We start from the raw sequence: 57,305 nt of genomic DNA on the forward strand, positions 1-57,305 counted from the left end.
ACTGCTGGACAAGCTGGCCGCCAACGAAGCCTTCGGCCGTGCCGCGGAGGTCTGGGAAATCGCCAACGTGATGATGTTCCTGGCCAGCGACTACAGCTCCTACATGACCGGCGAAGTGCTGTCGGTCTCCAGCCAGAGGGCCTGACATGGCGCGCATCTTCGAACATCCGCAAGAGTTGCTGGCCTGCGTCGGCGAAGTCCTCGGCGAGAGCGAGTGGATCACTGTCGAGCAGTCGCGCATCGACCAGTTCGCCGAGGCCACCGGGGATCACCAGTGGATTCACGTCGACCCGGTTCGCGCTGCGAGCGGCCCCTACGGCACCTGTATTGCCCACGGCTACCTGACGCTGTCGCTGGTCAACCTGTTCCTGCCGCAGATCGTCGAGGTGCGCGGCATTTCCATGGGCGTCAACTACGGCTGTGACCGCGTGCGCTTCCCCAGCGTGGTCAAGGCCGGCGCCCGCGTGCGCGGCCGCGCCGAGCTGGTCGCCGCCGAGGCGGTGAAGGGCGGCGTGCAGTCCACCGTGCGCGTCAGCGTCGAGATCGAGGGCGAAGACCGCCCCGGCTGCGTGGTGGACACCATCAGTCGCTATTACCCGGCCTAACCGGCTCTTCGTAGGAGCGAGCTTGCTCGCGAACAAGCCCCGCTGCGAGGTCAGTTCGCGAGCAAGCTCGCTCCTACAGATCAAAGCTCGGCGCCGACCTGAGATTAATTTGAGGAATCGCACATGAGAGAAGCCGTAATCGTCTCCACCGCCCGTACCGCCATCGGCAAGGCCTTCCGCGGCGCCTTCAACGACACCGAAGCCCCTGCCATGGGCGGCGCAGTGGTGGCCGAGGTGGTCCGTCGCGCCGGCGTCGAGCCGGGCGAAGTGGAGGACGTCATCATTGGCGCCGCCGCGCAGCAGGGCACCCAGTCCTACAACCTCGGCCGCCTTTGCGCCATCGCCGGCGGCCTGCCGTCGAGCGTCGCCGGCATGGCGATGGAGCGCCAGTGCGCCTCCGGCCTGATGAGCATCGCCACCGCCGCCAAGTCGATTGCCTGCAACGAGCTGGACATCGCCGTGGCCGGTGGCCTGGAGTCCATCTCCCTGGTGCAGAACAAGCACAAGAACGCCTACCGCAACCAGTCGCAGGCCGTGCTGGAGCGCGATCCGGCGGCCTATATCCCGATGATCGAGACCGCCGAGATCGTCGCCGCCCGCTACAACATCAGCCGCGAAGCCCAGGATGCCTACTCGCTGCTCAGCCAGCAGCGCACCGCCGCCGCGCAGAGCAGTGGCCTGTTCGCCGACGAGATCCTGCCGATGCGCGCGCAGCGCCTGGTGGTGGACAAGGCGACCGGCGAGAGCCGCCACGAGTCCGTGCTGATCGACCGCGACGAATGCAACCGCGCCGACACCACCCTGGCCAGCCTCGCCGCGCTGGAGCCGGTCTGGCAGGGCGGCCAGTGGAGCGGAGCGGGGCGCTTCATCACCGCCGGCAACGCGTCGCAACTGTCCGACGGCGCCTCGGCGTCGCTGCTGATGGAAGCCCGCGAGGCCGAACGCCGTGGCCTGCAACCGCTGGGCATCTACCGTGGCCTGGCGGTGGCCGGCTGCAACGCCGACGAGATGGGCATCGGCCCGGTCTTCGCGGTGCCCAAGCTGCTCAAGCGCCACGGCCTGAAGGTGGACGACATCGGCCTGTGGGAAATCAACGAAGCCTTCGCCTGCCAGGTGCTGTTCTGCCAGGACAAGCTGGGCATCCCCGACGAACGCCTGAACGTCAATGGCGGCGCCATCGCCATCGGCCATCCGTTCGGCATGTCCGGCGCGCGCATGGCTGGTCACGCGCTGCTGGAAGGCCGTCGCCGTGGCGTGCGCTACGTGGTGGTGAGCATGTGCATCGGCGGTGGCATGGGCGCGGCCGCGCTGTTCGAGGTGGCCTGATGGACGCCCAACTGATCCGCCGGCGCATGGCGCGCTACGTGGAGCTGGTGGATGCCGGTGACATCGACGGCATCCTTTCGCTCTATGCCGATGACGCGGTGGTCGAAGACCCGGTGGGCGCCAAGCCTCTGGTCGGGATCGAAGCCATCGCCCGTTTCTACCGCGAGGGCCTCGGTCGCGCCGAGGCCAGCGCCCAGCTCACCGGGCCGGTGCGGGTCACCGGCAACGGCTGCGGCGCCATGCCGTTCCGCGTCGACCTGAACTGGAACGGCGCGCCGTGCAGCCTGCACGTGATCGACGTGATGGAGTTCGACGAGCACGGCCGCATCCGTTCGATGAAGGCCTACTGGGGTGACCTCAACGTGGAGAGGAGACCGGAATGAACCTGGAACAACGACTCGAGCGCCTGGAGGCGCTCGAAGCCATCCGCCAGCTCAAGCACCGCTACCTCAACGCCTGCGACCTGAAGGACGTGGAGGCGATCCGCGCCTGCTTCGCGGGTGGCGAAGTGCTGATCGACTACGGCCCGCTGGGCGTGTTCCGTGACCGTGAGCCGTTCCTCGCGCTGTACCAGGAACTGGCCTGCGTGCCGCGTGTGATCGACCTGCACCATGCGGCGAATCCGGAGATCGAGCTGGAGGATGCCGACAACGCCAGCGCGCGCTGGGCCCTGCATTACCAGAACCGCGACGGCGAGACCGGGGCGACCCGGCAGCTGGGTGGGTTCTACCAGGACCGCTACCAGCGCTTGGACGGCCAGTGGCGGATCGTCGAGACGATCTTCCGTGGGCATTTCGAGGTGGCGCGGGACGGCTCTTCGTAGGATGGGTAGAGCGTAGCGAAACCCATGCTGTCGCGGCACTCAAGCTCGATGGGTTTCGCTGCGCTCTACGCCATCCTACGGGGTGTAATCCGCGTTCTGCGTGCGTCCGGTCTCGTAGAACGCCTTGAGATTCACCGCGATCTTCGCCACGGTCTTCTTCAGCGCACCCGCCAGCAGCCATTCGCCAAAACGCCCGCCCCGCAGGTCGCCATCCAGGCTCAGGCTCAGCCGGGTACGCCCACCGCTTTCCGGCTGCAGCGCATAGCGGAAGCTGGCCTCACGGAACGGGAAGGGCGGTCCTTCCTCGGCGCGGTGCAGGCGCAGCACCAGGCCCTGGCCTTCGCGCCACTCGATCACGCTTTCATCGAGGAAGCCGCGCTTCATCAGCACCCGGCGGCTGGCGCCCAACCCGTCGCGCGGGCCGGGGTGGAATTCGCAGCCGGTCAGGCCGGGTACATAGTGCGGTGCCAGGCTCAGGTCGCGCAGGCGCGCCCAGGCGGCTTCGGGAGTGAGGTCGAGCACGAGATCGTGACGGGCGCTGAGCATGGGCTTACCCCTGTGCCGCTTCGAGGAAGGCCGGACGTTCGCCGCCGCCATGGACGGCGATTTCGGCGCCACTGACGTAAGACGCCATCGACGAGGCAAGGTACAGGCAGGCATCGCCGATGTCGCCCGGCTCCGCCAGGCGTCCCAGCGGGATGGTGTCGGCCACGCGCTGAATGCCGTCCTCGTTGCCGTAGTGCAGGTGGCTCTGCTCGGTGCGGATCAGGCCGCCGATCACCGCGTTCACCCGGACCTTCGGCGCCCATTCCACCGCCAGCGAGCGGCCCAGGTTGAGCAGCCCGGCCTTGGCCGCGCCATAGGCGGCGGTGCCCGGCGAGGGGCGCACGGCGCTGACGCTGCAGATATTGACGATGGCGCCGCCGCCCGCCTGCTTCTGCATGCGCTGGTTGGCGAGCTGGCAGAGGTTCAGCGGGGCCAGCAGGTTGAGCCGTACGATGGCCTCGGAGAAGCGCGGCGAGGCCTCCGCGGCATCGGCATAGGGTGCGCCGCCGGCATTGTTGATCAGCACGTCCAGGCGCCCGTGGCGCTCGTCGATGGCGGCCATCAGCGCCTGCAACTGCTCGAAGTCGCGCACGTCGCAGGGCACGAACCAGGCTTCCCGCCCGTTGTGGCTGGGCAATTGCTCAGGGGCTTCGCGGCCGCAGATCACCACGTCGGCGCCCTGTTCCAGGAAACGCTGGCTGATACCCCGGCCAACGCCCTTGCCGCCGCCGGTGACCAGTACCACCTGGCCGCTGAAATCCAATGCTCGTGTCATGTCCGCTCCTCGATGGGGAAGGCTTCCAGCCTAGGCGCGACGGCCTCGCGCGCCCACGTCCGAAGGGACTAGGGGCATGTCCGTGATTCGCCCGGTTCAACCACGGCGTTGTGGGTACGTTCGGTGTATCGGCGTACAACCGCGAACGGTTGTACGCCCTACGTTAGCGGCGAGCTAGGCGTTGACCTGCGGCCCCTCACCCCAGCCCTCTCCCGGGGGGAGAGGGCTGGGGTGAGGGGGAATCGCAGGCACGGACTTTCCTGGAGGCATCAGCCAGTAGGATGGGTGGAGCGCAGCGATACCCATGCGGTCGCTGCCGTGATTGATGGGTATCGCTGCGCTCCACGCCATCCTACGAGGTGAGCGTGATGTGCACGAAACCACCCGTAGTCCTCTCGGACGATGTGGCCCCCGCCAGGGCGCCCGAATAATCCCGGCACATTCCAATGCCAGGAGCGACGCCATGGCCGCCTTGCCGCAAGGGCACTTCGTCACCCTCAACGACGGACTCCGATTGCATTACCTGGACAACGGCAGCGGCGACGCCGTGCTGTTCATCCATGGCAGCGGCCCCGGCGCCAGCGGCCACAGCAACTTCAAGCAGAACTACCCGGAATTCGCCGCCGCCGGCCACCGCGTGCTGGTGCCGGACCTGCCCGGCTACGGCGCCAGCGACAAGCCGGAAACCGACTACACCCTCGATTTCTTCGTCGACGCCATGTTCGGCCTGCTCGACGCCCTGGACATCCCGCGCTGCACCCTGGTGGGCAACTCCCTGGGCGGCGCCATCGCCATGAAGATGGCCCTGCTGCAGCCGCAGCGCATCGCGCGCCTGGTGCTGATGGCGCCGGGTGGGTTGATGGAGAAGGAGCAGTACTACCTGCAGATGGAAGGCATCCAGAAGATGGGCGCCGCTTTCGCCAACGGCGAGCTGAACGACGCCGCCGGCATGCGCCGCCTGCTCTCGCTGCAGCTCTTCGATGCCTCGCAGATCAGCGACGAGACGGTCAACGAGCGCGTCGCCGTGGTCAAGGAACAGCCGCGCTGTGTGCTGACCCGCATGCAGGTGCCGAATCTGGCTTCGCAGGTTGCCCAGCTGAGCTGCCCGATCCTCGGCTTCTGGGGCATGAACGACAAATTCTGCCCCTCCAGCGGCGCACAGACGCTGATGGACGCCTGCAGCAACATCCGCTTCGTGCTGCTCAGCGAGTGCGGGCACTGGGTGATGGTCGAGCATCGCGCGCTGTTCAACCGCGAAGTGCTGGCCTTCCTCGAGGAGACCCCGGCATGAGCCAGCAGCTTCAGCAGCAGTATGCCCAGGAGCTTTACCGCGCGCTGGTCGAAGGCCGCAGCGTCGCACCGCTGACCGAGCGCTGGGAGCAGATTGGCGTCGAGGACGCCTACCGTATCTCCCACCTGATCCTCGAACAGCGCCTGGCCGACGGCGACGAGCTGGTCGGCAAGAAGATCGGCGTCACCTCCGAAGCCGTGCAGCGCATGCTCAACGTGCACCAGCCGGACTTCGGCTTCATCACCCGCAAGATGTGGTTCGCCAATGGCGCCGACATCTCGCTGTCGGAAAACAACCTGATCCAGCCGCGCGCGGAGGGCGAGATCGCCTTCCGCCTCAAGCACGACCTCAAGGGCCCCGGGGTGACCGAGGCCGACGTGCTGGCCGCCACCGAATGCGTGATGGCCTGCTTCGAGATCGTCGACTCGCGCATCAACGACTGGAAGATCCGCATCCAGGACACCGTGGCCGACAACGCCTCCTGCGGTGTGTTCGTGATCGGCGAAGTGGAGCGCGACCCGCGCGAACTGGACCTGCCCAACCTGCGCATGCGCGTGTTCAAGAACGGCGCGCAGATCAGCGAGGGCAAAGGCTCCGCGGTGCAGGGCAACCCGCTCACCGCCGTGGCCTGGCTGGCCAACACCCTGGGCGCCTTCGGCATCCCCTTCAAGGCTGGCGAAATCATCCTCTCCGGCTCGCTGGTGCCGCTGGAGCCGGCGAAGGCGGGCGACCGTTTCGAACTGGACATCGACGGCCTGGGCAGCGCCCAGGTGTCCTTCCGTGCATAGGAGTCATCCATGAGCAAGAAACTCAGGGCCGCGATCATCGGCCCCGGCAACATCGGCACCGACCTGCTGATGAAGATGCGCAGGTCCGAGTGGATCGAACCGGTCTGGATGGTCGGTGTCGACCCGTCTTCCGACGGCCTGGCGCGCGCCCGTGAATTCGGCCTGAAGACCACCTCCGACGGCGTCGACGGCCTGCTGCCGCACGTGCTCGACGACGACATCCGCATCGCCTTCGACGCCACCTCCGCCTACGTGCATGCCGAGAACAGCCGCAAGCTCAACGCGCTGGGCGTGATCATGGTCGACCTGACCCCGGCCGCCATCGGCCCGTTCTGCGTGCCGCCGGTGAACCTCGCCGAGCACGCCGGCAACCTGGCGATGAACGTCAACATGGTCACCTGCGGCGGCCAGGCCACCATCCCGATGGTGGCGGCGGTGTCGCGGGTGCAGTCGGTGGACTACGCCGAGATCGTCGCCACCGTGTCCTCCCGTTCGGTCGGCCCGGGCACGCGCAAGAACATCGACGAATTCACCCGCACCACCGCCGGCGCCATCGAGCAGGTGGGCGGTGCCAAGCAGGGCAAGGCGATCATCGTCATCAACCCGGCCGAGCCGCCGCTGATGATGCGCGACACCATCCACTGCCTGACCGCCGGCACGCCGGACCAGGCGGCCATCCGCGCCTCGGTGCACGAGATGATCCGTGAGGTGCAGCGCTACGTACCGGGCTACAAGCTGATCAACGGCCCGGTGTTCGATGGCAATCGCGTCTCGGTGTACCTGGAAGTGGAAGGCCTGGGCGACTACCTGCCCAAGTCCGCCGGCAACCTCGACATCATGACCGCCGCTGGTCTGCGCACTGCCGAGATGTTCGCCGAACAAGCCCACCAGGGCGCCCTGCAACTGCCGGCCCGCTGAGGAGAGACAACCCATGAACCTGCAAGGCAAGCGCGTGCGCCTGCACGATATGAGCCTGCGCGACGGCATGCACGCCAAGCGCCACCAGATCAGCCTGGAGCAGATGGTTTCCGTGGCCACCGGCCTGGATGACGCCGGCGTACCGCTGATCGAGATCACCCACGGCGACGGCCTGGGCGGCGCTTCGGTGAACTACGGCTTCCCGGCCCACACCGACCGCGAGTACTTCGAGGCGGTGATTCCCAGGCTCAAGCAGGCCAAGGTCTCGGCGCTGCTGCTGCCGGGCATCGGCACCGTCGAGCACCTGAAGATGGCCCACGGCTGCGGCGTTTCCACCATCCGCGTGGCGACCCACTGCACCGAGGCGGACGTTTCCGAACAGCACATCGGCATGTCCCGCGAGATGGGCCTGGACACCGTCGGCTTCCTGATGATGGCGCACATGGTCAGCGCCGAGCAGCTGCTGGAACAGGCGCGGCTGATGGAAAGCTTCGGCGCCAACTGCATCTACTGCACCGACTCGGCCGGCTACATGCTGCCCGATGAAGTCAGCGAGAAGATCGGCCTGCTGCGCGCCGAGCTGAAGGCGAACACCGAGGTCGGCTTCCACGGCCACCACAACATGGGCATGGCCATCGCCAACTCCCTGGCCGCCATCGAGGCCGGTGCCGCGCGCATCGACGGCTCGGTCGCGGGCCTGGGCGCCGGCGCCGGCAACACCCCGCTGGAAGTCTTCGTCGCCGTGCTCAAGCGCATGGGTGTGGACAGCGGCGTGGACCTGTACCGCATCATGGACGTGGCCGAAGACCTGGTGGTGCCGATGATGGACCACCCGATCCGTCTCGACCGCGACGCGCTGACCCTGGGCTATGCCGGCGTGTACAGCTCCTTCCTGCTGTTCGCCAAGCGCGCCGAGGCACGCTACGGCATCTCCGCCCGCGAGCTGCTGGTGGAGCTGGGTCGCCGTGGCACCGTGGGCGGCCAGGAAGACATGATCGAAGACCTCGCCCTGACCATGGCGGCCAAGGCGGGTCTGCTGCCGACCTGATACTCGGCAACGCAAGCAGGGTGACTCCTGGGCGACCAGGGTCACCCTGTTTTCATTTCCGGCTTCAGTGGGCGTCGGCCGAGGGTTGCGACGGCGCGGCGATCTTGTGCATCAGCGGGATCAGCAGCAGGGTGACCGCGAAGCACACGCCGATGATCAGGAAGGCGTCGGAGAAGGTCATGGTCTGCGCCTCGCGGAACGTCAGGTTCCACAACTGCCGCAAGGCCTGCTGGCTGACTTCCCCGGCCGCGTCCCAGTGCGGCGCCAGCCACTCGCCGAGCGCCTCGTTGCGCGCGTTCAGGTGTTCGGCCAGGCGCAGGAAGTGCAGGTTGGTGCGGTCGTTGAGCACCGTGGCGCAGGCGGCGATGCCGATGGCGCCGCCGAGGTTGCGCATCAGGTTGAACAGCCCGGAGGCCAGCTTCAGCCGTGCCGGCGGCAGCGAGCCGAGCGCCAGGGTCACGGTGGGCGCCACGCTGAATTGTTGCGCCATGCCGCGCAACGCCTGCGGCAGCATCAACTGGGCGGCGCCCCAGTCATGGGTGAGGGAAGAGAACTCCCACATCGACAGGGAGAACATGCCCAGGCCCAGCGCCAGTATCCAGCGCAGGTCGAAGCGCTTGGCCAGGGCCGCGTAGAGCGGGATGCTCATCACCTGGAAGATGCCCGTGGAGAACACCGCCAGGCCGATGTCCAGCGCGCTGTAGCCGCGCACCCGGCCGAGGAACAGCGGGGTCAGGTAGATGGTGGCGAAGATGCCGATGCCGGTGACGAAGGAGAACAGGCAGCCGAGGGCGAAGTTGCGTTCCTTGAGTGCGCGCAGGTCGACGATGGGGTGCGCGGCGGTCAGGCTGCGGTAGATGAAGGCAACGCCCGTCAGGCCGGAAATCCACGCGGTGACGAGGATGGTGTCGTCGCTGAACCAGTTCCAGCGCGGGCCTTCCTCCATGGTGTATTCCAGGCAGCCGAGGAACACCGCCATCAGCAGCATGGCCGGGTAGTCGGCGCCCTTGAGCAGGGACCAGTCCGGTTTGTCGATGCGCACCATGATCGGCACGATGACAGTGACGAACAGACCGGGCACCAGGTTGATGTAGAACAGCCAGGGCCAGGAAGAAATGTCGGTGATCCAGCCGCCGACCACCGGGCCGAGGGTCGGCGCCAGCGAGGCGATGGCGCCGATGGTGGCGGCCACCACCACGCGCTGCTTGCCGTCGAAGTAGAGGAAGCCGGTGGTGAACACCATGGGGATCATCGAGCCGCCGAGAAACCCTTGCAGTGCGCGGAAGGCGATCATGCTCTGGATGTTCCAGGCCATGGCGCAGAGCAGGCTGGTGAGGGTGAAGCCCAGGGCCGAGGCGGCGAACAGCCAGCGGGTCGACATCACCTTGGACAGCCAGCCCGACAGCGGGATGACGATGATCTCGGCGATCAGGTAGCTGGTCTGCACCCAGGCGGTGTCGTCGGCGCCCGCCGACAGGCCGCCGCCGATGTCGCGCAGCGAGGCGGAGACGATCTGGATGTCGATCAGCGCGATGAACATGCCCACGCACATGCAGGCGAAGGCGATCACCTTCTGCCGGGTGGACAGGCTCTCGACCGGCACCACCTCATCCGACCAGAAGTTCACGGCCGCAGCTCCTGGGCGACGCGCGAGTCGGCCTCGCGGCGTTGCGCGCGGGTGTCCACCTCGACCACCACCGAGAGGCCGGGGCGCAGGTCGCCGAGCTTGCCGTCCGCCGCGTCGAGGTGCACCCGCACCGGCACGCGCTGGACGATCTTGGTGAAGTTGCCGGTGGCGTTCTCCGGCGGCAGGATGCTGAACTGCGCACCGGTGGCCGGCGCCAGGCTGTCCAGATAGCCGTGGAAGACCTTGCCCGGCAGGATGTCGGCCTCGATGGTCACCGCCTGGCCGGCCTGCATGTGCGCCAGCTGGTCTTCCTTGAAGTTGGCGTCCACCCACAAGCCTTGCGCGGGCACCACCGCGAGCAGCTGAGTGCCGGCGCTGACGTAGCCGCCGATCCGTCCGCGGCGGTTGCCGATATAGCCATCCACCGGCGCGCGCAGTTCGGTGTAGCCCACGTCCAGCTGGGCCCGGTCGCGTTCGGCGACGGCCTGTTCCAGGGCGGCCTGGGCCTGCTGCCGCTGGCTCTGGATCACGTCGAGCTGACGGCGCGCGGCGAGCAGCGTGGCGCGGGCCTTGTCGCTGTTGGCGCGGGCGGTCTTCCAGCTGGCGTCGGCGCGCTGCGCGGCCTCCACCGACACGGCATTGGTACGCACCAGGGTGGCGTAGCGGCGCTGGTCGTCGCGGGTGCGGGTTTCCTCGGCGCTGGCGGCGTCGATTTCCGCCTGGCTCTGGCGGATCAGCGCGTCCTGCAGCGCCGCCTGGGCATCGACGTTGACCAGCAATGCCTGTTCGGCGTGCACCGCGCCTTCGGCCTTGGCCAATGCTGCGCGGTAATCGCGGTCGTCGATGCGCGCCAGCAGGTCGCCGGCATGGACGAACTGGTTGTCGTTCACCAGCAGTTCGGTGATGTAGCCGGCCACCCGCGGGCTGATGACGGTGACGTCGCCGCCGACGTAGGCATCGTCGGTCTTCTCCAGGAAGCGGGCGTTGAGCCACCAGTGGCCGGCATAGGCTGCGACGCCGAGCAGCGCCGCGCTGGCGATGGCCAGCTTCAGTGCCTTGCGCGATCGGGGTTTGGCCGTGTCGGCGGCCGGGGTGACGACAATGGAGGCGGGCTGGTTCATGGCGGCTACCGTCAGGCGTGGGTGGGGGAAAGCAGAGCGCCGTCGCGACGGCGAATCTGGTGCTGCGGGCCGATGGGCTCGCCGCTGTTGGCGTCGACCAGGGCGATCTGCACCGGCTGGCCATTGCGCGTATCGATCAGTTGCACGGCGTCGGTTCCGGCGGCGGCGTGACGCTTGCCCCACTGCAGCAGGGTCAGCAGCACCGGACGAAGTTCGCGGCCGGCGTCGGTGAGCAGGTACTCGTAGCGCGGCGGGTGGTCGTTGTAGCGGCTGCGCTCGAAGAGGCCGCTGTCGACCAGGGCGCGCAGCCGGCGGGTCAGCACGTTGCTGGCGATGCCCAGGTTGGCGCTGAACTGCTCGAAGCGGTTGGAGCCGTAGAAGGCTTCGCGCAGGATCAGCACGTTCCAGCTGTCGCCGACCAGGTCCAGGGCCTGGGCGACGGGGCAGGGCATGTGGTCGAAGCGGCTTCTGCGCATGGTGGTGAACCTATTTAGATTAATATCATCATGTAATAGGGGCGCTCTGAAACGGCCTCTGCAAAGCGGAGGACAAAGCGCTTTGGCTAAATATTATGGTTGTAATCTAATCCGGTGACTTGCTTTGCGCAAGTGACTCCGGCGACAGGAGACGAACGGCAGAGGGGCTTTCGGGTGCTCGCTGGAGCGTCCCGACATCGTCGAGCACGGTGAGCACCCCATCTACTTCCGGGTCGATTTGTTCTTCTGACGGATGAGGATGTGTCAGACGGCAAGTTGGGAAAGCACCGGCTCGGCTAAAAAATGACCTGAAGCTAGTGTTCGCGTCCCGGTTCCGTGACGAGACGCGCAAAATGGACATTCGCCAGCCCGCCTGCAAACTGATTGCCAGCGTCTTGTCTGGCCTGCTGATCCTCAACCCCCTCGTCGCGGCAGCGGCCGAGCTGGCGGTGGATGCGGCGGCGGGCGGCAATACCCAGCTGGGTGTGGCGGGCAATGGCGTGCCGGTGGTGAATATCGCCACGCCCAATGGCGCGGGTCTGTCTCACAATAAATTTTCCGACTACAACGTCGGCCAGAACGGCCTGATCCTCAACAACGCCACCGGCAAGACCCAGTCCACCCAGCTGGGCGGGATCATCATCGGCAACCCGAACCTGAAGGGTGCCGCCGCTACCAAGATCCTCAACGAGGTCACCGGGGCCAATCGCTCGCAGCTGCGCGGCTACACCGAGGTCGCCGGCCAGTCGGCCCATGTGATCGTCGCCAACCCGCACGGCATCACTTGCAACGGCTGCGGTTTCATCAACACCCCGCGCGCCACCCTCACCACCGGCAGGCCGGTCCTCAACGGCGGGCGCCTGCAGGGTTATGACGTCGACGGCGGCGAGATCGCCATCGAGGGCGCCGGCCTCAATGCCGGCAACCTCGACCAGTTCGAGCTGATCACCCGCAGCGCCAGACTCAATGCCGAGCTGTACGCCAACCAGCTGACCGTGGTGACCGGCCGCAACCAGGTGGACGCCGAGACCCTCGCCGCCAGCGCCAAGGCCGACAACGGCAGCGCCAAGCCGCAACTGGCCATCGACAGTTCGGCGCTGGGTGGCATGTACGCGGGAGCCATCCGCCTGGTGGGCACCGAGCAGGGCGTGGGGGTGAAGCTGGCCGGCAACCTGGCCGCCAGCGCCGGCGATATCCAGCTCGATGCCAACGGCCAACTGAGCCTGGCCCAGACCAGCACTGTCGGCAGCCTGCGTGCCAAGGCGCAGGACATCGCCGTCACAGGCCCGGCCTACGCGGCGGGGGCGGTCGAACTGACGGCCAACGGACAATTGAGTAACAGCGGCCAACTGGCGGCGGGCTCCCGCGTGCAATTGCAGGGTGCCCAGGTCAGCAACAACGGCATCGTCGAAGCCGGGGTCAACTCGGACAACAGCCGCAACACCCAGGGCGACGTGGCGATCAACAGCCAGACCCTGCGCAACAGCGGCAGCGTGGTCGCCAGCCGCAACCTCGATATCAGCGCCAGCGGCGCCCTCGACAACCCGGTTGGCAGCCTGCGCGGGGCCAACACCACGCTCAGCGCCACCACCCTGAACAACAACCAGGGCCGCGTGCTGGCTGCCAACGCCCTGAGCCTCTCCGGCCAGCAACTGAGCAATATCGGCGGCCAGGTCGGCGCGCCGTTCATCCAGGTCCGTGGCGGCGCGCTGGACAACCGCTTCGGCCTGTTCAGCGCCGAGCAGTCACTCAACCTCGACCTGGCCAGCCTCGACAACCAGCAGGGCACCCTGTCCAGCCGGGGCACGTTGGCGGCCCAGGTCAGCGGCACGCTGGACAACAGCCAGAACGGCAAGCTGATCAGCGAAGGCGCGCAACACCTGCGCGCGGGCCAGCTGAGCAACCAGAGCGGCGGGCGGGTCTCGAGCCGTGGCCCGCTCGATGTCCAGGCCAATGCACTGGACAGTCGCGGCGCCTTGAACCTGCGTGCCGCCAGCGTCGACAACAGCGCGGGCCGTATCGCCAGCGATGGCCTCCTGCACTGGCAGGGCGACAGCCTGGTAAACCGCGCGGGCAGCCTGGTCGGGCAGGGCGGCCTGAACCTCGATGGCCGCAGCCTGGACAACAGCCAGGGCGGCCAATTGCTCAGCGAAGGCGCCGTGAACCTCAGCGCCGCCCAGGTCGACAACCGTGCCGGCACGCTTTCCAGCGCGGGCGCCGTGACTGTCATCAGCACCACCCTGAACAACCTGGGCGGCAAGTTGGTCACCGACCGCACGCTGAACGTTGCCGCGCACAGTCTCGACAACCGTCAGAGCGGCGTAATCAGTGCCAAGGGCGCGCTCGACCTGCGTGGCGATAGCCGGCGCAGCCGGAGCGGCTACCGGTGAACTGATCGCTGCAAGCCTCTACCCGAACAAGAGTCCTCAAGACCTGACGGAATCTGAGCGGCAGATCGTCTCCGCGCTCTCCACCCTGGCAGCGGGGATTGCAGGTGGACTGGCGACCGGCGATAGCGCTGGTGCGGTGGCGGCAGCGGGCGCTGGGAAGACGGCGGTGGAGAATAACTTCCTGAGCGGCAACCAAGTCAAAGCGTTTGACCAAGAAATGCAGGAATGCACGAAGGTCGGCGATTGTCAGAAGGTTATTGAAAAATATGTTTCTCTGAATGAAGAAAATCGTCAGAAAATGAAGCTGCAATGCGAGAAAAATCCTGTGGCTTGCGCCGACTATACCAAGGACTTGGTAAAGACAGGCTTGTATACGGCAGATGCCTCATTGCCGGCCTTCTTCGGTGGTATTGAAAATGAGAACGTCAGGATGATGGTCCAGTATGAGAATGGTCAGGACTTGCAGTACATAAATAATCATACCGATACGCTGTCGAAAGCCTTGGCCTTCGCCTCGCAGACTGAGAATTTCATGTTGCTGTCTGGCGGCTTGGTGAACCTGACCAACGCATCAACCAAGTCCATTGCAACCGGTGTGGGACTAGGGATGGTCGCTAATGGTGGCGTACAGCTTGCGACGGGGAATACAGGCGATAAATTCGACTGGGTAGGCTTTATGGCTTCTGGTGTAACTGGCGGAATGTCTGCTGGTCAGTCGCTGACGCCTACAGTGCAGACCAATATGGGTGGAGCTTATATTGCAAGTCAGCTCAATGGGCAGAACTCTGTGAATTCTGTACTTGGCGCTGCTGCTGGGTCTGCGCTGGGCTTCGGGTTGGGAAGTGCCATTGCAGGTAGGCTTGAGGGGGATATTGTTAGTAGGTATTTTGGTTTGGGTGGTAATAGCGCTAATGCGCTTAAGTATTCGGAGGTTCCACTCTTCCCTGGCTCTTACCTGCTTAGAGAAACGAGTATGAGCGCAGCTCCAGGGATTTCTGGGGGTATATTTGGTGGGATGGGATCTGAATATTCAAACTACTTGCTTCTGGAGAATTTAAAGAATAGGGGTAACTAAGTGTTGATAGTTAGAAGAGTTCTCCTCCTTTTGTTTCTGGTAGTCACGTACTTTGTTGGTGGCGCTTTACTTGCCGCCTTCCTGCAATTTGTACATTCGGTGAGTGTCGATTCTAATGGGGGGTTCTCTATAGATTACGAGTTATTTGACATGTATATGATCTTGAAGATGGGGTGTGTTGGTGGGGTGGTTGCGGGGATTGGAACATGGTTTATTTACATAAATGGTCGTCATTAGTGTTGTGTCCCGTTGTCTGTCCCGTCCAAGCGTTGTCCCGTCCAAGTGTCCAAACCAATTTCCCCGCCAGTTGGCGGGGTGGTTTTTCGTGAGCGGATCGCCGAAATCCCGTGTCGCTACCTTCCGCCTGTCGGTTTTTCGACTGACTTTCTCTGTGTAAAAGCCTCGATTTCCTGAGTTTTCCGCTGCCTGGTCAGCCGAATTCACCTGTTCCGTGGACAGGTGATGTTCCTTTTGCGGCAATCCGGTGTCGGCTATCCGCTCAGATAAAAACCGGTAAGCAATCCCTCCCAGGCTTCGAACCATTCCACTCGTTTCGGTATTCGCTGGTAAGGATCGACCCCGCTCCAGGCTTCCAGTGGTGTTCGTCCATTCAGGCTCTGATGCGGGCGCACCGCGTTGTACCAGAAGCCGAATGTCTGCAACGCGGTCTGCAACTGCTCGCCATTTGCTACGTGCCATTGATCCAGCTTGCGTTTGAGCGTGCCGAATAACCGCTCGATTCTGCCGTTCTGCCAGGGACAACCGACTTCGCTGCGCTGGTGGCGAATGCCGGCCCACCTCACTACTTGAGTAAAAACCTTCCCGGTAAACACGCGCTCATTGTCTGTGCGAATCGCTTGGGGTTTGCCGTATTGCCCGATGGCCAGGAATAGATACTCCAGTAGCGTCCAGGCGGATTTGTCCGGTAACGCTCGCAGATCGAGTAGCCGGCGGGTGCCGTGATCGATCAGGCCAAGGATGTTGTGACGTTGCCCGTGGATATCCTGCTTGCCCGTCAGGTCCAGTGCCCACACGGTGTTTCGTATGGAGGTGCTTGGTTTGAGTCTTCGAAGCTCTCGTCGTTTGCACTCCACGGCATAGCGCTCACGACGCAGCATATAGGCGACAAAGGATTTGCTGACGGTTATCTGCCGCCGTTGGGCATGCAACCGATTGAAGGTATCGGCCATCCGCCGGCACCCCGCAGTGGGCATCAGCGCCTTGAGCCGAATCAGCTCGTCGATGATCCACGCGGGTTTGCGTGCCGTGCGGATGGACGCTTTCGCCTGGGGGTGTTTCCAGCCCTCACGTTTCTCCTGCCGCACGGGTCGCCAAAACACGATCAACCACCGTCGCAGGACACACCATAACCACTGCCACCACGTCACCGCACACCTCTTGCCTGAGCGAAGGCGGTAGTGAAGAGCAGGGCCTTGTCATACAGCGGCTTACCGTGGCGTAGGTACTTTCCCGGAATATGCGTGATGGGTCGTCAGGCGCCATAGGTGACTTCGATGAATAGAAAAATCCCCGGCGAGTGCCGGGGATTGAGTTCATCTCACTGCGTCAGACGCCCTCGTCTCTGCTCGTGATCAGCCTGGTACAACGACTACGCATCGGAAACCAGCAAGAGCAGCGCGCGGCTGATCTGGAAGACGTTGCGGATCGGCATATCGTCCTGATTGATCCTTTCCAGCACGACCAACAACTCGATGACCGCACCGAGACGATCTTCCGCCGCGTCGAACAAGGCATCGGCGGGCGCATCCGTTTTCAGGAACAGCGTGGCGTCGCGGGGGAAGTAGCTGTGTTGTGACGTCGTTGCCAGCGGGATGAAGCCGTGGCTGGTGGTGCGTTCAGTTATAGCGGGGCGTGACGTATCATTGGCGTTAGCCATATTCAGCTCCTAGATAGCTGCTTGTGGTTAGCGGGCTCAAGGTGTTGACGCACCTTGGGCCCGCGTCGTTTGTGTCCTGCGTAACTTCCTTTCTCTTTCCTTTCCTACCTGTCCACGCCGTCCGGCGTTTCGGGATTCTGTTGCCTGTCGCGGTTCATTTCCGAAAGCGATCGTGACGGCAAAATTCAATAATGAGCTGCTTAAAGCGAGTAACGTGCGTCTATTTTATAAGATCGTGCCGATCTTGTTTCGCCTTCGGGTACGACTCCGCCACGTCACTCAGGTTCTTGGGAAATGGCTGACCTGGCCTGGAGGAGGGGCCGACAGGAGCGAGCGGCACCGGCATCGATTCCTTATATGCACCTTTGCTGTTTATCGGTAAACAGCGCCGCCAGCAGGTCCAGCGCCGAACACAACACGAAGTAGAGCAGGGCGACGAACAGGAAGACTTCCGTGGGATGCACCATCACCCGGTTGCTCACCTGGGTGGCGACGAAGGACAACTCGCCGACGCCGATCACGTAGGCCAGCGAGGTGTCCTTGATCAGCGAGACCCACTGGTTGAGGAAGGACGGCAACATGATCGGCAGCGCCTGCGGCAGGATCACCAGGCGCAGCACCTGCCAGGGCCGCAGGCCGAGGGCGCGGGCGGCGTCCCACTGGCCCTTGGGCAGGCTCTCGATGCCGGCGTGCACCGAGTGGGCGAGATAGGCGCCGCCGATCAGCGACAGCGCGCAGACCACCGTGCCCAGCGCCGGCACGTCGATGTGCAGGACGATGGGCAGCAGGAAGTAGGTCCAGAAGATCAGCATCAGCACCGGGATGGCGCGGAAGAATCCGAGGAACGCCACCAGCAGCAGGCGTGGTTTGCCGCGCAGCACCGAGAGTGCGACGCCCAGCGTAAGGCCGAGCACCGCCGAAGCGATGCCCGAGGTCAGCGCGAGAATCACGGTCAGCGCCGCGCCGCCCAGCGGACCGTCGGGATAGGCGCCCAGGAGGAAGTAGGACAGGTTGTCCTGGATGACGGTGAAATCCATGTCAGGCTCCCTGGCGATAGCGGCGGGTCTGCTGGAGCGCCTGGCCCAGCGCCTCGATCAGCGCGATGGCGCCGATGTACAGCAAGGTGGCGATGCCGAAGGCCTGGAAGGTCTTGAAAGTCTGCGTCTCCACCTGCCGCGAGGCGTAGGACAGCTCGGCAAGCCCGATGGCCATAGCTAGCGAGGAGTTCTTCAGCGCGTTCATGTATTGCCCCATCAGCGGCGGCAGCGCGGTGCGCAGCGCCTGCGGCAGGATCACCCAGCGCCACACTTGCAGCGGCCGCAGCCCCAGCGCCATGCCGGCCTCGCGTTGCTGAGGGCTGACCGAGGCGATGCCGGCGCGGAACTCCTCGGCGATGAAGGCGGTGGTGTAGAGCGTCAGGCCCCAGGCGGCAGCGAGGAATTCGAAGGACGGCCAGCTCAGCCCGCCCAGTTCATGGGGCGTGTTGAGCCAGACCACGAAGTCTTCCGGCAACAGTGCCGGCACGCCGAAGTACCAGAAGAACAGCTGCACCAGCAGCGGCGTGTTGCGGAACAGCGCCAGGTAGGCCCGCGCCGGCCACGCCAGCCAGCGGGATTTCGCCTGCCGGGCCACGGCCAGCGGCGCGCCGAGCCCGGTGGCAAGAGCGCAGCAGAACAGGGAAATACCCAGGGTGAGCAGGAAGCCGTCGAGCAGCCAGCTCAGGTAGGTTTGGGCGAGCGGTTCGCCGAACATCGTGAGAGTCCATCAGAGGGAAGAACGACAACGCCCCACGAGGTGGGGCGTGCGGTGACGCGCTGGGATCAGCTCTTGTCGCCGATTCTGTAGAGGCGGGCCAGCGGGGTCTTGGTGTCCGGGCCGAACCAGCTGTCGTAGATCTTCTGCGCCTGACCGTTGGCCTCCAGGTCCGTGAGGCTCTGGTTGACGAACTCGGTCAGGGCCGTCTCGCCCTTGGGAATGCCGACGCCGATCAGGTCGTTGGAGATGGTGAAGGGTGGCACTTCGTACTTGTCCTTGTCCGGCACGTTGGCCAGCAGGCCGATCAGCTTCGGGCCGTCCTGGGTGATGGCCTGCACCTGGCCGTTGCGCAGGGCGGTGAAGGCGAAGGGGGTGTCGTCGTAGGCGATGACCTTGGCGCCGGGGAATTTCTCCCGCAGCACGCCTTCGTTGACCGTGCCCTTGTCCACGCCGACGCGCCATTTGTTCAGGTCTTCCGGCGATTTCAGGCTGCCCTTCTTGACGATGAACTGCTGGCCGGACGAGAAGTAGGGGATGCTGAAGTCCACCTGCTGGGCGCGCTCGGGGGTGATGGTGAAGTTGGCCAGCACCAGGTCGACCTTGTTCGCGGTCAGCAGCGGGATGCGGTTGGCCGGGTTGGTCGGCAGCACTTGCAGCTTTACCCCCAGCTTGTCGGCCAGGGCCTTGGCGTAATCCACGTCCAGGCCTTCGATCTGCTTGCTTTTGGCATCGACGAAGCCGAACGGCGGGTTGCTGTCGAACGCGGCGACTCGCAGCACGCCGGCCTTCTTGATGTCTTCCAGGCGGTCGGCGTGGGCCAGGCCGGAGAGCACGGCCAGGGCGAGGGCGGTAACGGCAGTGAGTTTCTTCATGGATTTCCAGCTCCTTTCGGAACGCGCCAATCCGGCGCGTTTCCCTATGATCGAGAGCGGGCGTTCAGGGTGTGAGGGGCCCGCGATAGAGCCGCGGGGGTGGCCCGTCGGCGAGGCCGAGTCTGGCAGGAAGCGGGGTAGGCGGAGAAAGAATGAATCGGTCTACTTGATAACTGGATGGAATATAAAGTTCTTTTAGTGCGATTTTTGTTGAATAACGATGCGCGCCGTTCAAATGTGGCGAGTGACCGATGAAACCTGTCCGCCGCTAACGCGACGGACAGGTTTCGCTTCATTGCTGGATCACTGCTTGCGGATGCTCATGATCGCGGCGCCGTCATTGCCGTTGCGGAACTCGAAGGCCACCTTGTCGCCGACCTGCAGTCCGTCCAGCTGGCCCGGCGTGGTCTTGAACGCCATGGTCATGGGCGGCCAGTGCAGCGCCGCCACCGGGCCATGGGCGAGGGTGACGGTATGGCGCTCGCCGTCGATGGCCTTGATGGTGCCTTCCGCGCTGGCGGTGGGGGCGGCCTGGGTGCTTTCCATGGCCATGCCGTCCATGTTCATACCGTCCATCTTCATGCCCGGCATGTCTTCGGCAGTGGCGGAAAAGGACAGGGTGAGCAGCAGGGCGCCGGCGCTGATCAGTGGGGTATTCATGCAATTTCTCCTGGGTGGGGTTGGGTTGCCGCAGCGGTCTGACGACGACGCATCAGCCAGTAGGCGGCGGGGATGACGAACAGGGAGAGCAGCGGCGCGGTGATCATGCCGCCGACCATGGGCACGGCGATGCGGCTCATCACCTCGCTGCCGGTGCCGCTGCTCCAGAGGATCGGCAGCAGGCCGGCGACGATCACGGCCACGGTCATGGCCTTGGGGCGTACGCGCTGCACCGCGCCTTCGCGGATGGCCGCGAGCAGCGCGTCGGGACTGCCGGCGTCCGGGCGTTCGGCCCAGGCGTTCTTCAGGTAGACCAGCATGATCACCCCGAACTCCGCCGCGACCCCGGCCAGGGCGATGAAGCCGACCCCGGTGGCCACCGACAGGTTGAAGCCCATCAGGTACAGCAGCCACACCCCGCCGGTGAGGGCGAAGGGCAGGGTCGCCATGATCAGCACGGCCTCGTCGAAGCGGCCGAAGGTCAGGTAGAGCAGCACGAAGATGATGGCCAGGGTCGCCGGCACTACCAGCTTGAGCCGGGCGTTGGCGCGTTCCAGGTACTCGAACTGGCCGGAGTAGCTCAGGCTCATGCCCGGCGCGAGCCGCACGTCGCGCTCCACCGCCTGGCGCAGGTCCGCCACCACCGAGGCCAGGTCGCGGCCGCGCACGTCGACGTAGACCCAGCCGGAAAGGCGGGCGTTCTCGCTCTTGAGCATCGGCGGTCCCTCGCTGATGCGCACCCGCGCCACGCTGCCGAGGGTGATCTGGCCGCCCTGGGCGGTGTAGATCGGCAACTGCTGCAGCGCATCGACCGAGTCGCGCCACTCGCGCGGGTAGCGCACGTTGATCGGGTAGCGGGCGAGGCCTTCCACCGTTTCGCCGACGTTCTCGCCGCCGATGGCGCTGCTGACGATGGCCTGCACGTCGGCGATGTTCATGCCGTAGCGGGCCGCCGCCTGGCGGTCGATGTCGACGTCGATGTAGCGCCCGCCGGTGAGGCGTTCGGCGAGTGCCGAGCTGACGCCCGGAATGCCCTTGGCGACCCGTTCCACCGCCTGGGTGGCGCGGTCGATCTCGGCGAGGTCGGTGCCGGCGACCTTCACCCCGATGGGGCTCTTGATGCCGGTGGCGAGCATGTCGATGCGGTTGCGGATCGGCGGAATCCAGATGTTGGTCAGGCCCGGCACCTTCACCACGCGGTCCAGTTCCTCCACCAGTTTTTCGCTGGTCATGCCCGGCCGCCACTCGTCCTTCGGCTTGAAGCGGATCGTCGTCTCGAACATCTCCAGTGGCGCCGGGTCGGTGGCGGACTCGGCGCGTCCGGCCTTGCCGAACACGCTGGCGACTTCCGGTACGTTCCTGATCAGGCGGTCGGTGCTCTGCAGCAGCTCCGAAGCCTTTTGTGCGGACAGGCCGGGCAGGGCAGAGGGCATGTACAGCAGGTCGCCTTCGTCCAGCGGCGGCAGGAACTCGCCGCCCAGGTGGGACAGCGGCCAGAGCCCGGAGAGGAAGACCAGCACGGCGGCAGCCAGCGTCATGCGCGGCCGGTGCAGCACCGCATCGAGCGCGGGTTGGTAGAGGCGGATCAGCCAGCGGTTGAGCGGGTTGCGCTGCTCCGAGGGCAGGCGGCCGCGAATCCAGTAGCCCATCAGTACCGGCACCAGGGTCACGGAAAGCCCGGCGGCCCCGGCCATGGCGTAGGTCTTGGTGAACGCCAGCGGGCCGAACAGCCGGCCTTCGTGGGCCTGCAGGGTGAACACCGGAATGAACGACAGGGTGATGATCAACAGGCTGAAGAACAACGCCGGGCCGACCTCCGCCGCCGCCTCGGTCATCACCTTCCAGTGCTGCTCGCCCACCAGCGGCGTGCCGGGGTGCTTCTCCTGCCAGGCCTCGACCCGCTTGTGCGCGTTCTCGATCATTACTACCGCCGCGTCGACCATCGCGCCAATGGCGATGGCAATGCCGCCCAGGGACATGATGTTGGCGTTGATCCCCTGGTGGCGCATGACGATCAGCGCAATGAGCACGCCCACCGGCAACGAGACGATGGCCACCAGCGACGAGCGCAGGTGCCAGAGGAAGGCCGCGCAGACCAGCGCAACCACCAGGAACTCCTCGATCAGCTTGTGGCTGAGGTTGGACACCGCGCGGTCGATCAGCTGGCTGCGGTCGTAGGTGGTGACGATCTCCACGCCCTCGGGCAGGCTCTTCTTCAGCGCCTCCAGCTTGTCCTTCACCCGGAGGATGGCTTCGCGGGCGTTCTTGCCGCTGCGCAGCACGATCACCCCGCCGACCGCTTCGCCATCGCCGTCCAGCTCGCCGATGCCCCGGCGCATTTCCGGGCCGAGCTGGATGCTGGCCACGTCGCCCAGGGTCACCGGGCTGCCGTTGGCGGCCAGGCGCAGGGGGATCGCGCGAAAATCGGCGAGGGTCTTCAGGTAGCCCGAGGCGCGCACCATGAACTCCGCCTCGCCGAGTTCGAGCACGCCGCCGCCGGTTTCCTGGTTGGCCTTGCCGATGGCCTCGATCACCTGGCTTTGCGTGATGCCCAGGCTGGCGAGGCGCACCGGGTCGAGCAGCACCTGGTACTGGCGGACCATGCCGCCGACGGTGGCGACTTCGGCCACATCCGGCACCGTCTTCAGCTCGAACTTGAGGAACCAGTCCTGCAAGGCGCGCAGTTGGGCGAGGTCATGCCGGCCCGTGCGGTCGACCAGGGCGTACTGGTAAATCCAGCCGACCCCGGTGGCGTCCGGGCCGAGCGCGGTCTTCGCGGAGGCCGGCAGGCGCGACTGCACCTGGTTCAGGTATTCCAGCACCCGCGAGCGCGCCCAGTAGAGGTCGGTGCCGTCCTCGAACAGCACGTAGACGAAGCTGTCGCCGAAGGAGGAGAACCCGCGCACGGTCTTCGCGCCAGGCACCGACAGCATGGTGGTGGCCAGCGGGTAGGTGACCTGGTTCTCGACGATCTGCGGCGCCTGTCCCGGGTAGCTGGTGCGGATGATCACCTGCACGTCGGAGAGGTCCGGCAGCGCATCGACCGGCGTGCTGCGCAGCGACCAGAGGCCCCAGGCGACGATGAACAGCGTGGCCAGCAGCACCAGGAAACGGTTGGCCACCGACCAGCGTATGAGCTTCGTGATCATGGCTGCTGCTCCTGCGTGCGGACCTGCTCGATCACCAGCCCCGCATCGCCCTGGCTGACACCGAAGCGGATGCGGTCGCCGGGTTTCAGGCCGGCCGCCAGCTCGGGGCGGGCGAGGGCGAAGGTCATGGTCATGCCGGGCATGCCCAGGGTGTTGAACGGGCCGTGGCTGATGGTCATGCCTTGCGCGGTGATTTCCACGATGCGGCCGTCCGCCTCATGCACGGCGGGCTTGGTCATCGTCCACGCGGGTTCGTCCGCCGTGCGCGCCTCGATGCCTTTCAGGCTGGCTTCCGAATCGATCAGGAACTGCCCGGAGGCGACCACCCGCTGGCCTTCCTCCAGGCCTTGCAGGACCGCCACCAGGCCATCGCTCTCCTGGCCGAGACGGACTTCAACCGGGCGGAAGCGCCCCTGGTCTTCCGCCAGCATCACCAGGTTGCGCTTGCCGGTGCGAATCACCGCTTCGCTGGGGATCTGCAGCACGTCGGCCTGGCCGGCCAGGTCGAGGCTGACCTGGGCGGTCATGCCGGGGCGCAGTTGCCCGTCCGGGTTGGGCAGTTCGATGCGCAGGCGCAGGGTGCGGCTCTGCTGGTCGTTTTCCGGCAGGATGCTCGCCAGCGTGCCGGTCACCGGATGGCCGGCAAGCGCCGGCAGGCGGGCATCGACCGACTGGCCGACCTTGAGGCCCGCGGCTTGCACCTCCGGCACGGCGGCCTCCAGCCAGACATGCCCCAGGCCATTGATCCGCGCCAGGGGCGCGCCGGCCGACAGGGTCATGCCGGGGCGCACCTCCAGTTCACGGATCACCCCGGCAATCGGCGCGTTCAGGGTCGTCACGGGCTGGACCTTGCCGCTGCGCTCGATCTGCTGCACGAGTCCATTCGGCATGCCGGCCAGCAGCAACCGCTGGCGCGCCGCCGCCAGCAGTGCCGGCTCGCCTGCGTGGCGCAAGGCGATGAACTCTTCCTGCGCCGCCGCCCATTCCGGCACCAGCACGTCGGCAATCGGCGCTCCGGCGGCCACCACATCGCCCGGCGCGCGCGAATAGGTACGCTCGACGAAGCCGCCGGCGCGGGCCTGCAGCAGCGCCACGTCGCGGCCGTTGAAGGCCAGTACGCCACTGACCTGCAATGTGCGGTCGAGCTTGCCACGGGTGACGCTGGCCAGGCGCACGCCGAGGTTCTGCTGGATACCCGGCTCGATGCGCACCGCTGGCGCGCTGTCGGCGGCAGTGGCGTCGTCGGCGTACTTGGGCACCAGCTGCATGTCCATGAACGGCGACTTGCCCGGCGCATCGAAGTGCTGCTGCGGGACCATCGGGTCGTACCAGTACAGCGGCTTGCGCTCCGGGGTGGCCGAAACCAGCGGTGCCTGCGCCTGGGCCTTGCGGGCCAGCCAGTAGCCGCCAGCGCCGCCGACGGCCAGGGTGAGGATCAAGAGTGCGGAGGTATTCCAGGGGAAACGGCTCATGCGCGTTCCTCCTCGTAGGTGAAGTAGAGACGTGCGGCGACTTGTGCCAGGGAGCCTTGCAGGTCGATCTGTCTGAGCCGCGCCTCGACCAGTTGCTGGCGGGCGCTGACCACCTCATCGAGCCCGCTCTTGCCGGCGCGATAGCCGGCGGTGGCCAGGCGCACCTTCTCCTCGGCCAGCGGCACCAGGGTGCCGCTGCCGCGCTCGACGGCGCGTTGCAGGCGGCGGTATTCGGCCAGATCGTCCTCCAGCGCCTGCTCGTGCTCACGGGCCAGCGCGTCGCGCTCGGCCTCCAGCTGGCGCACCTGGGCGCGCCGCGCAGCGATCTTCGGGCCCTGGCGGGTGCCGGTGAACAGCGGCAGGTCGAAGATCACCTGCAGCGTCATCATGTCGCCGAACTCGCGGCCACGGCGCTGGTAGTCCACTTCCCAGCTCCAGTCCGGTTTCTTCTCCGCCACGGCCTCGCGCACCAGGGCTTCGGCCTCGCGGGTCATCGGCCCGTAGGCGGCGAGCTCCGGGTGCTGGTGGAGCGATTGCAGGGAATGAGAGGCGTCGATGGACCAATGCGGGAAGTCGCCACTCAGGGCCTGCGGCGCGTCCTGGCCGATCCAGCGCTTGAGCGCGGCGCGCGCCTGGGCTTCCTGGCGCAGCAGGTCGTCCTTCTGCTCGTCCAGCAGCGCGGCTTCCTGGCGCGGCGCCACCGTATCCACCGTATTCGCGCTACCGCCGGCCAGGCGTGCGCGGACGGTCGCGTCGAGCAGGCGGTTCTCGCGGTAGAAGTCGTCGAACATCGCCAGCTTGCGTTGCAGCGTATAGGCCGCGATCCAGGCTTGTGCCGAAGCACTGCGGACCTTCAGGCGTTCGACCCCGGCCTCGGCATCGGCACGCTCGACGGCGGCCTGCGCGGTCTCGACGCGGGCCTTGCGCTTGTCGCCGTTGGGCATCTCCTGCGTCAGGCCCACCACCTGCATGGACATGTTGTCGCGCTGGGTGGTCCAGCGCTCGTCACCCTCGATGGGGACGTTCTGCAAACCGAGGTTGAGCTTGGGGTCGGGCAGCTCTCCGGCGGGGATGGCGGCACTTTTCGCCGCCGCGACCTTCTCGCTCTGCGCGAGCAGGGAAGGGGCGTTGCGTTCGGCCAGCAACAGGGCGTCGTCCAGTGACAGGGACGCAGCCTGCGCCGACAGGCCCGGCAGCAGCGCAAGCAGCAGCCAGCCGGGGTGGAGTCGGACGTGAGTCACGGTGAGGATTCCTCTGGAAAACCAGCGCATGAGCGCAAGCCACCCGGCAGCCGTCAGGGCCGCGGGCAGGGTTCAGTTCGGGAGAGGAATCAGGCGCAGGGAGGGCGCCAGAGCTCGGAGGGTGCCTGGCTGAGGATCGGATCGGTATAGGGCGCTGGGCGTGGGAGCGTGACGGCGGGAGGCGCGGTCTTCAGGACGCTGACCTGCAGCAGGCTGCCGGTCTTGCATTCCTCGCCGCTCTTGCAGTCCTTCTTGCCGTGCTGGGTCATCTTGCCCATGTCCTGGCAGCAGTCCTGGTCCATGCCCGCCATCTGGCCCATGCCCATGCTCTGCATCGGGCAGGGTTCGGTCGGCGCCTCGATGCCCGCCATCCCGGTGAGAGGAAGCGCAAGGCTGAGCAGGAGGACGATGAACAGACGCAGACGGCGGGTCATGGCGCGCAGTGTAGAGCCTTCCCATGGGGGAAGGTCAACGGCTGATTGGGGATGGATTACCGAATCGTCATGCTCGCCTCAGCTTGCCGTTAGGGACGGCGCCTTAAGGTGGAGTCATTCTCCAGACCACACCGACGAGGTGACGACCATGAAACTGCAACGCGTATTTCTGCTGACCGCCCTGCTGGGCACTTCCTCCCTGGCGCTGGCCGATGGCGGCGGCGACATCACCTTCGCCCGCATGGAGCAGGCGCGCATGCTGGTGATGAAGGCGAACCAGCCGGGCCCGGAGCAGATGGCCGAGGTGAAGCAGTACACCTACGGCATGAACCTGGACATCGCCAAGGTGGTGGCGGTGACGCCCATGAGCAGCGACTGTGGCGTGGTGCCGGTGCAGATGCGCTACGAGGACTCCTTCGGCGACCTGCAGACCGTCGAGTACCGCGCCGAGCGGGTGGCCTGTCGCACCACCCGCTGAGCGGGTCCGGCATGATTCATTCGGGCAAGGGTGGAAACGCCAGGCGGAAACGCGTCGGGCCTTCCACCGAACTCTCGGCGCTGGCCGTGCCCTGGTGCAGCTCCATGATCGAGCGCACGATGGCCAGCCCCAGCCCGGTGCCGCCGTCGGCACGCGAGCGCCCCTTGTCTACCCGGTAGAACCGCTCGAACAGGTGCTCCAGGTGCTGCGGCGCGATACCGGCGCCGGGATTCTCCACCTGCAGCGCCACCGTCTCCTGATTGCCTTCGACCCGCACCCGGATGCGCCCGCCCTCGGGAGTGTGGCGGATGGCGTTGGACAGCAGGTTGGAAATGGCGCGCTGGATCATCAGGCGCTCGCCCAGCACCCAGCCGTGGCCGTCGATCTCGATCGCCAGGGCCTTCTCTTCGGCGCTGAAGGCGAACAGCTCGGCGACCTTCCGCGCTTCCTCGTCCAGCCGTACCGGCTCCCTTGGCAGCAGCGCCTTGGGGTGGCTGACCTGAGCCAGGAACAGCATGTCGCTGACGATGCGCGTGACCCGCTCCAGCTCCTCGATGCCCGAGGCCAGCACGGCTTCGTATTCCGCATTCTCCCGTGGCCGTGACAGCGTCACCTGGGCCTTGCCCAGCAGGTTGCTGATCGGCGAGCGCAATTCGTGGGCGAGGTCATCGGAGAACTGGGTGAGCTGCTGCACGCCATTATCCAGTCGGTGCAGCATCAGGTTCAGCGCCCGCGCAGTGTCGCCCAGTTCACGGGGCAGGCGTTGTACCGGCATGCGGTGGCTGAGGTCTTCGGTGGACACCAGCGAGGCGACCTTGCCGAAGCGCCGCAAGGGTTGCAGGCCGCGTTTGGCCACCAGGCGCGCGCCGAACGCGATGAGCAACAGCAGAGGCAGCATCGCCAGCAGCGCGGAGCGCAGGAAGGCGCCGAGCAACGCGTCGTCATCACGGCGATCGAGGGTCAGGAAGACCCGCACGGTGCTGCCATCGCGCAGCTGTACCTGGCTCCGCCCGGTCAGCAGGCGACGGCCATCCTCGGTGCCCCAGCCGAAGGGCCGGCCATTGCCGGCAAAATCATCCAGGGTGGCGAGGTCCGCCTCCCGGCCACTGTTGAACAGCGCCAGCTGGCCGTGCCTTATCGCCAGCAGCGTGGCGCTCAGGTTGTCGTGCCCCATCAGCTGGTCCTTCAATGCGTAGCCGCGCAGCGGCAGCGCGGCGAGGCCGGGGTCGACGTCCAGGCTGTGGCGCAGTTGCCCGAGCTTGTCGTCCAGAGCTCGCACAGCGCGGACATCCAGCTGGTGATCGAGCGCGAGATACGCCAGCGTCACCAGCAGGAACATCAGCACCGAGCCGAACAGGCCGACCCACAGGCCGATGCGCAACGAAAGGCTGGCCGGCCTCATGTTCGCGCCTCCAGCACGTAGCCGACGCCGCGCAGGGTGTGGATCAGCTTGTCCGCGAAGGGATCGTCGATCTTGGCGCGCAGGCGGCGCACGGTGACCTCCACCACGTTGGTGTCGCAGTCGAAGTTCATGTCCCACACCAGAGAGATGATCTGGGTGCGCGAGAGCACTTCACCGCTGCGACTCATCAGCAGGTGCAGCAGGGCGAACTCCTTGCTGGTCAGGTCGATGCGCTGGCTGTCGCGGTAGGCGCGGTGGCGGCCGGGGTCGAGTTCCAGCCCGCCGATCTGCAAGACCTGGGGCTGTTCGATGCGTTCGCTGCGGCGCAGCAGCGAACGCACCCGCACCAGCAGTTCGGGGAATTCGAAGGGCTTGAGCAGGTAGTCGTCGGCACCCAGGTCAAAGCCTTTCACCCGCTCGGTGAGGCGGCCGCGCGCGGTCAGCATCATCACCCGGATGTCGCTGTGCTGGCGCAGGCTGGCGAGCACTTCCCAGCCGTCCATCTGCGGCAGGTTCACGTCGAGGACCACCAGGTCATAGGCGCACTGCCGGGCCAGGTGCAGGCCGTCGACGCCGTTGTCGGCGTGGTCGACGACATAGCCGCTTTCGCTCAGTCCCTGTTGCAGATAATCGGCTGTCTTGTGGTCGTCCTCGATGAGCAGGATCTTCATTGAATAGTTACCCGGTAATGACTCGAATAATGGCGCCGCGCTATTTCAGGCAGGCAGGAAAGTTCGCCGCGGCAGGCACAGGGCGCGCAGTCTAAAAGCTGTAGCGACTTCAGGGTCAACAGCTCAGGAGATGGATTAAATGTTGCGAATTGATTCTGTAAGGCACTGAGATGTCTGGGATTTAAGAAGTCGTAGAAGTGCGCGATGAACTCGCCAATTGTTTCCTGAAGTTACATGGAACAGCGCTGCGCCTTTTTTAAATACATACAACGAGAGTGAGCCGGCTGACCAATTACATGTTTGTAATTATCCGGTCACCTTGTCGCTAGAGAGACGCTTCTAGATTTGCCGGTGGAAATGACGGTGCGCCGTCGAAGTTAAATCCACTGCGTGAGGTTCACTGTGCGTTCGAGTCGTTCTGGAGGCGTTTTCCGAGGGGGTTGGGTGCTCGGCCTGCTGCTGTTCTGCGGCCTGGCCCAGGGCCGCGAGATCGGCGTCGACGAGGCCCTGCAAGCCGCTTTCGCCAACAACCCCGACCTGGCTGCCAGCGGCCGTGACATCGGTATCGCCCAAGGCCTGCGCGAACAGGCCGGATTGCTGCCCAACCCGACCCTGTCCTGGGAGCAGGAGGGCACCGGGTCCGCCAACCGCACTACCACCATCGGCATCAGCCAGCCGCTGGAGCTGGGCGGCAAGCGAGGTGCGCGGGTGGCCCTCGCCGAGCGCGGCCAGGATGCCGCCGCGTTGGGCGTGCAGGCGCGGCGCAATGAACTGCGCGGCGCGGTGATTTCCGGCTTCTACGGCGCCTTGCGCGCCCAGGAGAGAGAACGCCTGGCGCAGCAGTCGGTGGAGCTGGCGCAGCGTGGTCTGACGGCGGCGGAAGGGCGGGTGCGCGCCGGCAAGGCGGCGCCGCTGGAGGCCAATCGGGCCCAGGTGCAACTGGCCGAAGTACGCCTTGAGCAGGAGCGGGCCCGACGTGAGCGCGCCGATGCCTACCAGGGCTTGGCCGCCCTGATGGGCCTGCCGACGCCGGACTTCAGCGCCGTGCGCAGCGCCGTCGCCGATCGCCTGCCGCGCCTGCCCAGCAGCGACGAACTGCTGAGCCGCCTGAAAGACAGCGCGGAAATGCGCCTGGCGCAGACCCGTATCGACGAGGGCGAAGCGGCGCTGAATCTGGCGAAGACCCAGCGCATCCCCGACCTCGACGTCAGCCTCGGTAGCCAGGAGGCCATCGAGGATGGAGTGTCCGACCGCATCGCGGTGATCGGCCTGAGCGTGCCGCTGCCGCTGTTCGACCGTAACCAGGGCAACATCCTCGCCGAGGCCCGCCGCGCCGACCAGGCGCGCGACCTGCGCAACGCCACCGAACTGCGCCTGCGCCAGGAAACCCAGCAGGCGCTGCAGCAATGGAGCACTGCACAAGTGGAGGTGAACGCCTTCCGCAGCACCATCCTGCCCAGCGCGCAGACCGCCGTGGAAAGCGCCACCCGTGGTTTCGAGATGGGCAAGTTCGGCTTCCTCGAAGTGCTCGACGCCCAGCGCACCCTGATCACCGCCCGCGACCAGTACCTCCAGGCCCTGGCCCAGGTCAGCGACGCCTGGGGCCGGATCGAGCGGGTCTACGGCGATGTCGGCGCGGCGTCGCCCTAGCTGCCGGTGCGCCGGCCTGGGCGTCGCGCTCGCCCTGGCGACATCCGCTGCCGCGCCGACCCGCCACTGGCCTGCCGGCCACTGGTGCATCCACGACCTGATCCGGCACCTGAATCACCTATTCATCAGTCCCGGCGGCTGACGCCCGCGCGTCGCCGCCGGACCTTCCGCGGAGTCCCCATGATCAAGAGAACCCACCTTGCCGGCGCCCTGATACTGGCGTCGGTACTGGGCGTCAGCGCCTTCACCTGGCAGATCGGCGAGCGCCCGCCCGCCGGGCACCAGGACGACCCGGCCCATGCCGATGGCGAACACCACGGCGGCTCCGCCCCGGCCAGCCACAGCGAATCCGCCGGCCACGCCGACGGCGAGCACGCCCACGCCGAGTCGGCCGAACCCGAGGGCGAGGGCCTGCACCTGAGCGCCGAGCAGATCGGCGCCGCCGGCATCCAGTTGGTGACCGCAGGCCCCGGCCAGCTCGACGAAGCCTTCAGCCTGCCGGGGGAAATCGGCTTTGACGAAGACCGCACCGCCCACGTCGTGCCGCGCACGCCGGGGGTGGTGGAGTCGGTGGCGGTGGAGCTGGGGCAGAGCGTGAAGAAGGGCGCGCTGCTGGCGGTGATCGCCAGCCAGCAGGTCTCCGAACTGCGCAGCGAGCTGGCCGCCGCCCAGCGCCGGGTGAGCCTGGCGAGCAAGACCTTCGAACGCGAGCGCGAATTGTGGCGCGAGAAGATATCCGCCGAGCAGGACTACCTGCAGGCACGGCAGGACCTGGAGGAGGCACAGATCGCCCTGGCCAACGCCAGGCAGAAAACCAACGCCCTGAGCGGCGTCTCGGCTAGCGCCGGCGGTAACCGTTACGAACTGCGCGCGCCGTTCGACGGCGTGGTGGTGGAGAAGCATCTGGTGCCGGGTGAAGTGGTCAGCGAGGCCACGGCGGCCTTCACCCTGTCGGACCTGTCGCGGGTCTGGGCCACTTTCAGTGTGGCCCCGCAGGACCTGGCGCGGGTGCAGGTGGGCAAGCGGGCGCGGGTCGAGGCGGCGGACCTCGGCATGCAGGTCGAGGGCCGCGTGAGTTACGTCGGCAACCTGCTCGGCGAGCAGACCCGCAGCGCCGTGGCCCGCGTCACCCTGGCCAACCCCGACGGCGCCTGGCGCCCCGGCCTGTTCGTCAACGTGCGGGTCAGCGACCGCGCGCGGCCGGTGCCGGTGGCCGTGCCGGAACAGGCGATCCAGGAGGTGGAAGGCAAGCCCTGCGTGTTCGTGCGCAACGCCGAAGGCTTTGCCGTGCGCCCAGTCGACCTGGGCCTGCGCAGCGCCGGCAAGGTGGAGGTGCTCGCCGGTCTCGCGGCGGGCGATCAGGTGGCGGGCGAGGGCAGCTTCGTCCTGAAATCCGAGCTGGGCAAAAGCTCGGCCTCCCACGCGCACTGACGGGGCCCGAGCATGTTCGAACGCATCATTCGTTTCGCCATCGAGCAACGCTACCTGGTGCTGCTCGCCGTACTGGGCATGGTCGGCCTCGGCATCGCCAGCTACCAGAAGCTGCCCATCGACGCGGTGCCCGACATCACCAACGTGCAGGTGCAGGTCAACACCTCGGCGCCGGGCTTCACCCCACTGGAGACCGAGCAGCGCGTCACCTATCCGGTGGAGACCGCGATGGCGGGCTTGCCGGGGTTGCAGCAGACCCGCTCGATTTCCCGCTCGGGGCTGTCCCAGGTGACGGTGATCTTCACGGACGGCACCGACCTGTTCTTCGCCCGCCAACTGGTCAACGAGCGCCTGCAGCAGGCCCGCGAACAGTTGCCCGAAGGCGTGGAGTCCGCCCTCGGGCCGATCTCCACCGGCCTGGGTGAAATCTTCCTCTGGACCATCGAGGCCGAGGAGGGCGCGCGCAGGGAGGACGGCACGCCCTACACGCCGACCGACCTGCGGGTGATCCAGGACTGGGTGGTGAAGCCGCAGCTGCGCAACGTGCCCGGCGTGGCCGAGGTGAACAGCATCGGCGGCTTCGCCAAGCAGTTTCAGGTGGCCCCGGATACCCGCCGGCTCGCTGCCTACCGCCTGACCCTGGCCGACGTGGTCGCCGCGCTGGAGCGCAACAATGCCAACGTCGGCGCCGGCTACATCGAGCGCAACGGCGAGCAGCTGCTGGTGCGCGCACCGGGGCAGGTGGAAAGCCTGGAGGACATCGGCAACATAGTCGTCGCCAACGTCGACGGCACGCCGATCCGCCTGCGCGATGTCGCCGAGGTGGAGCTTGGCCGCGAGCTGCGTACAGGCGCCGCCACCGAGAATGGCCGCGAAGTGGTGCTCGGCACCGTGTTCATGCTGATCGGCGAGAACAGCCGCACTGTCGCCCGCGCCGCCGCCGACAAGCTCACCGAGATCAACCGCACCCTGCCGGCCGGGGTGAAGGCCGTCACCGTCTACGACCGCACCCAACTGGTGGACAAGGCCATCGCCACGGTCAAGCGCAATCTCACCGAAGGCGCGATCCTGGTGATCGCCATCCTCTTCCTGTTCCTTGGCAACATCCGCGCCGCGCTGATCACAGCCATGGTGATTCCGCTGGCCATGCTGTTCACCTTCACCGGCATGTTCAGCAACCGCGTCAGCGCCAACCTGATGAGCCTGGGCGCACTGGACTTCGGCATCATCGTCGACGGCGCCGTGGTGATCGTCGAGAACGCCATCCGCCGCCTGGCCCACGCCCAGCAGCACCACGGCCGCATGCTGACCCGCAGCGAGCGAATGCATGAAGTCTTCGCCGCCTCGAAGGAGGCGCGCCGGGCGCTGATCTACGGGCAGCTGATCATCATGGTGGTGTACCTGCCGATCTTCGCCCTCACCGGCGTCGAGGGGAAAATGTTCCACCCCATGGCCTTCACCGTGGTACTGGCGTTGCTGGGGGCGATGATCCTCTCGGTCACCTTCGTGCCGGCGGCCATCGCGCTGTTCATCACCGGCAAGGTCAAGGAAGAGGAAAACCTGCTGATGCGCAGTGCGCGCCGCGCCTACGAGCCGGTGCTGGACGCGGTGATGGCGCGGCGCGCCTGGGTATTCGCCGGCGCCGCGGTGCTGGTGGTGCTGTCGGGGCTGCTGGCCAGCCGCATGGGCAGCGAGTTCGTGCCTAGCCTGGGCGAGGGCGACTTCGCCCTGCAGTCGTTGCGCACACCGGGCACCAGCCTGTCGCAGTCGGTGGCCATGCAGGGACGCCTGGAGCAGCAGGTGCTGGCCAAGGTGCCGGAGGCCGAGCGCATGTTCAGCCGCACCGGCACCGCGGAGATCGCCTCCGACCCGATGCCGCCGAATATCTCCGACGCCTATGTGATGTTGAAACCCAAGGAGCAGTGGCCCGACCCGAACAAGACCCGCGCGCAACTGGAGGCGGAAATCCAGGAAGCGGCCAACGGCGTACCGGGTAGCGCCTACGAGCTGTCGCAACCGATCCAGCTGCGCTTCAACGAGCTGATATCCGGCGTGCGCAGCGACGTGGCGGTGAAGGTCTTCGGCGACGACATGGCGGTGCTCAACCAGACCGCCGAACAGATCGCCGGGGTGCTGCGCCGGGTGCAGGGCTCGTCCGAGGTGAAGGTCGAGCAGACCAGCGGCCTGCCGGTGCTCACGGTGAACATCGACCGCCAGCGCGCCGCCCGCTATGGCCTCAACGTCGGCGACATCCAGGACACCGTGGCGGTGGCCGTGGGCGGTCGCCAGGCCGGCACCCTTTTCGAGGGCGACCGCCGCTTCGACCTGATCGTGCGCCTGCCGGAAAACCTGCGCAGCGATATCGACGCGCTGTCGCGCATGTTGATCCCGGTGCCGGCTCCGGCCAGCGCCACCGATACACGGATCGGCTTCATCACCCTCGGTGAAGTGGCGCGCCTGGAGCTGATCCAGGGGCCGAACCAGGTCAGCCGCGAGAACGGCAAGCGCCTGGTGGTGGTCAGCGCGAACGTGCGTGGGCGGGATATCGGTTCGTTCGTTTCCGAGGCCAGTGGGAAGATCGACCGGCAGGTGAAGCTGCAGGCCGGCTACTGGACCACCTGGGGCGGTCAGTTCGAGCAGCTGCAATCGGCAGCGCAGCGCCTGCAGGTCGTGGTGCCGGTGGCGCTGCTACTGGTCTTTACCCTGCTGATGATGATGTTCAACAACCTGCGCGACGGCCTGGTGGTGTTCACCGGCATTCCCTTCGCCCTGACCGGCGGCGTGGTGGCGCTGTGGCTGCGGGACATTCCGCTGTCGATCTCCGCCGGTGTTGGTTTCATCGCGCTGTCGGGCGTGGCGGTGCTCAACGGATTGGTGATGATCTCCTTTATACGCAGCCTGCGGGAGGAGGGTCGCAGCCTCGATGCGGCGATACGCGAGGGGGCGCTGACACGATTGCGGCCGGTGTTGATGACGGCGCTGGTGGCCTCGCTGGGCTTCGTGCCCATGGCCCTGGCAACCGGCACCGGTGCGGAAGTGCAGCGGCCGCTGGCGACGGTGGTGATTGGCGGCATCCTGTCCTCGACCACCCTGACGCTGCTGGTGCTGCCAGCGTTGTATCGGTGGATGCACCGCAAGGCGGAGGATGCGGACGCGCCGCTCCACACGTCCTCGTAGGATGGGTAGAGCCTGCGAAACCCATCGATTCCAGGTGGCACCGGGCAGCATGGGTTTCGCTTCGCTCTACCCATCCTACGAATGCCGTGCCTCACCCGCAGGAGCGGACTCCGTCCGCGATCAGCCCCGCGCCAGGAACATCGCGGACGGAGTCCGCTCCTACAGGCGTGTCCCCTTGAGTGCAGTGATCAAGCCAAATCCATCATGCGGTCTATAGTCTTCCCGGCCATCAATGCCACGTCGCCCCACACGCAAGGAGCGCCCATGTTCGACCACGTCAAATTCGGCGTCAGCGACTTCGCCGCGAGCAAGGCCTTCTTCCTCAAAGCCCTCGAACCCCTGGGTGTCGAGATCGCCTCGGAAGGCGAGCCGAGCTACGGAGTCGAACTCAGCCCCAAGGGCAAGGCCTCGTTATGCCTGTTCCAGACCGAGGAGAAACCGGCACACCTGCACCTGGCCTTCACCGCCGAAACTCGCCAGCAGGTCGATGCCTTTCATTGCGCCGCGCTGGCGGCGGGTGCCAGGGACAACGGCGCGCCGGGCCTGCGCCCGCGCTACCACGCGAACTACTACGCGGCGTTCGTCATCGGCCCGGACGGGCACAACATCGAAGTGGTCTGCCACGCTCCCGCGTAGGGCGTAAAGCCGTTCGCGGTCATACGCCGCTACATCCGTCCCAATCCGCCCTACGCTCAGACGATGTTTCGGGTGCGAATCCAAGCGCAAAAAAAGGCGCCCATTCGGGCGCCGAGTGTTCCTCTCTCTCCAAAGGGGCACGTGGAGCGCCAGAAAGAGGAGCGGTATTGCGGGGCATCACCAACCGTGGGGCGGTGATGGCTACCGTTATACGCAGCGGCGCCTAACAGGACGCTGAGCCGAAACTGACAACTCCGACATCTGCCCTACAGGCGCCATGGCGCATCGGCTTACATCAGCGACAGCGGGTACTCGACGATCAGCCGCACCTCGTCCAGGTCCGACTCGAATTGCGATGCGCGGGTGGTGGCCTGGCGCACGCGCAGCGAGAGGTCCTTCAGGCTGCCTTCCTGGAACACGTACTTGGCCTCGACGTCGCGCTCCCAGCGCTTCTGATCGGTGAGCGGATTGCCGTTGTCATCCTCGCGCATGTACACGCTGTTGGCGTTGGAGTAGTCGGCGTCGCTGCCGCGCGCGTAGCGGGTCATGAAGCTCAGGCCCGGCACGCCATAAGTGGCCATGTCGAGGTCGTAGCGGGCCATCCAGGACTTCTCCTTCGGCGAGTTGAAGTCGCTGTACTGGATGGAGTTGTCCAGGTAGATCGAGTCGGACTGGCGCAGGTAGTCGAAGTCGTTGTTGCCGTTGTTGCGCTGGTAGCTGAGGGTCATGCGGTGCGCGCCGACGTGCACGCCGGTGTTGGCGCTCCAGATGTTGGTGTTGAACTCGCCGAGCAACTGGCGGCCTTCGTCCTGGGACTTGTAGTAGTTGAATCCGCCGAACAGTTCTACCGACTCGGTGATCGGGAAGTTCAGCGCGGTGCCGAAGTAGTACTGGTTCCAGGCGTCCTTCAGGCGGCTGCTGTAGAGGCTGACGCTGGCGTGGTCGTTGATCGCGTAGTCGCCGCCGCCGTAGGCGAGCCAGGGCGAATCCACCGGGCCTGCATAGAAGGTCTCGAAGCCGTCGTCCATCTGCCGCGACTGCGGCTGGCTCATCGAGTGCAGGCGGCCGCCCTGCAGGGTCAGGCCGTCGAGGCTGGTGTTCTGCAGGGTGAAGCCACGGAAGCTTTCCGGCAGCAGGCGCGAGTCGCCGTAGTGGACCACGGGTGTCTCCGGGAATACGTCGCCGAACTTCGCCACCGTGTCCCACAGGCGCACCTTGGCCGCGCCGCCGGCCTTGGCGTAGTCGCTTTCGGTATTGCCTTCGTTGTCGGTGGGCAGCACGTCCACCGAGCTGCCGGCACCGTTGCGGCCGCCGCCTGTATCGAGCTGGAAGCCCACCATGGCGAAGGCGTCCACGCCCACGCCGACGGTGCCCTGGGTGAAGCCGGACTCGAACTTGCCCATGACCCCCTGCGCCCAGACTTCCGAGTAGCCGTTGCCGCGCGGCGGCATGGACTGGCCCTTGCGGGCGTCGCGGTTGAAGTAGAGGTTGCGGGCGAGGATGTCCAGGCTGGCGCCTTCGAGGAAGCCTTCGGCTTTCTCTTCGGGTTGAGCCTCGGCGTGTGCGGCGGGCGAGGCGACGCCCAGGGCCAGCAGGGAGGCGGCCAGGGGGAGTTTGCGTCGGTACATGTTGTTGCTCCTAAGGGCAGGGTGGTTGTTACCGCCTGCTGTTGTTGTTTTCGCCCAGGCGTGGCGAGGGCCTCGGGCATCGTGAAGGAGCGCGGATAACGGCTGGATGAGCTGCAGGTGACAAATCTGTCAGGTGCGGTGGCCGGGGATGACGGGCCTGGTCATTGGTGCGGAGTCGGGTCGGGCAGGGATACGGGAAATGCCTTACGCGCCCTTGACGTTGCGGTCCTACAAGGCGGCTGCGTAGCGTTCCCTTCGCCGCAGTACAGCTGTGGCCAGGTGTGGAAACCTGTGAATCTCAAGCTTAACGCCGTAGCAAAGTCAGCTCGTCCGTTATCAGGGGCGGGCCCGCTTTGGCTGTCTATGGCGGACCGTGTGAGGCGGGCTTGTTCCCGACCGGTCTTGCTTGAGATTCCGGTTTTCCACCCTTGCACGGTCCGCCTCCCTTTTTTGAACGTTTCGGGTGGCGGCTTCTTGGATCAAGCAGGAAGCTCCAGATGACTACCTCGATAACTTTCCCGGCCGATCACGGCCTCACGCCCCACACCTTCCAACGCCACAATCGCCGGCTGCGCGGCCTGATGATCGAGCAGCAGCCGTGGTTCGTCCTGCGAGACGTGGCGCGGCTGACCAACAGCCACGTCACCCCGCGCATCACCCAGAAGCTCGACGCCGACCAGTTGCGCTGGGAACGGCTGGCCGGCGCGCAGGAGGATGAACTGCTGGTCAGCGAAAGCGGCGTCTACGCGCTGTTGCTGGTCTACTTCTTCCACCCGGAAAACCGCAGCCTGCGGCAGTGGTTGTGCCACGATGTGGTGCCCGCACTGCGCGACGCCCACTACGACACCCCCGGCGCGCCTCGCTACCAGCAGCGGGACATCCAGGGGCAGATGCTGTCGGTGCTGGAGTGGCAGGGCAAACAGTGGCTGCGCTTCGTCGATGCGGTGCGCATGATGGAAAGCGGAGCGTCGCACGGCCGTCACTGATCGCCCTTGGTAGCGGGTCGGGCAGGGCACGTCCTGTTCGACCCAAGGTCGATGAGCAGACGACTTCTGCGCGGCGCCGAGACTGGATAGGATGCCAGCCAGACCGCAACGCGCCGCCACCCGGTGAGCGCCCTGGAGCAGCCATGGCCTGGATCATCACCAAATACTTCCTCACCGCCGGCATCGTGGTGCTGGTGTCCGAACTGGCCAAGCGCAGCGACAAGCTCGGCGGCCTGGTCGCCGCCCTGCCTATGGTGACGGTGCTGACGCTGATCTGGCTGTACGTCGAACAGCAGAGCCAGGAGAAGATCGCCAACCACGCCTGGTACACCTTCTGGTACGTGGTGCCCACGCTGCCGATGTTCCTCGCCTTCCCGCTGCTGCTGCCGCGCCTGGGCTTCTGGCCGACGCTGATCGCCTGCATCGTCATCACCATGCTGTGCTTCGGGTTGTTCGCGCTGTTCGTGCGGCGGTTCGGGATCGAGCTGCTTTGACCACTGCGCTCCAGTGGCCGGGGTGTGAAAGAAAAAGGGACACGAAGGTGTCCCTTTTTCATTTCCTCCGGGTTCGCGATCAGAAGACGTACTGCAAACGCATGACCATGCCGTCGCCGCTGTCGTCGCCGTTCTCGTTGGTCACGTTCTCGGTGCTGGCCTTGACGTAGTTGGCGCTGATCTTCACCGCTTCGTTGGCGTACCAGTTGACGCCCAGGGTGTGGGTGTTGCCTTCGGCATCGCCGACCTGGCGGGTGGCGGTGCTGGTGGTGACGTTCTCGTCGTCGACGGTGATGGAATCGTAGCGGTAGAAGACTTCCCAGGCGCCGGTCTGCTTGTTGGCCGGCTTGATGGTGTCGAACTTGGCGCCGTCGAGTTTGTAGACGCGCGGCTCGCCGGTGAGCGTGTAGGCGACCTGCCCGTAGTAGCCCGAGGCGTCCACATCACCCTCGGCTTCGTCGGCCTTGAGCTTGCGGCTCAGGTATTCGGCCTGGACGGAGAACGCATCCATGGCCCAGGCGCCTTCCACGCCCCATACCGAGTCGTCCTTCCAGAGGCCTTCGCTGGCGGCCATGCCGCCGAACACGCCACGATTGCCATTGTCGCCGGCGTCGCTGCCGCCATTGGTTTCGACGCCGCGCATGCCCATGCGGGGGCGGATGCGGGTATCCACGGCGGCGTCCTTGAGGTCGCGGTAGGCGAATTGCGCGACGATGTGGAGCACGTTGCCCGGCTGGTTCATGGGGGCGAACACGCCGCGCAGGTTGTAGCGCTTCACGCTGTCGCCGTCGGTGTCATCGTTGTTCTCGCTGAACACGCTGCCGGAGAGGAAGGCCATGTGGGCGCAGTAGTGCAGGCGCGCGAGCATGGTCGGCTTGGACAGGGCGAAGCCGGGGTCGGGACGTGGGCTGTCGGGGTCCGCCAGCCACACCGTCACTTCCGCTGGCTGCTCCGGGATGCCTTCCTGGGGCAGTATCTCCAGGTTCATCGCGGCGTCCTTGCGCAGCCAGGCGATCAGGTCGCGGGCCAGGAAATCATCCAGCAGGTCGGACGGCACCGCCAGCCGTATGCGCCGGCGCCGGGTGCTGGCCACTTCCGGCGACAGGTCGCCGAATCGCTCGATCAGTGCCTGTTGCAGCGCCTTTCCGGTAGGACTCAGGAGCAGCTTGCGGTTCTCGTACCGGAACAGCGGGCTGCCGATGCTGGCCTCCAGCTTCATGAGCTGCCTGCGCATGAGCGTGACATGCAGGTTCAGGCTACGGGCGGTTTGCCTGAAGCAGGCGCAACGGGCGCTGGTGAGGAAGATCTGCGCCAACTGGCGGTCGATGGGGAGGTGCTCGAACATTGCTAAAAGGCTCTTAATCCTCGCAGCCGAGAGTGTTGGATTCACGGGATACAGTCGTCCCGAGCCTATTGCGCAGCGTCTAACACGGGGATCGCAGGAAATTGAGATCTTTGTAAGGTTCGGAATTCCGCCAGGGCCGTGGCCTGATATCAGCGATATGGGATCGTTCGCAAATGCGAAAAGACGCAGATTTGCATATGAGAATAGTGTTGTTCTTTGCGCTCTGATTCTGCTCGCGCAGTTCAACTTAATTCAGGGTTAATAATTTGAGGAATAGAGTTTCCTCGTCTAATGGCGTTTTAAAGGCAATTTGCCAGCTTCGGGAAGTGTTTGTCCGTTGATCGGTGTGGCGCTAGCCTAATGCATTCGCCGTGTATATTTACCAACTTCAGATATGCCTGAGAGGCGCCAGGAAATCACTTCAAAAAGCGTGGTCAACAGACCTGCGCGAGTTGTCTCTTGCTTCATTCTGCAGCTCATTCAGCTGCCTGCTGCCGCACAAGAAAGTCGTCTTTGAACGCCGTCACGTTGTTGAAATATCAATTACAGGATAGCGAAGATGAGCCAAGCCACCGAGTCAGCGAAGTTGGTCACGGCCAAGGACTGGGACGAAAAATGGCAGGAAATATTCAACCTTTATCAGAATGACGTTCGCCACGCTTACTATATCGACGCTGTCCGAAAGAGACATGAGAAACGGGTGCTGGAGATCGCGGCCGGCAGCTTTCGCGATATTGTGCAATTGACCAGGCGAGGTGTTGAGGGGCACGGTATCGACTTTTCCCCGGAGTCAGTCGCACTGGCCAAGAAGCTCTATCCTTCACTGCAGGAACGTTTTCGGGTGATGGATGCTTTTAATCTGCAGTACCCGGATAAACATTTTGACATCAGCTTCCACAACGGCTTCTGGGGTCTGTTTTCAGATGAAGAAATTGACCAGATGGCAAAGGAACAGGCGCGGATTACCAAAGGGAGGATTATCGTAACCGTACATAACGCTCATAATCAGCCGTTTGCCGATTACTTTAACTCGCAAAAAAAGATCGATCCACTGTTTAATATCCGATTCTTTACCCTGGAGCAGATGCGCGAAATCCTCGGCAAGGTCGCCCGTAAAGTGACGATCATCCCTGTTGGCAAAGGCAGTAGATGGCAAGAGGATTGGTTTATCCGCCACGGCTGGCACTATCCGTTGCTGTTGAATTGCGTTTTAAAGTTGTCCGGTACTCGCCACATTGAGTGCAGCGAGCGCCTGATGTGTATTGGTGAGCTGTAGCGGCATATTCGCGGCCGTAAAAAGTCCTTGTTTTCAAAGGCGCAAACGCGGCGGATCTATCTGCTGTGCGCTATCCCTGACCCACAATGCGGTATTGGAAGTCTGTTCTCTTTGCCGTCGGACGGTTGAATCGAATGGCCGAAAAGGGCGCCGTGACCCGAATGTCGATACGGGCGACGAGACAGGCGCCCTGGCCCCTTCAGTTTTTCTCCGGCATTGCGGAAGAGTGGTGACTGGTAATCAGCCACTGTTGTCCGTTCCACTTGTAGGTGTACGTATAACGAGCTTTCACCTGGGCGCCCGTCTTGCCGAAGGTGAAAGTGTAGAGCCCGGCGTCAATCGCGGTATTGCAGTCAATCTCTATCATCCGCCAGTCGATCTTGCCCACCGGCTTGTTTTCCAGGAAGTGATGGAAGTAGTCCTCCTTTTCGGCTGCCGTCACTCGCGGTTTGTTCGATACGGTCGCAAGAAGGACCGAGCGCTCGGCGTAGTTGGCGACGACCATGTGTGGGTCGCCGGTCTGCAGTGAGCGATTCCATCGATCGAACAAGGCCGAGATTTCTTGCTCGCTGGTTGCCCTGCAGACCTCCGAGCGCGCTGTGTCGGACCCAGGCATCGATGAGTCCGCAGTACAGCCCGCAATAGCGAGGGTCGAGACCACTGAAAGGAAAGTTAGCTTTTTCATTGTTTTGGTCTTCTGGGAGGCGAAACGGTGGGGAATGACTGCTGGTTGTGCGGCAGGGTTTCACGAGAGGTACGACACGGAAGGCAAACCCGGGCGGTTCAGACAGTATAGGCACCGCTTCGAATCAGCCCGCTGGCATGCCGACGGCCGCTTTCACACCCACGCAGTCAGTCCGTTTGCGTCCAGTGATCCGACAGCTCGTACCAGGGTGCCTTCGAAGCGAGCTGGATATGCCTTTGCTTGTGTGCGGTGAAAGTCGAGTCCAGGGTGCCGAGCGCGATCGAGATCCAGTCGGAAAACTCCCCCTGACTTCTCGACCAGAACAGCGACGAGCCGCAGTGGGTGCAGAACTGCCGCAGCACGAGTTCGGAGGACGCATAGGATTTGAGTGCCTCTGCGCCCTTGAGGATGCGCAGGTCGCTACGCGGCACACTGGCGTAGCTGGCGAATGCCGCGCCGTGGCCTTTGCGGCACTGGCTGCAATGGCAATGGCTCAGCGACCTGGGCGGGGAGAGCAGTTTGTAGCTGATCGCGCCGCACAGGCAGCTTCCCTGAAAAGATTCCGCCATCCTGCGGGCACTCCTTATGAACGGGGGCGGCAGCTTAAATAGAGCGGGGCGCTCTGTCGAACAGCCGCACTGGCCCCGGTATTCGCCTGAAAGTCGCACCTGTAAGGCATGACCTTTCCTGATGAAGGAAAATTTCGTTAGACAATTTCCGATGCCATTGGACTGCCGTACACTCCGCCGACTGCCGGGGAGGGCGAGCGATGCGTGGATGGGCGTGGCTGGGATTAGGACTGTCGGTGTACGGAGCGTGCGCGGCTCAGGGTTCGGAGCAGGCCACGGATGATCCATTGCTGGCGGCGCCTCGATCGTCCGCCGCAGGGGCCGGGGATGTCCGTGGCGTGCTGCGGGCGAGGGACCAGGCGATGCTGTCCAGCGAGCTGTCCGGGCGCATCCTGGAAATGCCGTTCGCCGAGGGGCAGACCTTCCACAAGGGCGATGTGCTGGTGCGTTTCGACTGCTCCGCCTACCAGGCCCAGCTGAGCGCCGCGCAGGCCGGCGCCAAGGCGGCCAGCGAGCAGCTGGGACATAACCGCCAGTTGGCGGCATTGAACTCCGTGGGTCGTTTCGAGGTGGCGCTGGCCGAGGCGAAGCTCGCCGAAGCCCAGGCCCAGGCCCAGGTCTACAAGGTCCAGGTTGGCCGCTGCGCGGTGGTCGCACCCTTCGACGGCCAGGTGGTGCAGCGCAAGGCGCAACCCTTCGAGAGCGTTTCCGGCGGTGCGCCGCTGCTGGAGATCGTCGACAACCGCAGCCTGGAAATCCGTCTGCTGGTGCCCTCGCGCTGGGTGTCCCAGCTCAAGGTGGGGCAATCCTTCACTTTCGTTCCCGATGAGACCGGCCAGCCGTTGCAGGTCGAGGTCAAGCGCCTGGGCGCGCGGATCGACGAGGGCAGCCAGATGCTGCCGCTGATCGCTGCGCTGCCGGCCGACGCCAAGGGGCTGCTGGCCGGCATGAGTGGCACCGCGCGCTTCGCGGATGCGCCATGAACGCTCCTCAGGTCGGCATGCTGGAGCGCGTCTTCGCGCAGTTCCTCGGTCTTGAACAGCAGGCGCGAGCGGCTGCTACGGTGGAGCAGCTGGCCTATCACATGGTCAATGACTCGCAGGCGCTGTTCGGCTTCCGCCATGCGGCATTGCTGATCGCCGGCAAGGTCCGCGCGCTGACCGGGATCAGCGTGGTCGAGCCGAATTCACCCTTCGTGGCCTTCGTCGAGCAGGCCTGCGCGCAGTTGCAGACCCGGGGCGCACTGGGCACCGCCCGGCCCGTGGACTTCCAGGTTCTGGGCGCGCAGCAGCAGGCGGACTGGCAGGCGTTGTCCGCCGGCGAGGTGTTCTGGCTGCCGTTGCTGGATCGCCAGGGCGCCCTGTTTGGCGGCCTCTGGCTCGCCCGCGAGCAAGCCTGGAACGACGCGGAGCAGGCGCTGCTGACTCAGCTGGGCAACACCTATGCCCACGCCTGGCTGGCGCTTCAGCCGCGCAAGCCCTGGCGCCTGCGCTGGCCGAAGAAGAAGCTGCTGATGATCGCCGGCGGTCTCTGCCTGCTGCTGCTCGTGCCGGTGCGTCAGTCGGTACTGGCGCCGGCCGACGTGGTACCCCTGGGTGGGCGGGTGGTGGCCGCGCCGCTGGATGGCGTGATTGCCGAGTTCCTGGTCAAGCCCAATCAGACGGTGGCGGCCGGTGACTTGCTGGTGCGCTTCGATGCCACCAGCCTCAAGGCCCAGGCGGACGTCGCCGACCGCGCACTGGGTGTCGCCGAGGCGGAGCTGAAGACCAGTACCCAGCGGGCCTTCGCCGATGCCGAGTCGAGCGCCCGGGTCGACCTGCTGGCCGCGCGGGTGGAGCAGAAACGCGCCGAGCGCGATTACGCCCGGCAATTGTTGGCACGCAGCGAAGTGCGCGCCGAGCGGGCGGGTATCGCGGTGTTCGCCGACGCCGAGCGACTCACCGGCAAGCCGGTGCAGACCGGTGAGCGATTGATGCAGATTGCCGACCCGGCCCAGGCCGAGTTGCGTATCGAACTGCCCGTCGGTGATGCCATCTCCCTGGCGCCGGGGGCCGAAGTGGCGCTGTTCCTCGACAGCGACCCGCTGAACCGCCATGACGCAAAGCTGGAACGTGCCGCCTATGAGGCGCAGCCGACCGCGGCCGGGCAGCTTGCCTACCGGCTGGACGCGGCCTTCATGAACGCGCCGCCGCGCATCGGCCTGCGGGGCACCGCGAAACTCTTCGGTGATCGCGCGCCGCTGGCCTACTACCTGCTGCGCCGGCCCTTGGCCGCGCTGCGCCAGAGCCTGGGTCTGTGATGCTGCCAGCCCTGCGCCCCGACCTGCAGCTCTCGCCGGCCGCGCCCGGCCTGGACGGTGCGCCGCAATGGACCCTGGCCGACCCCTTGCGCGGGCGCTATTTCAAGCTCGGCTCCGCTGCCGTGCGGCTGTTGCGCCATTGGGCGCTGGGCGATCCGCAGCGCGTGCTGCAGGCGGCCAATGCCGAGCCCGGCCAGTTGCTGGGGGCTGCGGAGGTGGAAGAGATGCTGCGCTTCCTGCGCGGCCATGACCTGATCGCCGCTCTCGATGCGGAGCAGCGCGCCAGCTATGCGATGAAGGCGGCGGCGATGCGGCAGAGCCTGTGGCAGAAGGTGCTGCACCAGTACCTGTTCTTCCGCATCCCGTTGTGGCGTCCGGATGCCTTCCTCAATCGCGCGTGGCCGGTGCTGCAGCGCAACGGCGGTTGGCTGCTGCGCTGGGGGCTGCCGCTGGTGTTCGCCCTGGGCCTGTTCCTGGTGGCGCGGGACTGGCAGCGCTTCATCGCGACCTTTCCGCACCTGTTCAGCCTGGGTGGGGCGCTGGCGTTTGGCGTGGCCCTGGGTTTCGCCAAGCTCTGCCATGAGTTCGGCCATGCCTTCATGGCCAAGCGCGCCGGCTGCCGGGTGCAGAGCATGGGCGTGGCGTTCATGGTGATGCTGCCGATGTTCTACACCGACGTGAGTGATGCCTGGCGGGTCAGTGACCGGCGTTCGCGACTGCTGATCGGCGCCGGCGGCGTGCTCGCCGAGATGGTGCTGGCGGTGCTGGCATTGCTGGCGTGGTCGCTGTTGCCGGACGGCCCGGCGCGCACCTCGGCGTTCATGTTGGCCAGTGCCACCTGGGTCACCACGGTGCTGATCAACCTCAATCCGTTCATGCGCTTCGACGGCTACTTCCTGGTCAGTGACCTGCTCGGGGTGGAAAACCTGCAGGCCCGTGCCTTCGCCCTGTGCCGCTGGCGGCTGCGCGAGACCTTGTTCGGCTACGGCGAGCCGGCGCCGGAGCCCTGGTCGCCGGTCATGGAACGACGATTGCTGACCTGGGGCTTCGGCTCGTGGATCTGGCGCGCGGTGCTGTTCTTCGGTATCGCCCTGGCGGTGTATCACCTGTTCTTCAAGGTGCTGGGCATCTTCCTGATGCTGGTGGAGCTGGTCTGGTTCATCGGCCTGCCGATCTGGCGGGAGCTGCGCGAATGGTGGCAGCGGCGTGACCAGGCCGAGCCGCGCAAGGTGCTCTTGGTGGGCGTCGGCCTGCTGGCGCTGCTGGCATTGCTCGCCGTGCCCTGGCGGGCTTCGGTGGAGGTACCGGCGCTGCTGGAGGCTTCCCGCACCACGACGTTGCACGCACCCGTGGCGGGGCGGCTGAAGGCAGTGCTGGTTGCCGATGGCCAGGCGGTGGAGCAGGGCGCGTTGCTGCTGGAGCTGGAGTCCCCGGACCTGGAGGCGAAGCAGGCCATTGCCCGCCGCGAGATCGAAATCCTCCAGCTGCAACTGCGCCGGCAGGCGGCGCGCAGCGAGACCGTGGGCGATACCGGGATTCTCGAACAGCAGCTGGCCGAGGCCGTGGCCGAGTACCGGGGGCTGGCGGCGCAGCGCGAGCGCCTGCAGATCCGGGCGCCCCAGGCCGGCGTGGTGCGCGACCTGCTGCCCGACCTCGCGGTGGGGCGCTGGCTCAGTCCACGCGAGCTCCTGGCGCGGGTGGTGGAGCCGGGCCAGCGGTTGCGCGGCTATCTTGCCGAAGAGAATCTCTGGCGCGTGCAGCCCGGCGCCGAGGGTCGCTTCATCGCCGACGACCCGGCGCGCCCGGCGCTGGCGGTGCGTCTGGACGAGGTGGATGCCACCGGCGTCAGCTATCTGGAGCTGGAGGCGCTGGCCTCCGATCATTACGGACCCATTGCGGTGCGCCGCGACGAACAACGTCGTGCCGAGCCGGTGCAGGCCCAGTACGGCGTGCGGCTGAGCCAGCTGGACGCCGCCTTCCACCCGGCGCAGCCGTTGCGCGGCGTGGTGGTGCTGGACGGAGAAGGGCAGTCATTGCTCGGTAGCGTCTGGCGCCGGCTGGCAGCCCTTGGCGTCCGGGAAAGCGGCTTCTGAATCCCTCAAGGAGCAAGGACGTTCCATGACCGCTCGTTCGCTACCCCGCTGCTCGCGACTCGCCCTGGCGTTCGAGGTGCCGCCTTTGCTGGAGGCCCTGTCGCGGGTGGATGCCGGCGCCTGGCAGACGCATTTCAACACCGGCTACTACGAAGGCGACTGGAGCGGTATCGCCCTGGTCGCCCCCGAGGATGCTCCGCTGCCCCTGGCGCCCGGCCAGGGCGCGCCGGTGCGCAGCGGCTGGTGGCTCGGGGAGCCCGCCTGGGGCGCTCTGCTGGACCGCTTCCATACCGTCGTGCGCAGCGCGCGCCTGCTGCGGTTGGGGCCGGGCGCGCGCATCCACGAACATTGCGATCCTGACCTGGGGCAGCCCGATGGCGACCTGCGCCTGCACGTGCCGCTTCTGAGCCCGTCGGGTGTGGAGTTCCTGGTCGACGGTCTGCAGGTGCCGATGGTGGTTGGCGAATGCTGGTTCATCGATCTATCGCGGCCGCATCGGGTGGACAATCCGGGGCCCGGCGAGCGTATCCATCTGGTGCTGGACTGCGTACCCAACCCGTGGCTGCTCGGCCTGCTGGAGCAGGGGCTGGCGGGGACGCCGCCGTTGCAGCCGGGCAGGGCGGGGCAGGCGTTTGCCGCATTCCGCCAGCGGGTAGCGACTGAACCCGCCCTGGCGGCGGCATTGCAGGCGCTGGGCGATAGCCGCGACTTCCTGCGCGAGACCGTGCGCCTGGGCGCGGAACTGGGTCTGGTGTTTTCCGAGGCGGAGGTGCGCGGCGCCATGCACCAGGGGCGGCAGGCCTGGAGCGAGCAATGGCGAGCGTGACTCCTATGGACGATTTCAGCGGCTGGCTGCCGATTCGCGTCTGGCGGCAGGCCGGCGACTGGCGCGTGGATTGGTGCTGGTTCGGCGAGCGGCGGCTGGCCCGGCCGTTCTTCCGCGATGACGTGGACGATGCCCTGCGGTTGCCCTTCAACCAGGCATTCCGTCGCGAGACCGGCATCCAGGCTCTGTTCGATTGGCAGGCCGCCAGCCCTGGCCTGCAACCGGCGGCGCTGATCTTCCATGCTTCGCGCTGTGGCTCGACGCTGATGGCGCAGATGCTGGCGGCTCTGCCAGGCAATATCGTGCTGTCGGAGCCGCCGCCGCTGGACAGTCTGCTGCGCGCGCACTTTCTCGACGCTGCCGCGACCGATTGGCAGGGGCGCGGGGTCCAGGCGCTGCTGTCAGCCTATGGCCAGCGACGACTGGGGCTGGAGCAGCGGTTGCTGGTCAAGCTCGACGCCTGGAGCGTATTCGAGGCGCCGCTGCTGGCGGCGCTCTATCCGCAGGTGCCACGGATATTCCTGTACCGCGATCCGCTGGAGATCGTCGTCTCGCAACTGCGCCAGCCCGGCATGCATCGGGTGCCCGGCCTGCTCGGGCCCTCGGCACTGGACCAGCGGCTGCCGGGTGCCCAGGGCATGACGCCGTTGGAATACAGCTGCCGAATGATCGGCGAGATCTTCCAGGGTGGCCTGGAGCTGTGCCGTCGGCACGGCGGCATTGCACTGAACTACAGCGAATTGCCCGGCGCGCTGTGGGCGCGCTTGGCATCGCTGCTCGGCGTGGAGGACGAGGATCGGGCACCTTTGCAGGCTGTCGCCGCATTCGATGCCAAGCAGCCTTCGATGACGTTCAGCGCCGACGGCCAGGCGAAGCGCGAATCCGCCGGCGAGGATGTGCGACAGGCCGTGGAGCGCTGGGTGCGGGCGCCTTACCTGGAGCTGGAATCGCTCCGGCAGAAAGTAGGGTTTGGGAGTTTGGCCAGCTTTCATACAATTGTTTGAGAAATTTCGTACTCTGATGATGGTAAATGCTGGCGATTCGCCTTAGGCATCAGATATTCTCTCGCTGTTCTGGTCGGTTAAAAACAACAACGGATGTGCTCCCCGGGCGGGGAAGCCACAAGGATGCTCGGCCACCATGGCAACTCTCGAGTTGAACCTGCGTCCCATGGAGGATGCCGATCTGGCATTCCTGCGGGAGCTTTATGCCAGTACCCGCGCCGCCGAGATGGAGCGAATCCCGTGGGACAAGGCAACCAAGGATGCCTTTCTCACCCAGCAGTTCAACGCCCAGCACCAGTATTACCAGGCCCACTACGAAGGCGCCGATTTCTCCCTCATCTGCCACGATGACCAGCCTATAGGCCGGCTCTACGTCTTCCGCGGCCCGACGACCCACAACCTGATCGATATCTCGCTGATGCCGCAGTGGCACCGGCGCGGCATCGGCACGGGCTTCATCGCCGACCTGACCCGTGAAGCCGATGCCCTGGGTCGTTCGATCCGCCTGTTCGTCGAGCCGGAAAACCCCGCGCTCCGCCTCTATGAGCGCTTCGGTTTCAGGGAGACCGGGCGGCGGCAGCATTACCTGCAAATGAATCGCGAGGCCGTGGCGGCCTTGGCACAGGAGTCGCAGCCATGAGCGCGTTGCCCGGCCGGGAAGAGTTCCAGCGGTACCTCGAACAGGAATGGCAACTGGCCTGGGAGGGCGGCAGCCTGCCGGTGACCCTGGTGGAAGTGAACCAGGGCACGGCGATGAATGCGCGTTACGAATGCTTCAACCTGGTGTTCGCGCAACCCGCCGGCTACCAGATGCCGCAGCACACCTACAGCCTGCGCGGCCCGGACAATCAGCAATTGCCCGAGCTGCTGCTCTGCCCGATCGGCCCCGAGGAGGACGGCGAGCGCCATCTGCTCCAGGCGGTGTTCCACCTTCGCAGGCCAACCCAGAGTCCGTGACATAGTCCCGCGCAGCGATGCGCTCTCTGCCGCACAGAATCGGCACCCGCAAGGAGCAACTGTAATGAGTGATCCGTTCATTGGCGAAATCCGTATGCTCGCGTTCAACTTTGCCCCCCGTGGCTGGGCGCTCTGCCAGGGACAAACGCTGGGCATTGCGCAGAACGCCGCGCTGTTCTCCTTGTTGGGGACCACCTATGGCGGCAATGGCGTCTCCACCTTCCAGCTTCCCAACCTGAGCGGGCGTACCCCGCTGGGCGCCGGCAACGGTCCGGGGCTGCCTCCGGTGGTCCAGGGCGAGGTGGGCGGCACGCCCACGGTTACCCTGAACTTGAACCAGATGCCGATTCACAACCACGTCGCCAGCGGCACCAGCAGCATGAATGTCGGCGGCACCCCGGCGAGCCCGGCACTGGCGCCTACGGCAACCAACAACATCCTGGGTGGTTCCGTCGGTGGGTCGCCCCAGGCCGCGGCCATCTGGTCCAGCGAACTGAGCGGCCCCGTGGCGCTGGGCAACCCGATATCCACCAGCGTTACAGTCCAGAATGCCGGGGGCAGCCAGCCCGTCAGCATCCAGAGCCCCTACCTGGGCATGAACTTCGCGATTGCCCTGGAAGGTGTGTTCCCGTCGCGCAACTGATGCCCTGCACGGGGCGCCGATGAGCGTGCGGGCGGGGAGCGCGGCAGCGTTTCCCGCCCACGACGGCACGCATCGACGGCCCGCCAGGCGAGAACAACGAGCTGCCAATGGCCAACTCCGCACCCAGCTTCCATTTCATCTCCGGGCTGCCGCGCTCGGGCTCCACGCTGCTGGCAGCCTTGCTCCGGCAGAATCCGCGCTTCCATGCGGGGATGACCAGCCCAGTGGGGAGCCTGTTTTCGGCGCTGCTCAATCAATTCAGTGCCGACAGCGAGTTCGGCCCGGTGGTCACCCAGGAGCAGCGCAAACGGATGCTCAGCGGACTGTTCGGCAACTACTACGCCGACCAGGTCGGCAAGGATGTGGTCTTTGATACCAACCGGCAGTGGTGCGCGAAGCTTCCGGCACTCCTCGATCTGTTCCCCCAGGCCAAGGTGATCGCCTGCGTGCGCAACGTCGCCTGGGTCATGGACAGCATCGAGCGCCTGTACCGCGCCAACCCCTACGAGAACACCAAGCTGTTCAACGACGACGCCGAGCGCAATACCGTCTACAGCCGGGTGGACACCCTGGCCCAGCGCAACCGCCTGGTGGGTTTCGCCTGGGCGGCGCTGAAGGACGCGTACTACGGCGAGCACGCCAACTCGCTGCTGCTGGTGGAGTACGACCTGCTGGTGACGCAGCCGGAGAAGGTGCTGCGACTGGTCTACGAGTTCCTCGGCGAGACCTGGTTCGAGCATGACTTCGAGCAGGTCGAGTACGACGCTCCGGAGTTCGACCAGGCGCTGGGGCTCAAGGGGCTGCACAAGGTGCGGCCGAAGATCGAGGCGACGGCGCGGCGCACCATCCTGCCGCCGGACCTGTTCGAGCAGTACGCGCAACTGGATTTCTGGAAGGACTCGCAGAACAGCGAGGCCAATGTGATCAGGACTGCCCGGAACGCCCGGGCCATCGACAACGGCAACGACTGACGACATCACGGGTCGCGCCGGGTGCTCCACGAGACGAGGGACAGGGACATGGGCTGGGGAAAATCCAAACGGGCAGGTGCAGGCAAGCAGGAACAATCGCCGAAGTCGGCGCTTTCCGGCCGGCCCCCATTGTCTCAGCCGCTGATCAGTGCGCTGGAGCCGCGCATGATGTTCGACGGCGCGGTCGCCGCCACGGTCGCCACGGATGTGGCGAGCTCCACCCCGACGGCCGATGCCTCGCACGCGGCCACGGGCGCCGACAACAGCCATGCCGCCGGCAACAACGACAATACCCAGGGTACTTCGAGCAACAGCGCGAGCCATGCCCAGGGCAGCGCTGACAACACCCAGGCACCCGCGGCCGACTCCAGGCAGGCCGCGCAGGACATTTCCAAGGCAGGCCCGGTGGCTGACAGCCACGGCGGCGTGCGCAAGGAAGTGGTGTTCGTCGACACCCGGGTGCCGGATTACCAGACCCTGCTCAAGGACATTTCGCCGGACGCCGAAGTGGTGCTGCTCAGTACCGACAAGGATGGCGTCCAGCAGATCGCCGATGCCCTGGCCGGGCGGCACGACATCGACGCCATCCATATCATTTCCCACGGCGATTCCGGCGTACTGCTGCTGGGCAACGGGCCGCTGTTCGAGGGCAACCTGGCCCGGTACAGCACGCAATTGCACGACATTGGCCAGGCGCTGACCGCCGATGGCGACATCCTGCTCTACGGCTGCGACGTGGGGGCGGGCACTGCGGGTCGCGATTTTCTTTCGCAACTGGCCGGGATCACCGACGCCGACATCGCGGCCTCCACCGACGCCACCGGCGGTTCGGCCAAGGGCGGCAACTGGGACCTGGAGATCGCCACGGGCGCGATCGCGGCCAGCCACGCGCTGGACCTCGCGCGCCTGGACAGCTACGACCACCTGCTGGTCACCACCAGCGTCAGCAGCCTTACGGCGCTGAAGGCCGCCATCGCCACCGGCAATGGCGATGGCGTCGACGACCTGATCACCATCACCGGCGACATCACCTTTACGTCGGCGGCCGACACGATTTCGATCAATGTCACCGACGGCCACACGATGCAGATCGTCGGGGGCGGCCACAGCCTGGACGGCGCCAATCAGGCAGGGGTGCTGAAGGTGGCCACCTCCGGCGCCGGCTCCAAGGTGCTGATCGACAACATCGTCATCAAGAACGGCCTGATCGTCGGCAAGGGCGCCAACGAAAGCGCCAGCGCCACGGACAGCCTCGGCGCGGGCATTTATAACAGCGGCGTGCTGACCATCACCAACAGCACCATCACCGGCAACAAGGCGTCGGGCGGTGGGGGTGGTGGTGGTGACGTGGGTGTCGCCTATGCCGGTGGTGGCGGCGGCGGCGGTGGTTTCGGTACCACCTCGGGAGGTACAGGGGGAGCCAGTACTGGAGCCTTTGTGCCGGCGACATCGCCGTCGGGTATCACAGGAGGCAACGGCGCGGGAGCTAATGCCAGCTTTGGTGGCCGAGGGGGCGGAGTGAGTGGCGGTCAAGGTGGCAGCTACTCCGGCGGCATCAATAGCTTTGGGTACACCGTGGGTGGTACAGGGGGGACGGCAAGTAACGGCTCCGCCAGCATCGGTGGGGGCGGCGGTGGCGCTGGCGCCTCCGCGGCGGGCGGGATCGGCGGGGCGGCTGTCGGCGGGATCTACAACACCAGTACTGGCATCCTGACCATCACCGGTTCCACCATCACCAACAACCTCGGGGCCGGCGGTGGCGGTGGTGGCGGCGTTTCCGCCTATCAGACGGGTTACGCACACACAGGCAATGGCGGCACCGGTGGTGCCGGTGTGGGAGCCCTCTGGAATGCCGGCGGTAATGTCCGGATGGACGCGGCGACCGCCAGCACCCTCTCGATCGGCAACGCGGGGGCGGGCGGTACCGGCGGTAATGCGGTGAACGGTGGCAGCAACGGCGCTACGGGAAACTCGAAATCAACCATCGAGACCACCGGTGGCGGCACCACCGATACCACCTTCGTGCCCAACGCCACCCCCACCCTGGGCAATCTCAACGGCGACAGCGTGGCCTGGGCCGGCGTCGGCAACAGCGTTGTGCTGGACGTAGGCACCAACGCCGCCGTCGGCGATGCCGAATTCGGCGCCCTCAACGGCGGCCTGGGCAACTGGTCGGGTGCGTCCCTGGCCGTGCAGCGCCAGGGCACCGCTGTCAGCAGCGATACCTTCGGATTCCTGCTCGCGGGTGCGAGCTTCACGGTCAACGGCGCCAACCTGCAGTCCGGCGGCGCGACCTTCGCCAGCTTCACCAATGTCGGCGGCGTGCTGACCATCAATTTCAACAGCAGTGCAACCACGGCGACCACCGCGCTGGTGCGGGACGTCGTGCAGCACATCACCTACCGCAGCGACACTCCTGCGGGCGACGCGAACGTCAGTGTTGCCCTGAGCGATGGCAACACCGCCGTCACCGCCAACGTCGTGGTCACCAGCGACACCATCTACGTCACCAACACCAGCGATGTGGGCACCATCAATCCGAGCGATGGCGTGGGCCTGCGTGAGGCGATCGCCATCGCCGCGGCCGATTCGACCGGGACGCAGACCATCGTTTTCAGCAGTGCCCTGAGTGGCCAGACCATCACCCTGGGCAGTGGCCTGAACCTGGGTGAAAGCCTGGTGTTCAATGCCGATTCGTCTACCGGCCTCACCATCAGCGGCAGCACCATCACCCTGGGCAATGGCACGACCCTGACCTTCAGCAATGCCTTCGGCACGGTTGGCATCGCCAGCACCTTGGCCGGCAGCGGCTCGCTGAACAAGGCCGGCGCCGGCACACTGGTGCTGAGCAGCGCGAGCAACGAAGCGAGCATGTCCGGCGGCATGACCGTCAGCGGCGGCACCCTGCAGATCAGCGACGACAACTACCTGTCCTCCGGCACCCTGACCCTCGACGGCGGCAGGCTGACCAACAACGCCACTGGTTTCACCATCGACAACGCCATCGTGCTGGGTGCCGGCGGTGGCACCATCAACGTCGGCGGTGGCGCTGGAGCGACCTCGCTGGTGCTCTCAGGCATCATTTCCGGTACCGGCACCCTGACCAAGAACGGCCAGGCAATCCTCGAACTGAGCGGCAACAACACCTACAGTGGCCTCACCGACGTCCAGAGCGGCACCCTGATCCTGTCCCACGCGAACGCCCTGGGCACCACCGCGGGCTCCACCAACGTGACCAGTGGCGCCACCGTGCGCATCGCCGGTGCCCTGACCGTGGCCGAATCCTTCACCATCGCCGGTACCGGCACGACGGTTTCCAGCGTCAATTACGGCGCCCTGCACCTGGTCAGCGGCAGCAGCGCCTTGAGCGGCACCGTCACCTTCAACAGCGATGCCGACATCAGTGCAGCCAGCGGAAGTACGCTGACCCTCAGCGGCGCGCTGAGTGGCAGCTCCAACCTCAACAAGACGGATGCCGGGACGCTGGTGCTGAGCAACACGGCCAACGAGGCGGGCATGAGCGGCGGCATGACCGTCAGCGCGGGCACGCTGAGCATCGGCGCAGACGATAACCTGTCCAGCGGCACCCTGACGCTGGCGGGGGGAACCCTGGCCGCCAGCGGGTCGACGACGGTCGACAACGCGGTGACGCTGACCGCCGCATCGACCATCAGCGCCGCCGGCAACCTCGCCCTCAGTGGCGTGCTCAGCGGCAGCGCCGCGCTGACCAAGTCCGGCGCCGGCACGCTGACCCTGTCCGGCAGCAACACCCTCAGTGGCGCAGTCTACCTCAGCGCCGGCGGCCTGACCCTCAGTGGTGGCTCGGCGATTGGCGACGGCAGCGCGGTGACCGTGACGTCCGGCACCACGCTGACCCTGGCCAGCGCCGAAACCATCGGCTCGCTGGCCGGTTTGGGCAGCGTGGTGCTCAACGCCCAACTGACTACCGGCGGCGACAACACCAATACGACCTATTCCGGGGTGATCTCCGGCGCGTCCGGCCTGACCAAGGCCGGCAGCGGTACGATGACGCTGACCGGCAACAACCTCTTCACCGGCGCCGTCTCGGTGTCCGCTGGCGGTCTGACCCTCAACCGCGTGGGCGGTGCGCTGAGCGACAGCGCGAGCGTGACGGTGGCGTCCGGCGCGACCCTGACGATCTCAGCCGACGAGGCAATCGACAGCTTGTTCGGCGCCGGCACGGTGGCGTTGGGTGGCCAGAGTCTGATGGTCGGCGTCAACGGCGCGAGCAGCAACTTCAGCGGTTCCATCACAGGATCCGGCGCCTTGGTCCAGGACGGCACCGGCACCCTGACGCTGTCGGGCGCCAACAGTTCCCAGGGCTGGGCGACGCGGGTGTACGACGGCACGCTGGCGATCGCCAATGCCGGCAACATCGGTACCGGCGCGATCGAGTTGAACGGCGGCACGCTGTCGATCAGCAACGACATGACCCTCGCCAACACGATCACCCTGAGCGGCGCTGGTGGCACCCTGAGCGTGGCTGCCGGCAAGGCCGTCGGTCTCTCCGCGTCGAACACTGGCACGGGCGGCCTGACCAAGGCTGGCAGCGGCACGCTGACGCTCTCGGGCAGCAACAACTACCTGGGTACCACGACCGTATCCGCCGGTACCCTGTCGGTCACCGGCAGCACGGCCAGTGCGACCACAGTGGCCAGCGGCGCCACCCTGGCCGGTAGCGGCACCCTGGGCGGCAACGTCACGGTACAGGGCGGCGGCACGCTGTCTCCGGGCATCGGTGGCGTCAACAACGGTGTCGGCACCCTTACCCTCAACGGCAACCTGCAGATGAATGCGGGCAGCACCCTGGCGCTGGATATCAACGGCACCACGGCCGGCACCGGCTACGACCAGCTGCTGGTCAATGGCGCGGTCGACGTCACCGGCGCCACCCTGGCGGCGACCCATGGCTATGTCCCCGACAGCGGCGACAGCTACAACGTCATCGTCAACGACGGGGCCGATGCGGTGACCGGCAGCTTCAGCGGCCTGGGCGAAGGCGCGGTCCTCACCGCCGGCGGCGATGGCACGCCGCTCACCGTCAGCTACCTCGGTGGTACCGGCAACGACATCACCCTGACCGCGCCGATCAACGCAGCGCCGGTGCTCGGCAACCTGGGGGGCGACAGCGTCACCTTCACCCAGGGCAGCGGTTCCATCCTGCTCGATGGCGGCAGCGATGCCACGCTCACCGACAGCGACTCGCCCGATTTCAATGGCGGCAGCCTCCATGTGTCCATCGTCGCCAACGGTGTGTCGACCGAAGATGTGCTCGGCATTCGCAACCAGGGGACCGGGGCGGGGCAGATCGGCGTGTCCGGCGCCAATGTCACCTACCAAGGCACGGTCATCGGCAGCGTTGCCGGCGGCACCGGCGGCAGCGATCTGGTGGTCAGCTTCAATGCCAACGCCACGGCCGCGGCGGTGCAGGCGCTGCTGCGCAATCTCAGCTACGACAACAGCAATGCGAGCAACGCTATCGGCCAGTCGGCGCGTACCGTCCGCGTGACGGTGAACGACGGCGACAGTTCCTCCACCAGCCATGCCGATGTCACGGTGGCGGTCATCGAAACCGTGCCGCCCACGGCGACCATCGTGGTGGCCGACACCAGCCTGTTGGCGGGCGAGAGCAGCACCGTCACCATTACCTTCAGCGAGGCGGTGACCGGGCTGGACCTCGGTGACTTCACGGTGTCTCACGGCACCCTGAGCAACCTGAGCACGCTGGACAACATCACCTGGACCGCAACCCTGACCCCGAGCGCCAACTTCCA

At 65.9% G+C, this 57,305-nt stretch carries 49 protein-coding genes and 2 pseudogenes (2 of these 51 only partly in view); 29 read left to right on the forward strand and 22 right to left on the reverse strand.

Annotation, left to right across the window (positions count from 1 at the left end):
* The 5 genes from GA645_RS12180 to GA645_RS12200 form a co-directional block, all read left to right on the forward strand.
* A protein-coding gene (locus tag GA645_RS12180; protein WP_152223067.1) for an SDR family oxidoreductase crosses the window boundary here: on the forward strand, positions 1–145 show its 3' portion. The gene continues 638 nt to the left of window position 1, outside the view; only the last 145 of its 783 coding nucleotides appear in the window; its start codon lies off the left edge, out of view; the stop codon is at positions 143–145.
* Between the two features lies 1 nt (position 146).
* Positions 147–605 carry a MaoC family dehydratase gene (locus tag GA645_RS12185; protein WP_152223069.1) on the forward strand — a complete coding sequence of 153 codons (459 nt, stop codon included), beginning with the start codon at positions 147–149 and terminating at the stop codon, positions 603–605.
* 123 nt (positions 606–728) lie between these two features.
* Entirely contained in the window at positions 729–1,931 is a 1,203-nt protein-coding gene (locus GA645_RS12190) for an acetyl-CoA C-acyltransferase (protein ID WP_152223071.1), read from the forward strand.
* Positions 1,928–2,314, forward strand: a complete 387-nt coding sequence (locus GA645_RS12195) for a nuclear transport factor 2 family protein (protein ID WP_152228054.1) — start codon at positions 1,928–1,930, stop codon at positions 2,312–2,314. The genes GA645_RS12190 and GA645_RS12195 overlap by 4 nt, the downstream gene beginning before the upstream one ends.
* Complete coding sequence (locus GA645_RS12200) at positions 2,311–2,754, forward strand: nuclear transport factor 2 family protein (protein ID WP_152223073.1); 444 nt, start codon at positions 2,311–2,313, stop codon at positions 2,752–2,754. The genes GA645_RS12195 and GA645_RS12200 overlap by 4 nt, the downstream gene beginning before the upstream one ends.
* Positions 2,755–2,829: 75 nt before the next feature.
* On the opposite strand, the gene GA645_RS12205 is transcribed toward GA645_RS12200, so the two are convergent.
* Entirely contained in the window at positions 2,830–3,300 is a 471-nt protein-coding gene (locus GA645_RS12205) for an SRPBCC family protein (protein WP_152223075.1), read from the reverse strand.
* Positions 3,301–3,304: 4 nt separating this feature from the next.
* The gene (locus GA645_RS12210; RefSeq protein ID WP_152223077.1) at positions 3,305–4,075 is read right to left on the reverse strand and encodes an SDR family oxidoreductase; all 771 of its coding nucleotides are present in this window, start codon (positions 4,073–4,075) and stop codon (positions 3,305–3,307) included.
* 463 nt (positions 4,076–4,538) lie between these two features.
* On the opposite strand from GA645_RS12210, the gene GA645_RS12215 reads away from it, so the two are divergent.
* The 4 genes from GA645_RS12215 to dmpG are packed head-to-tail and all read left to right on the forward strand — an operon-like array spanning position 4,539 to position 8,120.
* Positions 4,539–5,366 carry an alpha/beta fold hydrolase gene (locus GA645_RS12215; protein ID WP_152223079.1) on the forward strand — a complete coding sequence of 276 codons (828 nt, stop codon included), beginning with the start codon at positions 4,539–4,541 and terminating at the stop codon, positions 5,364–5,366.
* The gene (locus GA645_RS12220) at positions 5,363–6,154 is read left to right on the forward strand and encodes a fumarylacetoacetate hydrolase family protein (RefSeq protein ID WP_152223081.1); all 792 of its coding nucleotides are present in this window, start codon (positions 5,363–5,365) and stop codon (positions 6,152–6,154) included. Before GA645_RS12215 ends, GA645_RS12220 begins: the two co-directional genes overlap by 4 nt.
* 9 nt (positions 6,155–6,163) lie before the next feature.
* The gene (locus GA645_RS12225) at positions 6,164–7,072 is read left to right on the forward strand and encodes an acetaldehyde dehydrogenase (acetylating) (protein ID WP_152223083.1); all 909 of its coding nucleotides are present in this window, start codon (positions 6,164–6,166) and stop codon (positions 7,070–7,072) included.
* A gap of 13 nt (positions 7,073–7,085) precedes the next feature.
* The gene (gene dmpG / locus GA645_RS12230) at positions 7,086–8,120 is read left to right on the forward strand and encodes a 4-hydroxy-2-oxovalerate aldolase (RefSeq protein ID WP_152223085.1); all 1,035 of its coding nucleotides are present in this window, start codon (positions 7,086–7,088) and stop codon (positions 8,118–8,120) included.
* 64 nt (positions 8,121–8,184) lie between these two features.
* On the opposite strand, the gene GA645_RS12235 is transcribed toward dmpG, so the two are convergent.
* From GA645_RS12235 to GA645_RS12245, 3 genes are all read right to left on the reverse strand, one after another.
* Positions 8,185–9,672, reverse strand: a complete 1,488-nt coding sequence (locus tag GA645_RS12235; protein ID WP_152228056.1) for a DHA2 family efflux MFS transporter permease subunit — start codon at positions 9,670–9,672, stop codon at positions 8,185–8,187.
* Positions 9,673–9,743: 71 nt separating this feature from the next.
* Positions 9,744–10,868: an HlyD family secretion protein gene (locus tag GA645_RS12240; RefSeq protein ID WP_152223087.1), complete on the reverse strand. Its 1,125-nt coding sequence runs from the start codon at positions 10,866–10,868 to the stop codon at positions 9,744–9,746.
* A gap of 11 nt (positions 10,869–10,879) precedes the next feature.
* Positions 10,880–11,344 (reverse strand): helix-turn-helix domain-containing protein, encoded by a 465-nt coding sequence (locus GA645_RS12245; protein ID WP_152223089.1) that lies wholly within the window; start codon positions 11,342–11,344, stop codon positions 10,880–10,882.
* Between the two features lie 353 nt (positions 11,345–11,697).
* Here GA645_RS12245 and GA645_RS12250 point away from each other — a divergent pair, with 353 nt between their 5' ends.
* Positions 11,698–13,734 (forward strand): filamentous hemagglutinin N-terminal domain-containing protein, encoded by a 2,037-nt coding sequence (locus GA645_RS12250; protein ID WP_152223090.1) that lies wholly within the window; start codon positions 11,698–11,700, stop codon positions 13,732–13,734.
* Positions 13,697–14,809, forward strand: coding sequence for a VENN motif pre-toxin domain-containing protein (locus GA645_RS12255; RefSeq protein WP_178119526.1), 1,113 nt, complete (start codon positions 13,697–13,699; stop codon positions 14,807–14,809). The genes GA645_RS12250 and GA645_RS12255 overlap by 38 nt, the downstream gene beginning before the upstream one ends.
* A gap of 491 nt (positions 14,810–15,300) precedes the next feature.
* On the opposite strand, the gene GA645_RS12260 is transcribed toward GA645_RS12255, so the two are convergent.
* The 10 genes from GA645_RS12260 to GA645_RS12305 form a co-directional block, all read right to left on the reverse strand.
* A complete protein-coding gene (locus tag GA645_RS12260; protein WP_152223094.1) occupies positions 15,301–16,149 on the reverse strand; it encodes an integrase core domain-containing protein in 849 nt (282 codons plus the stop codon).
* 269 nt (positions 16,150–16,418) lie between these two features.
* A complete protein-coding gene (locus GA645_RS12265; protein ID WP_152223096.1) occupies positions 16,419–16,706 on the reverse strand; it encodes a hypothetical protein in 288 nt (95 codons plus the stop codon).
* A gap of 353 nt (positions 16,707–17,059) precedes the next feature.
* Positions 17,060–17,743: an amino acid ABC transporter permease gene (locus GA645_RS12270; protein WP_152223097.1), complete on the reverse strand. Its 684-nt coding sequence runs from the start codon at positions 17,741–17,743 to the stop codon at positions 17,060–17,062.
* Position 17,744: 1 nt separating this feature from the next.
* A complete protein-coding gene (locus GA645_RS12275) occupies positions 17,745–18,458 on the reverse strand; it encodes an amino acid ABC transporter permease (RefSeq protein ID WP_152223099.1) in 714 nt (237 codons plus the stop codon).
* 68 nt (positions 18,459–18,526) lie between these two features.
* A complete protein-coding gene (locus GA645_RS12280) occupies positions 18,527–19,333 on the reverse strand; it encodes an ABC transporter substrate-binding protein (RefSeq protein ID WP_152223101.1) in 807 nt (268 codons plus the stop codon).
* Between the two features lie 303 nt (positions 19,334–19,636).
* A complete protein-coding gene (locus tag GA645_RS12285; protein WP_152223103.1) occupies positions 19,637–19,993 on the reverse strand; it encodes a copper-binding protein in 357 nt (118 codons plus the stop codon).
* Positions 19,990–23,142, reverse strand: coding sequence for an efflux RND transporter permease subunit (locus GA645_RS12290; RefSeq protein WP_152223105.1), 3,153 nt, complete (start codon positions 23,140–23,142; stop codon positions 19,990–19,992). Before GA645_RS12290 ends, GA645_RS12285 begins: the two co-directional genes overlap by 4 nt.
* A complete protein-coding gene (locus GA645_RS12295; protein WP_152223107.1) occupies positions 23,139–24,614 on the reverse strand; it encodes an efflux RND transporter periplasmic adaptor subunit in 1,476 nt (491 codons plus the stop codon). The genes GA645_RS12290 and GA645_RS12295 overlap by 4 nt, the downstream gene beginning before the upstream one ends.
* Positions 24,611–25,855, reverse strand: a complete 1,245-nt coding sequence (locus GA645_RS12300; protein WP_152223109.1) for a TolC family protein — start codon at positions 25,853–25,855, stop codon at positions 24,611–24,613. Before GA645_RS12300 ends, GA645_RS12295 begins: the two co-directional genes overlap by 4 nt.
* 89 nt (positions 25,856–25,944) lie before the next feature.
* Entirely contained in the window at positions 25,945–26,289 is a 345-nt protein-coding gene (locus tag GA645_RS12305) for a hypothetical protein (protein WP_152223111.1), read from the reverse strand.
* A gap of 148 nt (positions 26,290–26,437) precedes the next feature.
* On the opposite strand from GA645_RS12305, the gene GA645_RS12310 reads away from it, so the two are divergent.
* On the forward strand, positions 26,438–26,767 hold the full coding sequence (locus tag GA645_RS12310; protein WP_152223112.1) for a DUF2790 domain-containing protein: 330 nt from the start codon (positions 26,438–26,440) through the stop codon (positions 26,765–26,767).
* A 16-nt stretch (positions 26,768–26,783) separates the two neighbouring features.
* Here GA645_RS12310 and GA645_RS12315 read toward each other — a convergent pair whose 3' ends face one another.
* On the reverse strand, positions 26,784–28,169 hold the full coding sequence (locus GA645_RS12315) for a heavy metal sensor histidine kinase (RefSeq protein WP_152223114.1): 1,386 nt from the start codon (positions 28,167–28,169) through the stop codon (positions 26,784–26,786).
* Complete coding sequence (locus GA645_RS12320; RefSeq protein ID WP_152223116.1) at positions 28,166–28,840, reverse strand: heavy metal response regulator transcription factor; 675 nt, start codon at positions 28,838–28,840, stop codon at positions 28,166–28,168. The genes GA645_RS12315 and GA645_RS12320 overlap by 4 nt, the downstream gene beginning before the upstream one ends.
* Positions 28,841–29,284: 444 nt before the next feature.
* On the opposite strand from GA645_RS12320, the gene GA645_RS12325 reads away from it, so the two are divergent.
* From GA645_RS12325 to GA645_RS12340, 4 genes are all read left to right on the forward strand, one after another.
* Entirely contained in the window at positions 29,285–30,490 is a 1,206-nt protein-coding gene (locus GA645_RS12325; protein WP_152223118.1) for a TolC family protein, read from the forward strand.
* A 180-nt stretch (positions 30,491–30,670) separates the two neighbouring features.
* Entirely contained in the window at positions 30,671–31,921 is a 1,251-nt protein-coding gene (locus GA645_RS12330) for an efflux RND transporter periplasmic adaptor subunit (protein ID WP_152223120.1), read from the forward strand.
* Between the two features lie 12 nt (positions 31,922–31,933).
* The gene (locus GA645_RS12335) at positions 31,934–35,098 is read left to right on the forward strand and encodes a CusA/CzcA family heavy metal efflux RND transporter (RefSeq protein WP_152223122.1); all 3,165 of its coding nucleotides are present in this window, start codon (positions 31,934–31,936) and stop codon (positions 35,096–35,098) included.
* Between the two features lie 264 nt (positions 35,099–35,362).
* Positions 35,363–35,734, forward strand: coding sequence for a VOC family protein (locus tag GA645_RS12340; protein ID WP_152223124.1), 372 nt, complete (start codon positions 35,363–35,365; stop codon positions 35,732–35,734).
* A gap of 290 nt (positions 35,735–36,024) precedes the next feature.
* Here the strand turns inward: GA645_RS12340 and GA645_RS12345 are convergent, their stop codons facing one another.
* A complete protein-coding gene (locus tag GA645_RS12345; protein WP_152223126.1) occupies positions 36,025–37,362 on the reverse strand; it encodes an OprD family porin in 1,338 nt (445 codons plus the stop codon).
* 497 nt (positions 37,363–37,859) lie between these two features.
* Between GA645_RS12345 and GA645_RS12350 the strand changes: the two genes are divergently transcribed.
* The gene (locus tag GA645_RS12350) at positions 37,860–38,348 is read left to right on the forward strand and encodes a Bro-N domain-containing protein (protein WP_152223128.1); all 489 of its coding nucleotides are present in this window, start codon (positions 37,860–37,862) and stop codon (positions 38,346–38,348) included.
* Between the two features lie 143 nt (positions 38,349–38,491).
* Entirely contained in the window at positions 38,492–38,842 is a 351-nt protein-coding gene (locus GA645_RS12355; protein ID WP_152223130.1) for a DUF3147 family protein, read from the forward strand.
* A 79-nt stretch (positions 38,843–38,921) separates the two neighbouring features.
* Here the strand turns inward: GA645_RS12355 and GA645_RS29015 are convergent.
* Positions 38,922–39,680 (reverse strand): annotated as a pseudogene (locus GA645_RS29015) (porin); the annotation flags it as partial.
* Positions 39,681–40,046: 366 nt separating this feature from the next.
* A pseudogene (locus tag GA645_RS29280) lies at positions 40,047–40,187 on the reverse strand (hypothetical protein); the annotation flags it as partial.
* Between the two features lie 559 nt (positions 40,188–40,746).
* Between GA645_RS29280 and GA645_RS12365 the strand changes: the two are divergent.
* Positions 40,747–41,463: a class I SAM-dependent methyltransferase gene (locus GA645_RS12365; protein ID WP_152223133.1), complete on the forward strand. Its 717-nt coding sequence runs from the start codon at positions 40,747–40,749 to the stop codon at positions 41,461–41,463.
* A gap of 199 nt (positions 41,464–41,662) precedes the next feature.
* Here GA645_RS12365 and GA645_RS12370 read toward each other — a convergent pair whose 3' ends face one another.
* Both GA645_RS12370 and GA645_RS12375 read right to left on the reverse strand, forming a co-directional pair.
* Positions 41,663–42,079 (reverse strand): SgcJ/EcaC family oxidoreductase, encoded by a 417-nt coding sequence (locus GA645_RS12370; protein WP_372239805.1) that lies wholly within the window; start codon positions 42,077–42,079, stop codon positions 41,663–41,665.
* Between the two features lie 236 nt (positions 42,080–42,315).
* Entirely contained in the window at positions 42,316–42,717 is a 402-nt protein-coding gene (locus GA645_RS12375) for a GFA family protein (protein ID WP_152223137.1), read from the reverse strand.
* 200 nt (positions 42,718–42,917) lie between these two features.
* Between GA645_RS12375 and GA645_RS12380 the strand changes: the two genes are divergently transcribed.
* From GA645_RS12380 to GA645_RS12425, 10 genes are all read left to right on the forward strand, one after another.
* Positions 42,918–43,700, forward strand: a complete 783-nt coding sequence (locus GA645_RS12380; RefSeq protein ID WP_152223139.1) for an efflux RND transporter periplasmic adaptor subunit — start codon at positions 42,918–42,920, stop codon at positions 43,698–43,700.
* A complete protein-coding gene (locus GA645_RS12385) occupies positions 43,697–45,016 on the forward strand; it encodes an efflux RND transporter periplasmic adaptor subunit (protein WP_152223141.1) in 1,320 nt (439 codons plus the stop codon). Before GA645_RS12380 ends, GA645_RS12385 begins: the two co-directional genes overlap by 4 nt.
* Positions 45,013–47,109, forward strand: a complete 2,097-nt coding sequence (locus GA645_RS12390) for a biotin/lipoyl-binding protein (RefSeq protein ID WP_178119527.1) — start codon at positions 45,013–45,015, stop codon at positions 47,107–47,109. The genes GA645_RS12385 and GA645_RS12390 overlap by 4 nt, the downstream gene beginning before the upstream one ends.
* A 25-nt stretch (positions 47,110–47,134) precedes the next feature.
* Positions 47,135–47,935, forward strand: a complete 801-nt coding sequence (locus tag GA645_RS12395) for an aspartyl/asparaginyl beta-hydroxylase domain-containing protein (RefSeq protein ID WP_152223145.1) — start codon at positions 47,135–47,137, stop codon at positions 47,933–47,935.
* Positions 47,923–48,939 carry a sulfotransferase family protein gene (locus GA645_RS12400; RefSeq protein ID WP_152223147.1) on the forward strand — a complete coding sequence of 339 codons (1,017 nt, stop codon included), beginning with the start codon at positions 47,923–47,925 and terminating at the stop codon, positions 48,937–48,939. The genes GA645_RS12395 and GA645_RS12400 overlap by 13 nt, the downstream gene beginning before the upstream one ends.
* A 136-nt stretch (positions 48,940–49,075) precedes the next feature.
* Positions 49,076–49,579: a GNAT family N-acetyltransferase gene (locus tag GA645_RS12405; protein WP_152223149.1), complete on the forward strand. Its 504-nt coding sequence runs from the start codon at positions 49,076–49,078 to the stop codon at positions 49,577–49,579.
* Positions 49,576–49,896, forward strand: coding sequence for a hypothetical protein (locus tag GA645_RS12410; protein WP_152223151.1), 321 nt, complete (start codon positions 49,576–49,578; stop codon positions 49,894–49,896). The genes GA645_RS12405 and GA645_RS12410 overlap by 4 nt, the downstream gene beginning before the upstream one ends.
* Positions 49,897–49,960: 64 nt before the next feature.
* Positions 49,961–50,539 (forward strand): phage tail protein, encoded by a 579-nt coding sequence (locus GA645_RS12415; RefSeq protein WP_152223153.1) that lies wholly within the window; start codon positions 49,961–49,963, stop codon positions 50,537–50,539.
* Positions 50,540–50,646: 107 nt separating this feature from the next.
* Complete coding sequence (locus GA645_RS12420) at positions 50,647–51,510, forward strand: sulfotransferase (protein ID WP_152223155.1); 864 nt, start codon at positions 50,647–50,649, stop codon at positions 51,508–51,510.
* Positions 51,511–51,675: 165 nt separating this feature from the next.
* On the forward strand, positions 51,676–57,305 hold the 5' portion of the coding sequence (locus GA645_RS12425) for an Ig-like domain-containing protein (RefSeq protein ID WP_178119528.1). It continues 5,614 nt past the right edge of the window; the window shows 5,630 of its 11,244 coding nt (coding positions 1–5,630); its start codon is at positions 51,676–51,678; its stop codon lies beyond the right edge, outside the window.

Source organism: Pseudomonas sp. SCB32 (assembly GCF_009189165.1).
GTDB lineage: Bacteria > Pseudomonadota > Gammaproteobacteria > Pseudomonadales > Pseudomonadaceae > Pseudomonas.

Bases quoted from the DNA above. Each gene is read 5' to 3' on its own strand.
- GA645_RS12310 (WP_152223112.1), top strand. From the start codon at position 26,438: ATGAAACTGCAACGCGTATTTCTGCTGACCGCCCTGCTGGGCACTTCC.
- GA645_RS12365 (WP_152223133.1), top strand. From the start codon at position 40,747: ATGAGCCAAGCCACCGAGTCAGCGAAGTTGGTCACGGCCAAGGACTGG.
- GA645_RS12185 (WP_152223069.1), top strand. From the start codon at position 147: ATGGCGCGCATCTTCGAACATCCGCAAGAGTTGCTGGCCTGCGTCGGC.
- dmpG (WP_152223085.1), top strand. From the start codon at position 7,086: ATGAACCTGCAAGGCAAGCGCGTGCGCCTGCACGATATGAGCCTGCGC.
- GA645_RS12225 (WP_152223083.1), top strand. From the start codon at position 6,164: ATGAGCAAGAAACTCAGGGCCGCGATCATCGGCCCCGGCAACATCGGC.
- GA645_RS12280 (WP_152223101.1), bottom strand. From the start codon at position 19,333: ATGAAGAAACTCACTGCCGTTACCGCCCTCGCCCTGGCCGTGCTCTCC.
- GA645_RS12380 (WP_152223139.1), top strand. From the start codon at position 42,918: ATGCGTGGATGGGCGTGGCTGGGATTAGGACTGTCGGTGTACGGAGCG.
- GA645_RS12220 (WP_152223081.1), top strand. From the start codon at position 5,363: ATGAGCCAGCAGCTTCAGCAGCAGTATGCCCAGGAGCTTTACCGCGCG.
- GA645_RS12400 (WP_152223147.1), top strand. From the start codon at position 47,923: ATGGCGAGCGTGACTCCTATGGACGATTTCAGCGGCTGGCTGCCGATT.
- GA645_RS12305 (WP_152223111.1), bottom strand. From the start codon at position 26,289: ATGACCCGCCGTCTGCGTCTGTTCATCGTCCTCCTGCTCAGCCTTGCG.
- GA645_RS12385 (WP_152223141.1), top strand. From the start codon at position 43,697: ATGAACGCTCCTCAGGTCGGCATGCTGGAGCGCGTCTTCGCGCAGTTC.
- GA645_RS12270 (WP_152223097.1), bottom strand. From the start codon at position 17,743: ATGGATTTCACCGTCATCCAGGACAACCTGTCCTACTTCCTCCTGGGC.
- GA645_RS12415 (WP_152223153.1), top strand. From the start codon at position 49,961: ATGAGTGATCCGTTCATTGGCGAAATCCGTATGCTCGCGTTCAACTTT.
- GA645_RS12245 (WP_152223089.1), bottom strand. From the start codon at position 11,344: ATGCGCAGAAGCCGCTTCGACCACATGCCCTGCCCCGTCGCCCAGGCC.
- GA645_RS12320 (WP_152223116.1), bottom strand. From the start codon at position 28,840: ATGAAGATCCTGCTCATCGAGGACGACCACAAGACAGCCGATTATCTG.
- GA645_RS12215 (WP_152223079.1), top strand. From the start codon at position 4,539: ATGGCCGCCTTGCCGCAAGGGCACTTCGTCACCCTCAACGACGGACTC.
- GA645_RS12330 (WP_152223120.1), top strand. From the start codon at position 30,671: ATGATCAAGAGAACCCACCTTGCCGGCGCCCTGATACTGGCGTCGGTA.
- GA645_RS12210 (WP_152223077.1), bottom strand. From the start codon at position 4,075: ATGACACGAGCATTGGATTTCAGCGGCCAGGTGGTACTGGTCACCGGC.
- GA645_RS12395 (WP_152223145.1), top strand. From the start codon at position 47,135: ATGACCGCTCGTTCGCTACCCCGCTGCTCGCGACTCGCCCTGGCGTTC.
- GA645_RS12420 (WP_152223155.1), top strand. From the start codon at position 50,647: ATGGCCAACTCCGCACCCAGCTTCCATTTCATCTCCGGGCTGCCGCGC.
- GA645_RS12370 (WP_372239805.1), bottom strand. From the start codon at position 42,079: ATGCCTGGGTCCGACACAGCGCGCTCGGAGGTCTGCAGGGCAACCAGC.
- GA645_RS12265 (WP_152223096.1), bottom strand. From the start codon at position 16,706: ATGGCTAACGCCAATGATACGTCACGCCCCGCTATAACTGAACGCACC.
- GA645_RS12205 (WP_152223075.1), bottom strand. From the start codon at position 3,300: ATGCTCAGCGCCCGTCACGATCTCGTGCTCGACCTCACTCCCGAAGCC.
- GA645_RS12275 (WP_152223099.1), bottom strand. From the start codon at position 18,458: ATGTTCGGCGAACCGCTCGCCCAAACCTACCTGAGCTGGCTGCTCGAC.
- GA645_RS12235 (WP_152228056.1), bottom strand. From the start codon at position 9,672: ATGTGCGTGGGCATGTTCATCGCGCTGATCGACATCCAGATCGTCTCC.
- GA645_RS12250 (WP_152223090.1), top strand. From the start codon at position 11,698: ATGGACATTCGCCAGCCCGCCTGCAAACTGATTGCCAGCGTCTTGTCT.
- GA645_RS12240 (WP_152223087.1), bottom strand. From the start codon at position 10,868: ATGAACCAGCCCGCCTCCATTGTCGTCACCCCGGCCGCCGACACGGCC.
- GA645_RS12285 (WP_152223103.1), bottom strand. From the start codon at position 19,993: ATGAATACCCCACTGATCAGCGCCGGCGCCCTGCTGCTCACCCTGTCC.
- GA645_RS12290 (WP_152223105.1), bottom strand. From the start codon at position 23,142: ATGATCACGAAGCTCATACGCTGGTCGGTGGCCAACCGTTTCCTGGTG.
- GA645_RS12410 (WP_152223151.1), top strand. From the start codon at position 49,576: ATGAGCGCGTTGCCCGGCCGGGAAGAGTTCCAGCGGTACCTCGAACAG.
- GA645_RS12350 (WP_152223128.1), top strand. From the start codon at position 37,860: ATGACTACCTCGATAACTTTCCCGGCCGATCACGGCCTCACGCCCCAC.
- GA645_RS12345 (WP_152223126.1), bottom strand. From the start codon at position 37,362: ATGTACCGACGCAAACTCCCCCTGGCCGCCTCCCTGCTGGCCCTGGGC.
- GA645_RS12340 (WP_152223124.1), top strand. From the start codon at position 35,363: ATGTTCGACCACGTCAAATTCGGCGTCAGCGACTTCGCCGCGAGCAAG.
- GA645_RS12355 (WP_152223130.1), top strand. From the start codon at position 38,492: ATGGCCTGGATCATCACCAAATACTTCCTCACCGCCGGCATCGTGGTG.
- GA645_RS12315 (WP_152223114.1), bottom strand. From the start codon at position 28,169: ATGAGGCCGGCCAGCCTTTCGTTGCGCATCGGCCTGTGGGTCGGCCTG.
- GA645_RS12375 (WP_152223137.1), bottom strand. From the start codon at position 42,717: ATGGCGGAATCTTTTCAGGGAAGCTGCCTGTGCGGCGCGATCAGCTAC.
- GA645_RS12190 (WP_152223071.1), top strand. From the start codon at position 729: ATGAGAGAAGCCGTAATCGTCTCCACCGCCCGTACCGCCATCGGCAAG.
- GA645_RS12335 (WP_152223122.1), top strand. From the start codon at position 31,934: ATGTTCGAACGCATCATTCGTTTCGCCATCGAGCAACGCTACCTGGTG.
- GA645_RS12295 (WP_152223107.1), bottom strand. From the start codon at position 24,614: ATGAGCCGTTTCCCCTGGAATACCTCCGCACTCTTGATCCTCACCCTG.
- GA645_RS12405 (WP_152223149.1), top strand. From the start codon at position 49,076: ATGGCAACTCTCGAGTTGAACCTGCGTCCCATGGAGGATGCCGATCTG.
- GA645_RS12200 (WP_152223073.1), top strand. From the start codon at position 2,311: ATGAACCTGGAACAACGACTCGAGCGCCTGGAGGCGCTCGAAGCCATC.